Below are 57671 nucleotides of genomic sequence, written 5' to 3'. Positions count from 1 at the left end.
TGGCCGGACATTAACAATATATCATTCTCAAGGTATTTTATATATTCTCTTGATGACATTGTATTCCTTCCCATTATTGGATCATCTCACAGTTTAGTGTTTCAGGGCCAGCAAGGTTGATAACAATGTCATTACCATAAGCAACCATTCTTCTAATAAGATCAGAAACCACTGAAAGCTCCATTGTATCCCATGATTCCAGGGTTATGGTTGATATTACAATTAAAAAAGATCCCTCATGGCTGTTTATAAGTATATTCTCAAGCTGGTATGGTGTTAATATTCTCTGTATTTTTACATCATAATTTAAAACGGTTTTATCAAGAATAATCCCATCGGAAATAAGTATTTTTCCAATTTTATATCTGCTTAGCAGTGAGTTTATACTGCTCCTATCTGTTTTTATTATCCTTAAAAAACCCATACATTTTAATATAAATCCAGCAAAAAAATATTTTTATAACTATTAAAAAATGAGAAAATGAGTTATTTAATATACGCCTTTTTGATGATAACGTCCTGCAGTGGTCTGTCATTTCTGTCTGTTTTAACCCTGCTTATCTTATCAACAACATCCATACCCTTTACAACCCTTCCAAATACTGGATGCATTTTATCCAGATAATTGTTATTTACTGTGTTTATAAAAAACTGGCTTCCCCCTGTGTTTGGCCCTGCGTTTGCCATTGCAATTGTTCCCCTATCATTTCTGTTATTTTTAGTGAATTCATCCTTTATTGTATAGCCTGGACCACCCATTCCTGTTCCTGTGGGATCACCACCCTGAATCATAAAATCTGCTATTACCCTGTGGAAAATGGTGTTATTATAAAATCCCTTCTCAACAAGTTTTTTAAAATTGCCTGCTGTTATGGGCATATCATTATCAAATAGTTCTATTTCTATATCACCCATTGTTGTACTTAATATTACATTTGTCATGCTTCATAATAATGTATGGAATAATATACTTTTTTATTTAAATTACCGGATATCCATAATAGTAATAATCTATTAATAGTGATATCAAATATTAATATAAAAATAAAAAATTTTTATTAAAATTACTATTATAAAGTCAATATATTATATAAAAAATATTAGGTGATATTTAAGTATTTATATAATTACCGGATAATTATTAAATAATATGATGTAATAATAAAATGTATGTATGGCGATGATACTGATGTTTACTCTGTGATAGATAATGCAAGAGTCGGAAAATTTCAGAGGAGACTTGCAGTTACCGCAGCACTTGGCCCATTTACGGACGCGTTTAATGAGTTTGGGTCATCAGTGGCGCTTATAGCTGTTGGTATATTATTTCATCTTCCTCCGTACCTTGTTGCATTTGCAACCGGTGCATACTGGGTTGGCGTTGCAGGTGGGGCCATCCTTGGGGGAATAGTTAGTGATAGAATAGGCAGAAAATCATTATTCTTATACGACACACTTGGAATGGCCCTGTTCGCAATATTAAGTGCAGTTTCAACAGATTACCTGTTCTTTTTTATAACAAGACTTGGTCTGGGAATATTCATCGGCGTTGATTATGCTGCTGCCGTTCCCCTATTATCTGAATATGCTCCTGCAAAAAGGCGTGGTAAACTCTTATCAACAGAAAAATTATTTTTTATGTTTGGTACGCTTGCAACTGTTTTAATAGGTCTTGTATTAACAATAGACGTTGGATCCCTGCTTGCATGGAGATATGATTTTCTAATAGCCGCAGTGCCCGCGTTAATATTATTTGGCCTTAGGTTTGATATGCCCGCATCATTAAGGTGGGCAAAGGAAAATGGAAGAACAGATTTAATACCAAAAATAACAGAAAAATTAAAAAAGGAGGGCATAATGATAGACCCTGATAAAATAAATGTGAAGAGGCCAAAGGGGATTAAGGGAAACATAAAAGAATTCTTTAACAGAAAAAATTTAAGGGCAATAATATACATTTTTTGGATAGGTGCGGCGTATGCATTAACAGTCAATCTGGCATCTGTTTATTCATCGGCCGAGTTAAAGAATCTTGGTGCATCATCAACCATGGCCGTTCTGGGCACCTTTATAATCGATTTAATAGGTACTGTGGGAGTTGCCATAACATCATTAATCGTTGACAGGCTTGGAAGGAGAAAAATGGGTACATACGGATTCATTCTTGGTGCAGTGCCAATGGGTATACTGCTCATTGCAGACACATTCCATGTACTATCCATACCACTGCTTATTGCCATGTTTGGAATATTCTTCTTTATTAACGTGGGATTTGTTGGAACACTTCAGTATCTGCCTGCCGCGGAGATTTCAACAACACGTTCAAGAGGTCTTTCTGTTGGTTGGGAAAAACTTTTTGAATTTGGCCTAGCACTCCCGATGCTTACATTATATGCAATAATGGGACTTTATTATTCATTAGTTTATGACACAGTAATGTCCATAATCGCTGGCATTATCTTTTATGCTGTTTCAATTGAAACAAAAAGAAAAACACTGGAAGAGAATGCAATGACGGCGCTTTCGGGATCATATAATAAAGGTGTAAATGAAAGCAGGTCAGAGAAATCAGAAAATAACTAAATTTTATCATCATACCAATATTTAAATATAATTTTATTATATTTTAAAAATGGATTCTATTTCCGGATTTTTGGATAAAATCAACTCCAATATAATTCTAAGGGATTATGAAATTCCAGACCCTGGCGAAGATGAGGTTACGGTAATGCAGCATTACACCGGTGTCTGTTTCAGGGATATTTTAACACAGCAGGGTTTTTTTCCAAGGGTATCATTGCCCATAATTCCCGGCCATGAAATTGGCGGCACTGTCGTTGCAACAGGAAAAAATGTTACAGAATTCAAAAAAGGTGACAGGGTTGCATCGCTTATTTACGTACCATGTGGAAAATGCAGTTACTGTCTTTCCGGAAATGAAAATCTGTGCCCTAATAAAAAGAGTTTTGGTGAGACATTAAATGGTGGGTATTCAAAATATGTAAATGTCAATAAAAATTCTCTTGTTAAAATAGAAGAAGATGTTCCAGATGAGGCAATACCAATAGCAGCATGTGTGACAGGCATGATCGTTCATGCAATTAAAAAGGTTGGCAAAATAGAGAAGGGCAATTATGTCCTAATAACAGGTGCTGGTGGCGGTGTTGGATCAAACGCAATACAGATCGTGAGGGCCCTTGGTGGAATACCAATAGCAGAGACAAGTTCAAAATGGAAGGATGAGGAACTTTATAAACTGGGTGCAGAATATGTTGTACATGCAGATGATGATTATAATAAGGACATAAAGAAAATTACAGGTGATGGTGTTGATATAGCACTTGAGGATGTAGGGATTGCAACGTTTAATAAAACCCTCAGAAGCCTTAAAACAGGTGGCCGCATGGTTGTTATAGGAAATCTTAAGCCCGATCCTGTTAGCCTTCCTCTTGGACTGATAATTCTTAAGGGTAACAGTATTAAGGGTAGCATATCATCAACAAGAGAGGACCTTAAAACAGCACTTGAATTAAATGCAAGGGGCCTAAAACCAATTATAGGAAAAAAAATACGGATTGACGGGATAAATCAGGCATATGAGGATATGTTAAACAAAAAAATTTTTGGTAGGGTTCTTATTGATTTTAGCTAATTTTAAATAACATAATTGAAAAATAAAAATAATAAATATTAAATGTCTTTATGATGCGAAATTTTCACGGTTAATATTATGTTATTTATGTACACCTAATAATTTACGGGATTTGTATGGATTTAATTAAAAGTGAAACACACCATAACAAAAACCTTTTTTAAAAGTTAGGTATTAAGATACGATAATAAAATGTATATTGTCCCCTCTTCAACAGCCTACAATGTATCCAGAAGGCTTGCAAATATTTTATCATGCAGTGTTTCTGGCGTTATCAGGAAAAGATTCCCGGATAATGAAATGTATTTAAGAATTGAGGAAGATCTAAAGGATGAGGATGTTATTTTAATCGGAAATACAAGAAGCGATTCTGATATAATAGAATACCTTCTGTTACTGAATGCAATACGTGAGGAAGGTCCAAAGAGCCTGACTGCAGTCATACCTTATTTTGGATATGCAAGGCAGCATATGAGGTACAATAATGGTGAACCCATTTCATCTAAGGTATTTGCACAGGCGGTCAGCCAGTATGCAGACATGATAATTTCAGTGGAATTGCACGATAATCAAACAATAAATTATGCCTCAGTGCCATTCATTAATTTAAAAATAATAGACCCAATATATGAATATTTTAAATCAAAAAAGATAGATTATGTTATATCTCCTGATGATGGTGGATACGACCGTGCCAAAATTATAGCATCCAAATTGAAAGTTCCGGCATATTACATAGATAAGAAAAGAATAGATGCAACAACGGTTAAAATGGAACCGCCCGATTTAGATTATTCAGATAAAAATATACTTCTTCTTGATGATATGATATCAACAGGTGGAACCATTATAAAGGCAACACAGATGATGCGTGATAGGAGGGCTGCGAAAATATATGCCTGTGCAATACACGGGGTTTTTGCAATGGAGAGCAATATTAAGATTGAAAAGTATGTAAATGAACTTACGGTTACAGATACAATAGAAACAAAATATAGTAATATTACTGTTTCAGACACAATAGCAAGGGCGCTTCAAGGAAAAATAAAAATATAATATATGAAGAAGGGAATAAGGATCCTTGGCATAGACGATGGCCCATTTAAAAAGAATGTAGATAAGGAAACAATACTAACCGGCGTGCTTATAAAGCCGGATGGCTATATAGAAGGAATCTTATTAAGAACAATTGCGGTTGACGGTACAGATGTAAATGAAAAAATTTTATCAATGGTTAATGGGCGATTTTTAAGGGAGATTAATATAATAATGACAAACGGAATTACATTTGGCGGTTTTAATGTAATGGATATTGAAAAAATAAATAATAATACAGGCATACCTGTTATATCAATAATAAGAAAAAAACCTGACATTGATTCAATAAAATCCGCCCTGGAAAAGCATTTTATTGATCATGATTACCGCTTTAATATAATAAATAAAAATTTACCTGTGCTGGTAACAGTTAACGGAAGAAATCTTTATATAAACCATGCAGGAATTGATTACGATAGCGCAGTGCTGGTAATTAAAAAAACACTTAAAATGGGTAACATACCGGAACCTGTAAGGATGGCACATTTAATAGCAACTGCAATTAAAACAGGAGAGAGCCATGGCCGGCCATAAAACAAATGTTTTTATAATACAATTTATTCAAATCCTATGATAAAAATTGCCGGACTTGGTATTTCAGGTCTCTATATATACACAAGACTTAAAAATTCAGGATTTGATGTTTCAGCATTCGAATTAAAGAAGCCTGACCATTACATACCATGTGGCTTTGCCACAAATATTAACATTATAAAAAAATATGCTGATAATATTAATATTGATTTTGATAAATATGTAATGTCCTATGCAAAGGATATAACATTTTCCGGCAATAATTTTGCTGGCAGGCATCTTGCTTCAAAAGGACTTGTAACCTTTGATAAAAATAAATTTGAAAATGATATTATCAAAAGCATAAATTATGAAAAATCCATAATTAAAACAGAAAATAGAGATAATATAATTATAGACGCAACTGGTATTTCAAGGTACTACATCAAACAAACAACCGGGGATGATAAGTATTATACAATTGAATACCTAACAGAAAATTCAGATTTTAAGGACTTTTATTTTTATTTTCTCCCCCAGGGCCGCGGATATTTTTGGAGCTTTCCACTGGGAAATGGAAGATATCATGTGGGTGTTGGGTCAAAAAACATGCAGGATTTATCCATGATTAATAAATACAAAAGAATCAGGATTACCGGCAGGAATATAAGGATGAAGCCATTATTTTCTGCCATTTCAAATGATAATATTATAGGCATTGGAGAGGCCATTGGAACAGTATCACCGTTAACTGGAGAGGGAATTATACCCTCATTGAAATCAGCAGAGATACTATTTCAGGCTTTTAAAAAATATAATGACCTGGAATCATTAAAAGATGAATATGAAAGGAATATAAAAAAAGAGTTTTATTATTATAATATATTATACAGATTTGTTAAGAATGTTCAGGAAAACAGAATAATTAATTATAATACATTAAAGGCAATAAAATATATTAAAAAAAATATTCTGGAATTTGGAATAGATTTTAATATCCATTCCTTTTTGTCCCATTTCATCTGACTGGCTGATCCTCTGCTATTTTTATGCTTTTCATTTCCTTTATTTCATTTGATGATTCCTCAAGGGACCCCTTTGTTTCAGGTATGAATACAAATGTGACCACTGCAGCAATTATTGCAAGGGCTGAGAGATAATAGAATGCAACCGATTCTCCAAATGCGGCAAATACAGCAGGGAATACAAATGATGCCAAAGATGCACCTGTTCTTCCGGATGCAACTGTATATGACTGTATTTGTGATCTTATTTTTGTGGGCGCCAGCTCAACACCGTACATTCCAGAGGCCGTGATTGATCCGGGCCCTGCCTGATTTGAGAAATGCATGCCGAGACCATATGCAAGCATTCCTGCTATTGGAAATGCTGCAACTATCCCAACTGATTTTAAGCCGTCAAATAACAGAAGGAAGGCGCCCATTCCAATAAATCCAAGTATCTGAAGGAGCTTTCTGCCCTTTCTGTCTATTAATGATAGCATTACAATGCCACCGACCAGTGTAAAGACCTCCATTAGGTATGTCCATGCATCTGGTGATAATCCAAGCTTAGAAGCTATTAATGTGGGTCCGAACAGAATTCCTGCATATGCTATCTGGTCATAGAAGAACCATAGAAGCATGGCGGCAACATATTCCCTTCTGTATTTATGGAAGTAATACCTGAAGCCATGCTCATCCTTTATGTTTCCCTCTATTTTTATTTGCCTGTTCGCAACATATTTTACCTCATCCTCAAAGCTCTTCTTGTCTCCTGCTATTCTGGCTATAAATCTTGGTGTTTCAGGCATTTTTCTTCTAAGGTATACCACAGCAAGTGCAGGCACCGCACCAAGTGCCAGTACAATTCTCCAGAGAATAGCATCAGAAAGCCCAAGGATTGGCCCAGAAATCATATATGCAAAGGCTGCAAGAAGTGCACCAAATCCCCACATCATGCCAAAGCCGAATCCTATTGTCTTTCCCCTATCTTTGGCATTTGCATGCTCTCCCATGATCATTGGAGACATGACATAATCAGCACCAACGCCTATGCCAAGTATTAACCTTATTATTATTAGTGCATATACATTAATGGCAAAGATCTGCAGGAATGCAAATATACCAAGTATAAGTACATCAACTCCATAGAACTTTTTTCTACCACGTCTTGCAAGCTCACCAAAAATTAATGCACCAACCGCTGCTCCAATAAGCGCTGATCCGGCTATGAGGCTGGTATAAAGAACGTATCCAGGTGTGCTTTTTGTAATTCCGTATGATGAAAGCACTATGGCCAGAACTATACCAACCGATGAAAGGTCGTATCCATCGGTAAAAACCCCCATACCTGTTGTTAGAATGGATTTTACATGAAACCATCCAAACTTTTTCTTATCAAAGTCTTCAAATATATCAGACATTTTTTCTCAAAAATATAAAATGCTGGTTAAGATATATATCTTATGCATATAATCTATATATTATATATAATTACTATTAATTATATATTAAAATTTGAAAAAGTTTTATTAAAGATCAGTTAATAAAAACACAATGAACAGAAGGGGTCTTATAGCATCAATAATAGTTGTCATCATATCCATGGTAATAATAATCCCTGTTTTATTTATACTTGATACAATATATCACATCCCTTTCTTCGAGTCGTATAACATTTTTTTATATGCAATAACAATAGTTGCCGGTGGAATTATAATTGTAAATCTCATAGCATCATTAATAATGAACAGGGCCACCAGGGCAATAGGAAAATCAACAGCCGGAACCTTAAGTTTCACAGTAAAAATTGTCGGGTATCTGATTATAATTATAATATTCTTCACATTTGTTAAAATAGATATCGGTGCTGCACTTGCAGCAGGTGGTTTCGCCGGCCTTGTCCTTGGTCTCGCCTCACAGGACGTATTATCAAACATATTTGGTGGCATAGCTGTAGTTGCATCCCATCCATTCAGGGTTGGTGATCGTGTTACAGTGTCTACATGGCAGTATGGTCTTGATGCACCTGCATATCCTCCAAAGTTTTATTCAAACGATTTTTTAATACCCGGATATACAGGCGTGATAACAGACATTTCTTTAATGTACACATCCATACTCACAGATGACAATGTCCCATTAAAAATACCCAACAGCATTATGATACAGGCGGCAGTTTTTATTCAGGGGAAGAATAATTCAAGGCTTGTTAGAACGAAATTTGAAATATCAAAGGATATAGACCCTGACATAATTATCCCAATTCTGCAAGATGGCATTAAGAATTTTAAGTTTATATTAAATGAACCAGAAATAAGAATTTATGAAACAACATTTACAACATATATAATAGTTATAGAGGCCATGTGCAGTGGAAATTTTGAGGAGCCACCAAGAAGTGAAATATTAAAATTTTGCATGAAAACAGTTAGATCAATAAAAACAAAGCAAAATTAAAATTTAAATATATCCGGTTTAATTCCGGGAACATCATTATTAAACATATATATACCACCGCCATTTCTGCCATTAAATGCAGTAGTTATAAAAAGCGTTCGAAAATCATCACCACCAAATGTGCAGCATGAAACATTTTCCGCGTCAAGTTCTATTTCAAGTAAAATTTTTCCGGATTTATTTAATTTTAATACATGGGAACCGCCGAAAAATGCAACATATATATTATCCTCGGAGTCTATTGTCATGCCGTCTGGAACACCTGGTGAGGCACTAACATCTATGGATTGCCCCTCTGATATAATTTCTCCATTGATATTATCATAATTAAAAACCCTTATCTTTCTGGTCGGAGAATCTATATAATACATGGTGCTGCCATCCATGCTCCATGCCATTCCATTGGATATTGTAACATTTTCCAGTATATTTTCTGGTTCTTTTTCAAATTTGTAAAGTTTTCCTATAGGATTCTTCTCATTAATATCCATTGTCCCTGCGAATAATCTTCCCGAATGGTCACATTTTCCATCGTTAAATCTTACATTTTTTTGAAAATCCATCTTAAAAAGCGCATTTTTATATGCTTTTTCAGTGTTGTAAAAATTTATTGAATTTCTTGTGGAGTATATTATCCCATCATTATGTGGGGCTATAAAGGTAATTATCTCGTCCAGCTTAACAGACGAAAAGGTATTTTTATACATTGAATGAAGTGTGCCGCTGTTTATATCTATCCAGTACAGTGTATCATTAAAGAACATGGGAGATTCACCAAGGGAAGAATGTGGTGCACCCTCAATTTTTTTTGCATACATATTTTTAATATAAGATATAAGGTATTAAATATTATCCTGTTTAAAATCCAAAGATGTTAAATAAAAATTATGGATTTACATTTATGTGGCATAATGTCATAAAAGATACTGATCTTAAGGATGGATCCATTAAGGGCATAACCATCGATGGCAAGCCCCTGCTTATTATAAAGAAGGATAATCATGTATATGCCCTTGATTTATACTGCACACATGAAAATACCTCACTGGATGAGGGATTTATAGAGAACTGTTCCATAGTATGTCCAAACCATTTTGCCTCATTTGACATAAAGTCTGGAAGGGTAACCGCTGGACCCGAAGGGAGCGATGAAAAGATAAAAGACCTTGGGTTTTACCAAACAAAAATAGAGGACGGTATTATAATGGTGGACTTTTAATGAGGGCACTGGTATTTATAAAGCAGGTACCTGACGTAAATGAAATTAAATTTGATAGCAGCACAGGCAGGATTGTAAGACAGGGGGTTAAACTCCTGATGAATTCGTTTGATAAAAAGGCGGTGGAGGAAACAGTAAGAATCAAGGAGAAATACGGCTATGAAACAATAGTTGCATCCATGGGCCCTGAAAGTGCAATGGACGTAATAAAGGAAGCAATAAGAATGGGCATAGACCGTGGTATACTTATAAGCGATAGAAAATTTGGCGGATCAGACACATATGTAACATCCAAAATACTCTCAGCAGTTATAAATATAATAAAACCTGATATTGTACTGATGGGGAGATATTCCCTGGATGGTGAGACATCACAGGTTCCACCAGAAACAGCATACATGTCCGGATATAAATTCATATCATCGGTATCGGAAATTAAAATAGATGGGGATACCTGTATTGCGAAACGTGATGAGGATAACGGCATAAGAACTATAGAATTTAAACTTCCAGCCTTAATTTCTGTAAGTGAAAAAATAAACCGTGCGAGGCCCGTTCCAGATATAGATTTAAATTATCATATTGATATTTTTGACTCTAATAAAATAACAGGTATTTCTGGTTCGGACTCATTAACCGTTGTTTCAGGCACCTCCATGCTAAATGACTCCAGAAACTGCAGATTTATATCATTTGAAGAATTTACTGGCATTTTAAATCAAAAATTAAATGAAAATATGATTACAGAAAAAACAGAGAGCGTTGATGATAACGAATCTGATAACATATTCCTTGGACTGGCAGTTGATGATCCGGCAACATCAATGCAGATTGCATCAAAAATTGCTGAATTATCCAATGGATCATACAGGATAGTTTTCATCGGCAATATTGATCCAGAAAAAATAGATGGACTTGCCTGCCATGAATATATATATCTTGGGAAACCATTGAACATAGATTTTGCAAATTTTGTTATTAATTATATAAAAACAAGCAATGTCAGGCATATACTGGCACCATCAAACCTAAATGGAAGGGATATATCATCATTTATAGCTGCATCCCTGGGACTAGGTTTAACTGCAGATTGCGTGGATATAAAACTTGAGGATTCAAAAATGATACAGTTTAAACCAGCATTTGGTGGTGGTATTATAGCCAGAATTGAATCAAAAAAAATTCCAGACTTTGCCACAGTAAGGCCCGGGATGTTTAAGGTAAGGTATGTAAATTATAACGCCAGGGTTATTATTTCAGGTATTGCCCATTCTGATGATATAAAGTATCTGGATTTCGAGCCTGTTGAAAATGGTTTTCCTGCATTTAATAAAAAAATTATTATTGGTGTGGGCCGTGGGGTGGCACGCGATAAAATAGATGATATAAAACAGATCGCCTCTAAAATCAATGCAGCAATAGGTGGAACCAGAAAGGTGGTGGACATGCATATAATCCCCCGGCAGTTCCAGATTGGGTTAACCGGTGTATCAATATCGCCTGCATTATACATTGCCATTGGCATTTCCGGTGCAGATAATCATATAGTTGGAATAAGGTATGCTGGAACCATAATAGCTGTGAATAATAACCGGGACGCATCAATATTTAAGCATTCAGATTACGGTTTAGTTATGGATTCCACCGAATTCATAGACAGCCTGTTAAATAATTTAAATCACAACAAATTTTAATTTGTTAATAAGCGCTATTTAGTTGAATTGCAAACGTTTAAATAAATTTTTATTTATTCAATATTTTAAAATACTATTTAGTAAATATAGGATTATGAAATCTAATAATGGTATAGTTCTCAGGGTTGCTGAGGCTAATGCCACTGATCCGGGCATGGCAAGGGTCAGGCTTGACGAAATTTCCCGGCTTGACCTCAATGTCGAAATCGGTGATGTGGTTTCTATAGAAAAGGTCAGGGCTACTGTGGGCCGTGTTTTTAGGGCCAGGCCTGAGGATGAAAATAAGGGCATAGTAAGAATAGACAGTGTTATGAGGAACAACTGTGGTGCATCCATAGGTGATAAGGTTACAATTAAAAAGGTTGAGGTGGAGGAGGCAAAGAAAGTGGTTCTTGCACCAATCATTAGAAAAGATCAGAGGCTACGTTTTGGTGAGGGAATCGATGACTTTGTGCAAAAGGCCCTTATAAGGAGGCCTGTAATAGAGGGAGATAGCATCAGCGTCCCGGGACTCACGCTGGCAGGCCATACCGGACTTTTATTTAAGGTCATAAAAACAATACCCAGCAAGATACCAGTGGAAATCGGTGACATGACACAGGTTGAAATAAGGGAGGAACCTGCATCCGAGGTTCTCGAGGAGGTAACAAAGGTAAGCTATGAGGATATTGGTGGATTATCCGCACAGCTCGGAAAGATAAGGGAGATAATAGAATTACCCTTAAAGCATCCAGAACTTTTTGAGAGGCTTGGAATAACACCACCAAAGGGCGTGCTGCTTAACGGCCCTCCAGGAACAGGAAAAACGCTTATAGCAAAGGCGGTTGCCAATGAAAGCGGTGCAAATTTTTACTCCATCAACGGCCCAGAGATTATGTCGAAATATTACGGCCAGAGTGAGCAGAAGCTCAGGGAGATTTTCCAGAAGGCAGAGGAATCTGAGCCATCAATAATATTCATAGATGAAATAGATTCAATAGCCCCCAAGAGGGAGGATGTGCAGGGTGAGGTTGAAAGAAGGGTTGTTGCACAGTTACTGACACTTATGGATGGCTTAAAGGAACGTGGACATGTAATAGTTATAGGTGCAACAAACAGGATTGATGCTGTTGATCCTGCGCTAAGAAGGCCGGGAAGATTTGATCGTGAGATCACAATAGGTGTTCCTGATAAAAAGGGAAGGGAGGAAATATTAACAATACACACACGTGGAATGCCACTCGGAATGTCTGATGAGGAACGCAGCAAATTCATGGAGGAAATAGCAGACCTTACATATGGTTTTGTTGGGGCCGATCTGGCTGCGCTTACAAGGGAATCGGCAATGAATGCCCTGAGGCGTTATCTTCCAGAGATAGACCTTGATAAGCCAATACCCACAGAGGTTCTTGAAAAGATGGTTGTAACGAAGGAGGATTTCCTCGAGGCATTAAAGTCCATAGAACCCAGCAGTCTCAGGGAGGTAACCGTTGAGGTGCCAAATATTAAATGGGACGATATTGGTGGGCTGGAAAATGTAAAATCTGAATTAAGGGAGGCTGTTGAGCTTCCACTGTTAAATCCAGATGTATTCAAAAGGCTTGGAATCAGGGCACCCAAAGGATTCCTATTATATGGCCCGCCAGGAACAGGAAAAACATTACTTGCAAAGGCAGTTGCCAATGAAAGCAATGCAAACTTCATATCAGTCAAGGGCCCAGAGGTGCTGAGCAAGTGGGTTGGTGAAAGCGAGAAGGCTGTAAGGGAGATATTCAGAAAGGCCAAGCAGGTTTCACCCTCAATAATATTTATGGATGAAATAGACTCCATAGCACCAAGAAGGGGGGCATCAATGGATTCAGGCGTAACCGAAAGAATAGTGAACCAGCTATTAACATCGATGGATGGCATAGAGGTGCTCAACGGCGTCGTGGTCATAGCCGCCACCAACAGGCCTGATATAATAGACCCTGCACTGCTAAGGGCCGGCAGGTTTGATAAAATTATCTACATACCGCCACCCGATGAGGAGGGAAGGTACAAAATACTGCAGGTACACACCAAAAAGATGCCGCTTGCAAAGGACGTTGATCTTAAGGAGATAGCCAAAAAAACAGCAGGTTACGTTGGTTCAGATATAGAAAACCTTTGCAGGGAGGCTGGAATGATGGCATACCGTAACAATCCCAATGCAACTGAGGTAACGCAGGAGGATTTCATAAAGGCAATGAGTACAATAAGGCCATCTGTGGATGAAAGCGTCATAAAATTCTATGATAATCTTGCCGCCTCAATGGGAAAGGATATAACATCCAGAAAGAAGCCAACGCATGATATAGATTTATATCAATAATTTTTTTAATTATTTATATAAATATAAGAATCCATATCAACCTTATTATCGCTTGCATTTGCAAGCATTATCACATCATTTTTCCTGAAACCAATAACAGTTTTTCCATTCTTTTGCATTATCTCAAGAAATTCTTTAAATGTCATGTTCCTCTGGACGTCATTTATATCATCCTCCACCATTCTGCCTGATTTTAACATTTCATTGAATAACTCCGGCATGCCCGGGATATTTATGGATGAATAAATAAGCATTGAGGAAACATCGCCTTTTATGATTATGTCATCAATATAAGGTTCTGCATGCATTCTGCTGGATGGATTTAATATTTCAGCTATTATCCTTAATGCATTATTCAGCCTTCTGGCTATCATGGCCGAAAGTATGGTTTCAGCATCTATTGCCATGGAATCACGATCCTCGTTTTTTGAAAATATTAATATTATTGATGCTTTTTTAATCCCTGCCTTAATAAGGTCATTCTCATTCAAAAAATTACCCTTAATAAACGTATAATCATTTTTCTGCGGTATATCATCCTGATTAAGTATTACAATATCATAACCCGCTGCTGATATCTCATCAAGGACCTTTTTTGCCGTATCATTATAATTGCAAATAATTATATGCTTTTTTTCAACCGCCATTTTATCACCCAATCTTGCGGCAAGCCTAGAATCTATTAATATCGTTGTAACTGCCGCTGTAAAGTAGCCAAGGGAGCCAATACCAATTAACATTATGGCCATCCCATTTATTCTGCCATACTCCCCATAAACTGGTGTATCACCGTAACCAACTGTTGTTATTGTCTGCATGGTCCACCATAGACTTGTAAATAGATTATGTATTCCACTTGAGGCTATGTTATTTTCCAGATAATATTCAGAGAATACAGAGTATATAATCACGATAACAAGTAACATCCCTGCCTTAAAAATATGGTTTTTGCTGTATTTTTTCAGCCTTTTAAAAAAGAAATAAAATGGATACACATTCATTAATAAATTATAAATATAAATTTTTATTTATTTAAACATTCAACTGTTTTTCCGGGACATACCTTAAGATTCCTGCAACCCCGCCAAATGCTGTTTTTAAAAGCCTCCCCTCATCGCTATCCTCTGATACAAATTCAACGGTGGTTCCCGCAGCATCTGCAAGTTTGTACAAATCCTCTATAAAATCGTCCTCACGCTCGTAATTCATTGGAGTCCCATCATTGTCACACAGTGGCTGCTCCTCAGGCTCCTCAGTAAATGTTTTTTCAGCGCCACAAACAGGACATTTGTAAAAATATTTTATTTTTCTTATTGAATCCGAAATTATTAATAATTCAAGGTTCTTCATTTTCAATGCGTTTACAACGGCATTTTCCCCGTAAACACCGAGGCCGCCATCAGGTTTTTTTATCTCCCTCAAGAACCTGTTTATTATATCCTTTTCTCTTGTAATTCTCATATCTTTTATTGATTCCGATGCCTTTTCCACGAGCTCCCTGAGCCCGGATTCATCCGTGTAACCTATATCAAACATATATTTTATTTTCTCCTTTATCTCATTCCTCAGGTATGATTTCTCCACAAAATATTCCTTTGTTGCACCAGGTCCACCAACAAATATTGTGATTATATCCTTAATAACAGGCATAAACGTTGCATTGGCAATATCCCCTATTTTTTTATAAAATTCATTTGCAGCTATTTCTATAAGCCTTTCAAACCTTCGGCTTGACTGACCACCCTGTCGGTGTTTGCTTGGCACAAGTGAATATTCATAGTCAACAACCTCAATTTTTGTTCCCTTTAAAAAGCCTATGGTTGCCTCCTTTCGGTCTATTACAAGAAGCCCATAAAGTTCCTTCTCCCTTAGCTGATCTGTCAGCTGCTCAAGATGGAAGCTTGAGTCGCACTTGTACAAAAATGTCTGTATTGGTTCAGGTGGCTCTATGATTTTTGTATACATCTCTGTTTGATCTCCCCTTGTGGCAACATGGCCGACGAAAAATACAAGTCCTGTTTCTGGTGGCTGCTTATAATATTTTAACCTGGACATAATTGATTCTATTGCCGCAAGCACATTCTTCCTTGTAGTCTTTGATTTTATATTGGCCGATGTTGAGTATTCCTCTCTTAAATACTGGACAACGTCTGATATCTGCTTATCTGGTGGAATGTAAAGTGAAATTAATTCTGTTCCCCTGCCATGAAGCCTTGACAATTCCTCCATGGCTTTTTTAAATTCATACCTCTTATAATCCTCGCTTTCCATAACAGAAAATTTTATAATAATATTTAACCTTAATGAAAAAATGAGAAGCGTTGTAATTTCACTTGGCGGTTCAATTATTTCAATGGAAAAATTAAATCTGGAGTTAATGAAGTCCGTATCCTCGACACTCCAGAAGATAAATACATATGATAAATATGGCATAGTGGTTGGTGGTGGCAGACTGGCAAGGACCTATATTTCAGATTTAAAGGCATATAATGTTAATGACAATATACTTGATGAAATAGGGATTAACGCAACAAGGATCAATGCACTTGCCCTAACCACATTTTTTGATGATGTAAACTCTAAAATACCAACAACAATAAACGATGCTGCCGAAATGATCCATAATTACCGTTATGTAATTATGGGTGGGACTGAACCGGGACATACCACCGATACAGTATCAACACTATTTGCGGAAAGGATTGGCGCAAAAATTTTAATAAACGCAACATCTGTAGACGGTGTTTATTCTGAGGATCCAAGAAAGTTTAAAAACGCAAAAAAATTTGATAAAATATCATATGATGATGCCATTAAAATTTCGGTAAATAATTCAATTGGTGCGGGAACAAATGTTTTTATGGATATAACATCGCTGACAATAGCAAAAAGGGCTGGAATAAAAATTTTTGTAATAAACGGTATGGATATGGATGAATATATAAACATTTTAAATTATGAAAGGTGTAATGGCACTGTAATCTCATAATAAAATGTGCCAATAAATATTATATTTTAAATTATTTAATTTTTATAATATATTTCTAAATCTGATGTATTTATAAAAATTTAAAAATTTTTTATTCCCTTATCTCTCTTTCTGATAAAATATACGTAAGCAAAAGCATAAATACACTGAGTACAAGAAGCCCAATCATATACATTAGCACAGAATGTGCCTGAGATGCACTTAATGAACCATTTATTATTACAAGCCTTACAGACTGGGCAGACCATGATATTGGGTTATATTTGGCAACATTGCTTAACCAGTTTGCCATCAGATCTGGTGGGAACATGGCATAGCTTGCAAACATTAGTGGCAGGTTTATAAGGTTAACTATACCAAAAACTGATTCCATCTTTGTCATTCTCACAGCTATTATGCTGAATAATGATGAAAATATAAATGATATCATGAGGACTGCTGATACAAGAATAACCGCATCCATGATGTCAAATCCCTTTGCAACCTTTAGGCCATCTGGAATTAGCAATCCGACAACAAATAAGATTACAACCTGAACCAGTATCCTCACAACAGAGGATAATATTCTTGAGAAAACTATTGATGACCTGTTAATAGGGGCTATTAAAAACCTTTGAAGAATTCCAAGCCTTCTGTCCCAGATTATGTTAACACCTGAAAACATGCCTGTGAAAAGTCCAATAATCGTTAATATTCCTCCCATAAGGTATGTTATATAATCCGGTGCGCCCTCAAAGAAAAAGGCAGACCTAACACCGAATTTTGCAATGTCAAAGGCACTTCCAAATAAAACTATCCAGAATATCGGCTGGATTACACCCACTATGGCAGATACAGGATTCCTGTACCATCTTTTTAAATCCCTTATTGTTAATGGAATCAAACCACCCATGATATCACCTCTGTTTAAAACCCATCATTTTTGCATAATCCTTCTGTTCTGAATCTATATGCTTACCGGTATATTCTATAAACACCTCATCAAGCGAGGGCTTCCTTATACTAATGGATTCAGGTGATATATTATTGCTTGCAAGGTATTTCATCAGTTCAGGCAGAACCACATCAGAGTTGTTTACCTTCATCCTTATATCACCCATCTCCATCTTTTTTACCTCAATTGCATCCTTAAAATTTTCCACTATTTTCTCCTCACTGTCATTTTTGACCCTTAATGTTATAATATCACCCTTAAGACTTTTCTTTAATTCATCTGATGTTCCTGAAACTATTATTTTGCCATGATCCATTATTGAAAGTCTGTCAGAAAGCGCGTCAACCTCATCAAGATAATGTGATGTTAATATTATTGTAATTTTAAACTCATCACGAATGGATTTTATGTATTTCCATAAATTTGATCTTGTGGTTACATCAAGGCCCAGTGTTGGTTCATCAAGAAAAAGGACTTCCGGCGTGTTTATCAGGCCGCAAATCAGTTCAAGCCTTTTTCTCATTCCACCTGAGTAGGCACTTACCCTCCTGTTTTTAACGTCATAAAGGTCAACCATATTGAGCAGTGTTTCAATTCTTTCCTCCGCCTCCTTTTTTGGTACTCCATAAAGATCCGCCACAAGCTTTAGATTTTCATAGCCACTTAAATCTGCATCTGTTGTAAAGTCCTGTGGGACTACACCTGTTATCTGCCTTATTTTCAGTGCATCCTTATTGAGATCAAATCCTGCTATTTTAGCAGTTCCTGAAGTTGGTTTTAAAATGCCTGTTAACATTTTTATAAGTGTTGTCTTTCCAGCACCGTTCTGGCCAAGAAGTCCATATACCTGTCCCCTGCCTATTTTTAGGGTAACGTTATCAACCGCCTTAATATTTCCACCATATATCTTTGTTAAATTTTCTATTTCTATACTGTTATCCATCTTTATCACTCTATCTCCATTTTTGAAATTCTGGATGAAATCTCATCTATTGCCCTTATTATTTTATCCTGATTATTTTTAATATAATCCTTATCAGATTCCTTTATTACATCTATTAAATTTAGCACGCTTTTTCTTAAATTCCTAAAAAATATTTTATTTTCAGTAAAATTTTCAACCATTTTCTCATAATTTTCCTTATTTTTATTGAAGTATTCTATGCCGGCCTCAGTAATTTTATACCTGCCCTCATTCTTGGTTATTAGATTATTGCCCATGAGCCTTTTTAATGATGGGTATATCATGCCCGTGCTTGGTTTATAATCAGCATCAAATTTTTTCCTTATACCCTTGATTATGTCATACGGTTTTTTCTCCGTTGAGTATATCTGTTCAAGTATAAACAGGTCTGATATATGTGCCTTCATTACTAGATAATATCTAACTAATATTTAGATATATCTTTTATGAAAAAAGATATTATTTGATGAACAGCAAATCCTTCTCCACCTGAGATAAATGCACTAACATGTTATCAACATCCCTAATAAGTTCATCCCTTATGGATTCCTCCCTGATATTAAGCAATTTTATTGCATTTCCTATTGCTGCATGGTATCCATAAAAAATTTTAATATCATTAAACTCCTCTTTAAGGTATGTTCTAATTAATTTGGACTGCATTACGCCACCCAGAACCCCCATGGTAACATCCCTGTGAAAATTTTTTCTCATTCCATCCAGCATTAATTTTATCTCGCCAAATGCAGATTTTAATATGTGCATTGAAACTTCATCATTCTGGGATGATGATTCATCTACAATAATTGCAAGTGATGCCATAAGTCTTTTATCAAAATGTTTTTCAAGATTTGCAACCACCTCCCTTAAAGGCATTTTAAAGTAACCCTCAAATTTTTTAATCAAAACCGTTTTTTCTATTAATCCATCGTAGCTTTTCTCGCACATTTCAAGGGCCCTTCTTGCTATCCAGAAACCCGATGCAGCATCATCTGTTAGGTAGCTCCAGCCACCGATTCTATGCATGCGGCCATTGTTAATATATGAGCCAACAGAACCGGTACCAACAGCAGCAACTATACCGTCGCTGCCCAGTGTGACAAGATTTACGGCGGCCTCACCATCATTTGTGATAACCGCATCTTTATTAATTGATTTAACAATTGAATTTACCTCATCTGTATGGTATGCTGAATCACCATAACCCGCTATACCATATATTGATTTTTTAATATCATTGCATCTGGCCATTCTTTTTGCACGATTTATTGACCTAATTATATTGCCCTTTGATGTGGATTTTGACACACTTCTTACATTGCTTGGACCTGCAACCCCTATCCCCACGACCCTTAAATTATTCTCATCAATTATGGCCGAAAAGGTTTTTGTACCACCACCATCAACCGCCAGAATCATAAAAACGATAATATTTTATTATAAATGGTTTTTACTAATATGTTAATACGAATTTAGTAATAAAAATACGAAAATTTTATTTAGTTGTATGATATCATGTTATGATAATATATGTCACAGATAGGTATACTTGATACAACACTTCGTGAGGGTGAGCAGACACCGGGGGTTCTTTTTAAGGAGAATCAGCGGGTTGAAATAGCAAAATCACTTTCCAGGGCCGGTGTCGCCATGATAGAGGTGGGGCACCCACTGGTATCTGAGGATATTTATAGCGGCATTAAAAAAATAATGGGTTTAAAAAATACCGGTGAAATAAAATCAGAAATAATAGCACACAGCAGGGCGGCCCATATGGATATTGATTCAGCAGCATCATTAAACGTTGATAGAATAGCAATATTCTATGGTATAAGTGATATTCACCTTAAATACAAAACAAATAAAACAAGATCTGAGGCACTGGACATAATTTATGATGCGGTCAAATATGCATCATCATATGGCATAAAGGTTAGGTTCACTGCTGAGGACGCAAGCAGGGCCGATATTAATTTTCTCCGTGACGTTATTGTAACCGCCAGGGATGCAGGTGCGGATAGAATATCACTTGCCGATACACTTGGTATACTTACGCCTGAAAGTACAGAACGCCTTTTTAAATCAGTTTCTGATATAAAAAATGTTGAATACGATATCCATGCACACAATGATATGGGCATGGCAGTATCAAACAGCTATACTGCAGCACTTAACGGTGCAACAATAATACACAGCACAATTAATGGTCTTGGGGAGCGTGTTGGCATAACTCCCACACAGGTGATTGCCGCCATGCTAAAATATCATATGAACATTGATGTGATTAATTTAAAAATGCTCATGGAAATATCACGGCAGGTGGAGGATTACACAGGTATATCAATGCCACCAAATTATCCTGTAACTGGGGATTTTGCATTTACACATAAATCAGGCGTTCATGTACAGGGAATAATAAAAAACTCATCAACATATGAATTTTTAAGTCCTGAAATTTTTGGCAGAACGCGCAGATTTACAATAGATAAATATTCTGGAAAGCACGCAATAAAGGAAAAACTTGCAAACATGGGCATAAATGTTGGTGACGATGATATAAATTACATATTAAACGAAATTAAAAGCACAAACAGGCCATATAATGATGATGATTTAATGTCTATGGCATTAAATAAAACCTCTTTCAAATAATTTTAATGCAGCAGATCTCCATAAATTCTTATTTAATAATATGTAAATGCCAGATGCAAAAAGTATTGATGATGATATTATGACTGCGTAAAATGACAGTAATGCAAATACATTTATAATAATGAATGGTATTATTAAAACCATGTAAACTGAATTTTTTATGCTATTTCTGATCTGAATAAATTCAGGGTCCTTTATCTGCCTTGGGTTTGTTCTCATAAGGACAAGGACCCCAATAATTATCATTGATGGAATATTGAATAATATTATTATGGTTACATAATAATAAATACCTCCAATAAATATATATTCCAGTAAAAATATAACTGCACTTGGAATCATTATTGTGTAATACCTTAAAATCTTACCAAGCAAAAAATACCTCATATAAACTGCAGGATCGACCGAGTTAAATGAAAGCCATCCTCTCTCATACATAAAAGTATTCTGGATCATCGAAATTGAAAATATGGTTAAATAGAGAATAAAAAATATCATAATAAATTCCGATAAAAAACCCTTATCTGGAATTTTTATGAAAAAATAGAATATTAACATGGCAATAATTACACCGGGGGGAATAAATATGAACATATTGTAATTTTTTACAATCCTTCCCCTCATGTATACCATATAATACGATTTTTTTAATATGGACATGCATCCTTTTTTAGAATAAAATCCGATATTATCGGATTCCAGGCTTTTACCCGATATTGAAAGGTCCGAATAGTTCTCCAGGCCTTTAATGGAAAAGTACATGGCAATTATCATGGAGGCAATTATAATCAATGTCCCTGAATATATATGCCCAAAAATAAATCCTAGTGGGCCGTAACCAAAAATTGCAGTTGAGGCAATGTATAATATAATAATGGACGCAATCAAAATTTTATATTTTTGCATTGAAATTGAAATTAATTCAGATGCCACGGCAAAAAAAGAAAAAATCACGGTATCAGCCATTGCAATGGCCTTGCCATAAATTCCTGAAACAGTATAAACTGAAAAAGGAAGCAAAAAAATAAGCAACATCATACCTGAAACAATATAATATGATATAAAGATGGCCAAAGCGAAATCTGTTTTTTTTATTGGTGAAACATAAAGAAAATCTATATCAGATTTCATAAGAGGTATCCTGCTGGGTCTGCTAAATAATAATATAAATATTGCAGAGATTAGAATATATACATATCTGTATTCAGGGAGATAAAAATTTATGCCTGTAATTGAACTTATAATGGAGACATATATCATAATTATAATTAAAAGCATGAAAAATACTGTGAATCTTGTTGAAAGTATTAATTTTATGACCTTACCCAACATTTAACATCAGCCTTTCCACCATTGTTTCTATACTTTCATTTTCTCCTGCCATACTCTCAAGCTCTGGCATTGTCCCCTCCCATTTTATTCTTCCCTTATTAATTATTATTACCTTTCCTGACAGCTTCCTTGCAATTTCCATGATATGCGTTGAAATTACCATTGTTGCATTTAATCCATTTAAAAGATCACCCACCTTTCTCTGTGTGGGTATATCAAGATAATTTAACGGTTCATCCAGCAAAAGTATTTTTGGATTATGTATTACTGCCAGTGCAATTGATAATTTCTGCCTGTTACCCCTTGATAATGTTAAAACCCTCTTCTTTCTGTATTCATATATCTCCAGATAATCTAATAAATAATTAATTCTTTCCTCCAGATTTTCGACACCGCGTATCGAGCCTATGTATTCAAGATTTGAAATTACACTTAAATTTGGGTACGGGTATGCATCCTCAGGTAAATATCCTATGTATTTTTTTGCCTCTGATGTTAATGGGTCCAGACCGTTTATTTTAACACAGCCAGCATCAGGTTTTAATATTCCAGTTAAAATTTTAAGCAGTGTACTTTTTCCGGCACCATTAGGGCCCAGAATTGAAACCCGTTCGCCCCCGTTTATATTTAAATTTATACTGTCAACGGCTGTAAAATTTTTGAAAGTTTTTGAAATATTTTTTGCGGTAATGTCATACATATTTTAAAATAAACGCAAGGTTTTATTAATTTTTTCTTATTAAATGGTGAGATAAATCGTGTAAACTCACTAAGATAAATCTCTATTTTTTTAATTGATTATTATTTAAATTCCCCTTTTGCATGAAATATGCAATGCTTATCCCTGCTATGTATAATATTCCAAGAAAAATAATGTATTTATCCGCCATGGCATAAATGTAATATACATATAATGTAAATGCACTTACATTGACAGGGCCAATGCTTTCCATGTACAGTTTCTTGCTTATATTAAAATAAACAGTGTAGAGTCCGGGTGGCAGTTTAATATGATAGTATGTTAACCTGTAACTTCCAATGGTTTCATGTTCTCCAGACGAATAATTATAAATTTTGTTATAATTACTCGATACAATATTAATGTACGAAGAATTTATATTACCAGTGTAATTTGTTTTTACTGTAATATTATAATATCCGGATGTCTGTGTAAATGGACTTATTATTGTTTCCATATATGTCTGGTTTTCACTGGTTGTTGTTACACCACTGGAATGATAAAAATCAGTTGAATATATTCCGGCAACCACAAGAAGCATGATTATGAGGACTATTAATCCACCAAAAAATCGTGGTTTAAATCTGTAAATTCCAGAATAATGCATCAAAATGAATATTATCACAGGTATAGCAAACACAAGTATTATGGCCTCAGGTACGTAAAGCGCTATTACAAAAATTAATATGGATATTACTGTTGATATTACTGGAACAAGTATCTTGCCGTGTTTTTTTAAAAATTCCTGTGATCTCATTTTATGATTATTTTTTGGTATTATATATTGTTAAGCAATAATTATTAATAGTAATTTTATATTGCAAAATTATGCTTCCCAGTATTGAGGAATTAAGGAAAATGAGAAAATCCCTTGGCATAAGCCAGAAGGAGCTGGCAAGAATAAGCGGGGTAAGCCAGTCGTACATAGCACGTCTGGAAAAGGGAGAAATAAACCCGGCATATGACAAGGTTAGAAAAATTTTTGAATATCTGAATGCCTCCGGCAATAAGGCAAAGGAGATAGACCTTAAGGCAGAAATCATCATGACAAAAAATGTTGTTACATGTGAAATGAACGATTCAATTATCACCGCATTAAACAAAATGAGGGAGAAAGGATTCTCTCAGCTACCGGTTGTTACCTCTGATAGAAGAATTATAGGTACAATTACTGAGTCGGATATAAACGATATGCTAATAAAGGGAACATCCATTGAATCTTTAAAGCACCTTACAGTTAGAAAGGTCATGGGTGCAGTACTCCCACAGCTTGATAAGGACAGTCCCATATCCATGATTTACCCGCTTTTAAAGTATTCAAATGCTGTTCTTATTGTGGATGGCACCGAACTAAAAGGTATTATAACAAAGGCCGATATACTAAAGGCGGTTGAAACATATGGGTAATATTGCACTGTTTGTATTATACTCAATAATTCTTTTTCTGCCGGCATACATTGCAAATCCCGGGGCCGTAATTACCGGTGGGCATATTAAAATAGACATGGGCAAAACATTTCATGGGAAGCGCATACTTGGTGATGGGAAAACATGGTCTGGTTTCATTGGTGGGTCACTAATAGGTGTTGTCTCTGGTATTATAATATATTATATAACATTACTAATTCATGTTCCATACGGAACCTATGGGGCCAATCTTGTTTCCACAGTTCTGGTTCTCATACCAATGAGTTTTGGTTCCCTGCTTGGTGATTTAACAGGGTCATTCATAAAAAGAAGGATAGGGTTGAAGAGGGGTGCCAGGGGATCAATACTAGATCAATGGCCATTTGTTCTAGTCTCATTTCTTATGATATACATTTTTGCGAGACCATTTTTTCTAAAATTTTATGGTAATTTTATACCAATTATAGTGCTTTTAATTATTACACCGCCAATACACAGAGGAGTTAACATACTCGCCTATAAATTTAAAATGAAGGATGTACCATGGTAAAGATGGTTATAGCTGTTAGAAAGGACCTTGAAATGGGCAAGGGTAAAATAGCTGCACAGGTTGCCCATGCTGCGGTTTCATGTGCATTAATCTCCATGAAAAAAAATAAAAAAATATTTAGCGAATGGCTTTCTGAGGGGCAAAAAAAGGTGGTTATCAAGGTGGATGGCCTGCAGGAAATATACAAACTAAATGAAATCTGCAGGGATTCCGGGATTATAACACAGATTATTACAGACGCAGGCTATACCCAGATAATGCCAGGTACAGTGACATGTATTGGCATAGGCCCGGATGAGGATGAAATTCTGGATAAAATTACCGGGGCCTACCATCTGCTTTAACCATCTTTTTTGATAAAATATTTTTTTAAAAAAGCAAATATTTTTATTCACATAAATTATATAATTATGTGATTTTAAAAAATTTATCAAAAATCTATTATGTAATAGTTTGTGTGAAGAGGCCGTTTAGCGTTCTTCTATTTTTATTAAAATATCGCACTAACCCTTTGTATTACATGGATATAACTTTTAAAAATAATGTTAAAATAGAAAACACAACACCTGGTATGGCATGGTCTTTAATAACATATTATTACTGGGCAGGAAAATTACATTTGTTTTCAGATGAAGATATAATGGACCTGGCCAGCACTGGCAGTGAAATATCCAAAAAACTTGTTGAAAATCTTGGAACAAATACCGGTTATTTCAGAAGTATACAGGGAAAGGATGCTTTATTATACATGCTGATTAGAACGTACAGGCCAGAAATATGCGTGGAAACAGGGATATCGGCAGGTTTCTCAACATATTATATTCTCAAAGCCCTTGAAAAAAATGGCAGTGGAACACTTATAAGTATTGATATCAAGGATGAGGTAACAATGGCTAATAAAAAATTTATGGCAGGCTGGCTGGTCCCTGATAACCTGAAAAACAGATGGCAAAAGGTTATAGAAAGCTCCGATATTGCCCTTACAGCAATATCCTTAAAAATAGATTTTTTTGTTCATGATTCAATGCACTCCGAGGAATATATGTTAAGGGAATATCTGTGGGCAATGGAACACCTGAATATTAATGGAATTCTGGCATCAGACGATATTGACTGGAATGATGCATGGAAAAAATTTATAAGACAGCATAATAATTTTAAGGAAATGATAAAAACCCCAACTTTTGGTGTGGCGATAAAAAAATACAACTAATTTTAAAATTTATTAGGATTAAATAATTTATTAAACTGTGCAAATAAATTATATTTTTTCAAGGGCATTTTTAAAATCATCTATTAAATCCTCAGAATCCTCTATACCAACAGAAAGCCTTACAAGGTTATCCGTTATGCCTGATGCTGCCCTTTCCTCAGGAGACATTGCCTTATGCGTGCCCTCAACAGGTATCGATATAAGGCTTTCAACACCACCAAGACTAACCGCGTATTTTGGTATTTTTAAATTTTTAATTAATTTATGTGAATTTTCTATTCCGCCCTTAACCTTAAATGATATCATACCACCGAATCCCTTTAAATTTTTCTCGGCTATTTTATGGTATTCATTATCCCTTAATCCAGGATAATACACCTTTTCAATTTTTTGAGAGTCATTAAGAACCTGCGCAAGCTCCATGGCATTTTTATTATGCCTTTCCATTCTTATGCCAAGCGTTTTAAGCCCACGATAGGCAAGATAGGCCTGAAATGCGTCGGGTGTGCCACCAAATGTTTTTCTGGAGAAGGCAAATTCATCATAATATCTGTTAAATCCTGCAAGGCCAATAAGAAGGTCAGAATGGCCTGATATGTATTTTGTTCCACTATGCAAAACAAGATCTGCCCCCATTGAAACCGGGTTTTGATTATACGGTGTGGCAAATGTGGCATCCGTGGCAATTCTTATTCCCATTTCATGACATATTTTTGATAAATTTATTAGATCAGGAACCTCAAGTAGAGGATTTGTTATTGATTCAATATATAGTAATTTATAATTTTTATTTTTTAAATTTCCACTATTCAGGTCTTCCACGGTTGTAAAATCAACGTTTATATTATATTTTGGCAACACATTTGAAAAGAACTCAAAGGTCTGGCCATAAAGCTCATTTATTGTAAGTAGTGAATCACCTGATTTTATCATGGCCATTACACTTGATGTTATTGCAGACATTCCAGAGGAAAATGCCAGTGCGTGTTCAGTATTTTCCAAATCTGCGTATTTCCTCTCAAATGATTCAACTGTTGGATTCCCCCATCGTGAATATATGTAATCTCCTGAAACACCATTATCATTGAATTCAAATGTGGAGTTTTCAAAAACTGGAGTAACAACATTACCCACACCATCTATGGTCATATCACCGGAATGCACACATTTTGAATTAAAACCCTTATTCACCATAAATAACCATATCTGTATTTAAATATTAAACTTTGTATATATCAAATTTAAATTTTCACCGGTTCTAATTTTCTTTGGATGTTTAAGAAGGCAAGTATGATTATACCAGCCGCAATTGAAACAATACCAGCATAAGCATATGAGAATTCAGGGCTTATTTCATACAGGAAACCCATAATAAGATTTGCAATAAAATATCCAACTGATCTTGAAGAGGATAGAATTCCCATGCCGGCACCAAGCTTTGATGCATCCACAGATTTTGATATTATTGATGGTTCATATGTCTCAACTATGCCAAACGCCACAGATGCAATTATAATTGAAATATAAAATCCTGGCAGGCCGAGGCCATAAATTAGAGTTATTACAATTCCAAGTGTACCGGCACCTGAAAGTATGTAACCAAATATGGCAAGTGAGGAAATTTGACTTTTAATATTTACCCTGCTGAGTATGTATCCTGTCAGTGAGGAAAAACCCAGAAATATTCCATATGATACAATACCGGAGATAATTTTAAGGCTCTGGCTGTAATCCGCATTCTGTGCAACGGTTATTATTGGAAATCCCATGCTGTAGGATCCAAATCCAAAAAGTGAGGTGGCTATTATTATACCATAAAAAATATATTTGTTATTTTCCAGAACTGTTTTTTTATTGCTTTTTTTTAGAGGCAGGTGTTTATTTGATTTAATCGATGCCAGTATTAATGTGGAAATTATTATTGGAAAAATGGAGAATAAGAATAAATATTTGTATGTAAAATTTAAAAGTATTAATATAACAAGAATCAAAATTGAAATTATACCACCGCCAACATCAAGGCTGTGAAGTATCCCAAATGATGATGTCCTCTCATTTTCTTCTGTATTCTCTGCCAGAAACGCCCTCCTTGCCGGGGACCTTAAATTTCTCATCCACCATCCTGTGGAAAAAAGTCCAACAGATATTAATGGTATATATGTAAACCCTGTGAATGATAAAAATGGTATCAGGCTGTTCCCTGCAACTGCCACATTCTTGCTCCCATATCTGTCGCTTAATTTACCACCTAAATAGGAAAATAATGATCCAAATCCAAAAATTAATGCCTCAGCAATACCGAAATATATAAAATTTAATTTCAGCACAAAGACTAGATATACTGGCAGAAGGGCCATTGCCCCCTGATACCCCATATCAGCAAACATCGCGGAGAGACCAACAAAATATGCAATTCTTGGTGCCTTCATTACTTGGACACTATTTATAAATATATATTAAACTTTTTCAATATGAAAGCATTGAGAAGCATGAAAAATATTTATGAAAGGAATAAAAATTGGAGTATTCAGAACATATAAGGGAATTCTTATACATGCAGATTTAATGCATTATATAATATAATTAAAATTGCAGCCACTGAGACATTTGTCAGAATAGATTTATTGGGGTTTATACAGGAAGGTTAATCATCAAAGAGATGATAAGTTCCAAAGTTGTGTGTTAACATGGTTAACAGAAAATAATTTATGTATCATTTATTAATTATTCATTATAAAAGTGAAATATGAAATATTATGTGAAAAATTTCTCCTGCAATAAATGTTATGCCTGCCGCACCAAGTGCAAGCAATGATGCCCTGACAGCGGTTTTTAATATGGGTGTGTTTAAAGACAAAGCAACAACGGCGTTTGCAAATCCCTGTGTTAATCCCACCGCAATAATGGATACAAGAATTGCAGCATATTTACTAAGAAAAACAAATGGGAGTATTGGAATGGCCGCACCCACTATATATGATATTGCAGTGTTTAGTGCAGAGTTTGATGCCTCCTTGGAATAATTTTCAATTAAATCATCTATTTTCCTGCTCTTTGAAAAAATATGCTTTCTATTAAGCATGGATATTTTATATTCAGATTCAGACTTCTGTGCCAGATAAGAACCCAAGGTCATGCTGAATGTTCCACTAATTCCAACAACAAAACCGCTTAATGCTATGTAAATATTATTTGATATAATTGCTGTAAGACCTGCAATTGTGGCAAGTATCTCAACCAGGCCATCACTCATGCCATATAAAAAATCCCTGCTCTTTTGAATGGTTTTTTCCTCAATTGATATTTTCCCGGCAAATATATCCTCATGCTCCATTTCCTGTGTGATTAGGTCCCTTACCTTTTTTTTGTAATCCTCATTGCCCTTATAGGAATCTATATATTCCTTATATTTCCTAACAGAGGCGTATTCACCATGCTCAAGCAGATTTATTATTAAATTCCTTCCTATTATAAACCTTACAATTTTAAGCCCAAAATATTTTAATTTTCTATATGTTATTTTGTTTATATCTATGCCTAGTTTCTTTTTTAATTCATTCCCCCAGAAATTTGCATGCTCCTTTTCTGTTTCAGCAAGGTGCTCTAAATTTTTTTTCATTTCCGGGTCTGCTATTTTATTATAAAGATATGTATAGAATACCATATCTGTAAGTTCATCTCTTAAAAAGCGTTTTTGGTATTTCCAGTCCTCAGATGCCATCCGATTAATATTATGGAATTTTATATATAATTTTACAAAATTAGGATAACCTTATAAAAAATAAATAAAATTTTCAACAAATAAAAATTGCAGGAAATTAGAGGATTTATAATATTCCATTAAAAAAGTTTTTAAAGATAGGTAAATTATATAAATCATGGAAGAGAATAAAATGTTAAAAAAAATTGTTATTAATACAGAACTGCCAGGTCCAAAGGCTAGGGAGATCATAAATATGGACTCTAAATTTCTGGCAACATCCACGAAATCATTACCAGTTGTGGCCTGCAGGGCCAGTGATTGTTATATTGAGGATGTTGATGGCAACGTATTTTTAGATTTTTCAAGTGGAATAAGCACATCAAACATTGGGTACTCAAACAGCCACCTTATTTCCGCGGTTGAGGATCAGATGCATAAAATGTGGCACTTTGCAGGTACTGATTTTTATTATAAAATTCAGGTTGATGCTGCGGAGGCCCTAATAAATGTTATGCCAGGTTCAAGGGATAAAAAGGTATTTTTTACAAATTCTGGAACCGAGAGCAATGAGGCCTCAATAAAATTTGCTAAAAGTTTTACCAAACGGCCTCAATTTATAGGATTCATTGGTGGTTTCCATGGAAGAACCATGGGGTCCCTGGCATTTACTGCCTCAAAGGCCACACACCATGAATATTTTTATCCTGAAATGCCTGGTGTGCACCACATACCATTTGCAGATCCATATAGAAATCCATTTGGAATAGATGGTTATGAAGACCCTGAAAATCTAACAGGTGCTGTGGTGGATTACCTCAAGGATTATGTTCTTGACAGATATGTACCTGCAGAAAGTGTTGCGGGTATTTTGGCAGAACCAATTCAGGGTGAGGGCGGTTACATAGTGCCACCAAAATATTTCCATAAAAGAATGATGGAACTCGCACATGAGTATGGCATGCTTTATATAATGGATGAGGTACAAACAGGCTTTGGAAGAACAGGTTACTTCTTTGCATCTGAATATTTTGGTATTGACCCTGATATTATGTCGCTTGCAAAATCCATAGCATCCGGAATACCAATGGGGGCATCAATTGTAAAATCAAAATATGATTTTGAAAAGTCAGGATTGCATTCAAATACATTTGGTGGCAATATGCTGGCCTGTGCTGCAAGCATAGCAACAATAGATGAAATAAAATCAAAGAAAATGGTTGAGAATTCAAATAAAATGGGTTTCTATTTAAATAAGAGGTTAAGGGAATTGCAGGAAAAATATCCAAGCATAGGGGATGTCCGCGGCCTTGGATTAATGCAGGCCATTGACTTTGTTATGGATGCAAAAAGCAAAAAATACAATAAAAAATTAAGAGATAATGTTATAGAATCCTCTTTTAAAAAGGGTCTTATACTTCTCGGTGCCGGAGAGAGTGCAATAAGGTTCATACCACCATTGATTATTAGAGAGGAACAGATAAATGATGCCATGGAAATACTTGATAATTCGATAAAAGAAAATTTATGAATTTAAATAATCAATAAGTTTTATTAAGGGCAGACCTTTATGCCATTTTAATATAAAATTACCATTTTTTGTTATTTCCTGCTTTGGAAGCAGTTCATACAGCCCGCGCATTCTGCCCGTGTAATTTTTATCGGATTCTATTGAGAAAAATCTCCATGGGTCTCCCTTTACCCCCTTTAATCTGTATGCATATGTAATGAAAAGTCCAGAATTTATGCACCTGTTATTTAATTTTATGGCCTGTTCCTGTTTCACTCCGGATGATTCACTAAACGTAAGCTGTTCCCTCTCGGAGGATTTTACCTCAATAACCATGGAGTAATCATCCCTTAAGGAGATAAGATCTGCACCAAATGAACCTGCTGTTCTGGAAACATAGAAAGGTTTTGATATTAATGAATACAGAATATCCCTTGAAACAGGATCAAGATTTTTACCAATCTTTTCTATGGTTTTAATATTTCCTGAAAGTATGTTTAAAAGCTCTCTTTCATATATGCTTCCATTCATGATATCACTTGTTCAAATTTTTTCTTGCCTCCTCCAATAGTTCTATTCTCATCTTATTTCTTAATTCACCCTCATGGTACCTCCTTTCCTCATCAGGACCCTGAATTTTGAGCCCCGGAATCTCTATGGAATGCCCGCTGTCATCTATGGCAACATAGGTAAAATAGGCCCTGGTTGTAATTTTATTCTCAGCAGTTTCAACGTTCTCAGATTTCACCGTTATTTCCACCTCCATGGTGGATCTTGTTACATAGGTAATTCTGGAATGTATGTTTACTATATATCCAAGTTTTACAGGTGATAAAAAGAAAAGGCTGTCAATGCTGCCTGTAACAACCTTTGACCTTGCATGCTTAAATGCCGTGATGCTTGCTATGTTATCCATCCATTCCACAAGCCTTCCACCATAAAGATTTCCAAATGAATTAGTATCCTCAGGTAAAACAAGCCTGCTCATCTCAGACTCTGATTCGGAAACAGTTTTTTCATTCATGCCTATAAATGTCAGACAATTTAATAATTTTATTCATTTTAAACATATTCTAATTATCTTATATTTAACCATTAAAACGGAAAATATTGTATTAGGACATAGGATATTATAAATTACCTGTTATTAAAAACGGTAAACTAATCAATAATAAAGCTATACACATAAATGGATTTATCTCCATTACAGGTAAAATATCCCAGGGGTGTTAAAACATCCGGTGGAAAGTTATATGAGGTTAATAAAAATGACATAGGCAATGAGAGTATTTTTTCAATTCTGTATCCTGTTGAACAGACAAAAAATATTGCATTGCATTTAATTGAGGCCGGTTTCTCTGATGCCACTCCAAGCTTTTATAAGGGTGAAAAATTCAGCCTTTCAAGGATAATAAAATTTCCATGGGAACTTCATTTAAGGTTATTTGAGCATAAAAATAAGGGTAAAATATTTGCACATGTTGAGATATCACGAAAATATTTTGAGCATCTTTTTATTATACAGCCTGTGGTTTATGAGGTACTTGATATACTGCAGGATAAATTTACAGGCATACGGGTAAATTATGAACCTGAAAATAAAATTGTTAAGGGTTTTTTAACAAATTATAATGTTAAACTGTTACCGCCTGAAAATTTAATAGAATGGGACCCGCTTTTAAACATAATTTATTCAGAATTTACAAAATATAAGGAAAACATAAGGGAAATCCTGGACAGGATAGAAAAAATATTAAATCTATAATTTTTTTGTAAATCTTTTAAGTTTATGCCCGCATACAGGGCATTCTTTAATGTCCTCATTATAAATTTTATGGCATCCGGTACACCGGTATAACCATCTTATTTCCCTTTTTATTTCATTTATGGATGCACCAGAATATTTTATTTTAAGCCTTGATGCAACGTTCTGTATTGCATAATCATCAGTGATTATTATGGCATTAAACTGCAATGCCAGTGCAATTATATCCATATCAGTGCTGCTTAATACATTATAATCCCCTGTTTTTTTGGATGCCTCCTTAACAATGTTAAGATACCCCTCTTCTGGTCTATAAACCCTTATGTTTTCCATGGAATCAATCAAATATTTAATATTTCCATGCTGAATTTCATTAATCACACTTTCAGGAAATATGAGATTTCCGGCTGCAATGTTAATCTTTCCTGATAAAATTGCTGAGGTATCAATTACATAATAAATATTATTTTCCACAGTACCATATTTTTTAAAATGTATAAATATATTGGTATTTAATCCTATCAGTAAATCAAATAGATTTTTAATGATTTTTTAATGTCAAATAATGGATCTAATTTTTTACATAATTTTAATCATCATTGGTATTGCAGTTGGGGCACTAACAGGTATAACCGGCAGCAGCGGTGTTATAGTTGTAGTTCCGGCCCTATCATTTATGGGCATAAATTTTAAAACCTCAATAGGCGCCAGTCTTCTTGTTGATGTCATAACCACAACGATTGTTATTTATGTATATTTTAAGAAGAAAACCATTAATGTGGCAGCCGGAATAATTTTGGGAATAGGTGCCGTAATCGGTGCGCAGATAGGATCGAATATTGCCCATATACTGCCGGTCATCCCACTGGAAATTATATTTACTGCCATGGCTGCATATATGGCGTATTATTCCATTAGAAAATCATATAATATGAATAAAAAAGGAATAAAAAAATGGAATTTAAATAAGTTCTTTTCCTTCCTTTTTGGATTTATACTGAGCATACCAATAGGTATACTTACAGGTGTAATAGGAACCAGCGGTGGCATAATGTTTATACTTATAATAATACTGCTTTTTTCCATGAGGGCCCAGGATATGGTTGGAACAGCCACACTTGCAATGTTTTTATCCGCTCTGTCGGGTTCTCTTGGGTATGTCAGGATAGGGCATATAAATTATGTGGCATCCATAATCATTGGTGTTATCGCCCTAATTTCAGGCTATTATTTTTCAATTTATGCCCATAAAATAGACCAGAAGTATATCTACAGATTCCTTGGTGTGGTGTTTATAATAGTGGTTGTCAGTGAATTGATTAAAATATTAATATTATGATAAAATTGATTTTCCAAGGTTGGAATAATATGCACCAAGATATTTAAAATCCCTGTAATTGCATGCCCTGCACTCCTTATTTTTTTTAATATTTATTTTTGTGATATCTGTATTAAATGCATCAATAAAATAAAGGTCCCCTGAAATAGAACCTCCAAGCATTATCCTAACTGCCATTGTAACGGCCATGGATGCAATTGCGGATGGTACCGGGCTTAAAACTCCGGAAACAGCACATGATGGCATTTCAACAGGATCATTATTATAGCATGCATAGCATGATGTTCTTCCCGGTATTATGGCCTTTATCTCCCCGTACATCTCAATTGCAGATGTAAATATCCATGGTTTGTTAAATTTAATGCATGCATCATTTATAATAAATCTGGTGGTCATGTTGTCTGTGCCATCAAAGACAAGATCAGATTTCTCAACCAGATATGCCTTTGAAGCATCAAAAGTCTCATTATAATACTCAACATCAAGATACGGATTGATTTTTTTAATTTTTTTAAATGCTGTTTCTGCCTTGTACTTTCCAATATCATCATAATCATAAAGCAACTGCCTATGGATATTGCTTATCTCTATGATATCCCTGTCTATGATAATAAGCTTTTTTATACCCAGCCGGGCAAATAGATTGGCTGCTGCACTACCTGTTCCACCGAGGCCAATTACAAGCACAGTCTTCTGAAGCAGTTGCCCCTGTCCGGTGCTGCCAATGAATTTTAAAGCCTCCTGCCTTGCGTACATCTGATTCATTTTAATTTAAAATATTTAAATAGTTTTTAATCTTTTCCAAATTCTATCCTAAATGTCATATTAATAATACTCTTGAACTGTTGGCTAATGTAACAAGATTAAAACTTGTGATGCCGCATTATAGGAAGGCCAAACAGATGCAATCAATTGGATAACTTAATAATATATGTTGAAATAAAAAACAGGATACTATGGATTCAGAGATTAAAAATAAGTGGCTTCTGGCTGGTAAAATCGGAAGGAAAGCACTTGAATATGCGCAGACCTTAATAGAACCCGGTGCACTCTTTTATGACGTTGCAGAGAAAACCGAGCAGTTTATCAGGGATAATGGTGCTGAACCATCTTTTCCTGTTAATTTGTCAATAAATAATGAGGCCGCACATTACACACCATTCGAGGGCGATAAAAAGAAATTTAAAACAGGCGATCTTGTAAAGGTTGATCTTGGAGCCATGATTGACGGTTATATATCAGACAATGCAGCCAGCATTGAGGTTGGCAACACCGGCAATTATTCAGATTTAATTGATTCAACCAGGGAGGCCTTAAATGCTGCAATTAAAATCTTAAGGCCAATGGTTAATATTTATAAAATAGGTGAGGAAATAGAAAATGTTATAACATCATACGGATTTAAGCCGGTAAAAAACCTTGGTGGTCATGGAATAAACAGATATGATTTGCACTCGGAAATATTTATACCAAACTATAATGATGGCAATGATGAAACAATTAAAACAGAGAAGGTTATTGCCATAGAACCATTTGCAAGCACCGCGCTTGGATTAATACATAACGGTCAGCTTGGAAATATTTATATAATCGATGATACAAAGGTCAGGGACAAAAATGAGATAATATATAAAAATTTTAATACAGTTCCATTTGCTGAGAGATGGCTGGCAAAAATTAAAACAGATTATAAGGAATACATTAAAAAAATGATGTTAAGCAGATACATCTCCGGATTCCCCGTGTTAAAGGAACACAATAAGGCAATGATTGCACAGTCAGAGCATACAATCATGATCTTAAACGATGAGATAATAGTAACAACATTATAAAATCATAATAATTTCTCTATTATTTTAATAGTGTCGTTTAAAACCATATTTTCAGGCCTGTTTGCATCTATATACTCGACCCTTATATCCGTGCCAGTAAATTTTTTAATATTTTTGAGGAAATATAAATAATATGTGGATACAAAGCCCAGAACATTTTTTTTCTCAAGAACTGATAATTTCTCATCCCTGTATTTTAAAACTTTTCTATTATTTATTATTCTTTTCAATGCTGTATCTATTTTTACATCCAAATAAATAATCACATCTGGCATGCATTTTACAGGCCTTGAAACATCCATAAGATACTGAATTGTTTCATCAATGCCTGAAAAAAATCTCTCTATTAGCGGCCCCTCATAGGCTATTGATGACGCTATGTATCTATCTGATATAACTATATTTTTTATATTTTCCTTTATTTCCTTTTGATGCCTTATTCTATCATATGTAAACAGAAAAAAATCAAGTATCGAGTTATATTCATTTTCCAGGGGTACAAGACCGGCATAGTCAAAGCCATCTGTTGGTTCTCTCGTGTAATAAAAATCTGGAAATGTATTTTTTAGATTATTTACAAGCGTTGTTTTTCCAGACCCATCGATGCCCTCTATGTTAATAAACATTGCAGCCTCATTATAATTCTGTATAATAATATTTAGAAAAATAAAAGTCAAAATAATTATTCAACCATTGAGGTGCCAGACCACCATTATTATGCATACCTGATTCATCCACAGTGGTTTAACATAACTCCTCATGGCCTAATTTTCTGTATTTCCTGGACAACTTATAATGGTCGAAGGTTTGTATTTAATTGCCCGCATTATTAATTGTTAAATACATCACATGGAATCTTAATCACGGTGATTCATAAATTAAACGTTCACGCCTCCAGAGGGTTTAACAGTAAAATTATATATAATATTTTTGCTTACTTAACATATTGAGCTTTATAGAAATTAAGGATTTGGTTAAAAAATACGGAAATACGACGGCCATAAATAATATTACACTGGATATTGATGGCGGTCAGATTTATGGCATACTGGGCCCTAATGGATCGGGAAAGACAACTTTATTAAAAATAATCTCTGGGATCCTGCCTCCAACCTCAGGGTCTGTTACAGTCAATGGAATAAATGCTGTAACCGGTGCAGACAGTATTAAAAAGTTTCTTGGATATATACCGGAAACCCCCGCTTTATATGAATCGTTAACACCCATAGAATTTTTTAATTTTATAGGATCAGTTTTTAATATAGACAGCGCCACTCTTAAGGAGCGCATAAATGCGTTTTCATCAGCACTTGAAATTGAAAAGTATATGAATGAATTTATTGGGTCATTATCATTTGGTACAAAACAAAAGGTTGCAATTATCTCTGCATTAATCCATGATCCGCAACTTCTTGTTATGGATGAGGGTATGAATGGTTTAGACCCAAGGTCTTCCAGAATAATAAAGGAGCTTTTAAGAGATTTTGCGAGCAAGGGGAGAACGGTAATATTCTCAACGCATATTATGGAGATTGCAGAAAATGTATGTGATACAATATCAATACTTTATAACGGAAATATAGCAGGTACAGGGTCTCTTGAAAAATTGAAGGAGGAGGCCGGATCAAACAATACGGACCTTGAGGAAATATTTTTAAGATTGACAGGTGATAATGATCTTGATACATTATTAAATTCATTGAAGGATTTATAATGAAGCACACTGAATTATTTCTAAGCAGGCTTCTTATAGTGGAGCAGCGATACTTGGCTGTTAAGGACACAACAAAATTTCAGAATGCGGTAAATTCTGCAAATAAGCAGGGATATTTTTTTAGAAATATTCTATCCACATATATAATGAATGCATTTACATTTATTTTATTCTCACTTTTAATTAACTCATTGTATTTTGGTGAAAGGAGCCCAGATTCAATAGCCTCATTTGGAATCATATTGTTTTCCTATCTTTTTTTGCTTGGTATTTATAATTCTGTGAATTTCATAAATACAATATATGCCTATGACCTCATGGCCCCATTAAAATCGCTTCCTGTTACTGTAAATCAAAACGTTCCATTTATTTCATGGTTTGTTTATAACTCATCGTCATATATGTTTGTTATAGTTCCATCAATAATTTATTTTTACATACTTACAGGGGATATTCAGACGATTGTTCTTGGTGTACTTTATTCGTTTATGTCACTAATACTTGGTTTTATTATATCAACAGTTATATTTATTTACAGGGGTGCCAGGACATCAAGACATTCATCAATAAGGAATTTCATTAGAATCACATTTACATTTTTGCTTCTTGGATTATTCTATGTAATTTTAGAAAATCCAAATTATTTTTCAGAAATGACAACTATTTTTAACAGTTTGCCCACCGTTTTAAAATATTTCTTATTTCCAATAAACATTGAATACATAGTGTATTTAAATTATTCATCCGGATTTATTATCAGGTTTCTTGAAATTATATTATCTTTTATATTTTTATTCGTTCTTATTTTTGTCTATTATAAAATTAGAAGAAGACTTTTCTATATGCTAATGTCATCAGAGGAACAGAAAAATTCTGAGAAAATATCAACAGGCATAAAGAAGGATAAATTATATGTTGCATTTTTAAAGAAGGATATTAAAACAACATTTAGAAAAATTCAAAATCTAACATACATATTTGTGCCAATACTTTTTGTGCTCCCATTCTTCTTTGCAATCATTGAACCGGAAACCGGTGGCATATCACTGGGCATTTTTATTTCCATCATATATCTAACAGTTATAGTCTCCGCATTTTACTCAATATTCCTTCTTGTTATTGAGGGAAAGGGCATAGAAATTTTAAACTCGCTGCCTGTTGGCAGAGGGCAAATATCAGAATATAAGACAATATTTGGCATGATTATATTTCTTGTTTTAATATCCATATATATGCTTGTTATGGATATTTTCTCCCCCGGACATATATTGGAATATATATTTGACTGGTCCAATGCTATTATTATGTTTTTTGTTATATTATCCATAAATATCAGAAGGTTAATTAAAAAATTACCAGAGGGGGTTACCAGCATTAATTATTACTCATTTGGGAGATACCCAATGGCCATGCTTTTTATTATTTCAATAATTATAGCATTAATTTCTGTAGTTTCAAGCATGGCCTTATCATATTTTGTATCCCACGCCCTTAATTATTATGTTTACTGGGATTTACCTGTTAATATTGTTATATTATTAATATTAGTTTTAAATACCAGCACATTTAAAATACGAAAATATTATTAATAGTTTATAAATAAACCTACATCGTGATAAAATGGTTAATGTAAAGGAGGTTCCAGCTGAGGCATTAATTTCGGAAATAGTTAATGAATTTAAATCCAGGAATGTTGAAATTCCAGAATGGACTAAGTTCTTAAAGGATGGAAAGGGCAAGGAAAAATCATGGACACAGCCAGACTGGTATTATACCAGACTGGCCTCAATACTAAGAAAAATTTATATAAAAGGGAACATAGGAATTTCAAGGATGAGCCAGGAATATGGCAGCAGGCAGGACAGGGGTACAAAAAGATACCATCCTGTACAGAGCAGCAGGTTCATTATAAGGTACATGTTTCATGCCCTTGAGACAATGGGCTATGTAAAAAAAGATAAGGCTGGCAGGGTACTCACACCGGCAGGCCAGGCACTGCTTGATAAGGCATCAAGGGACGCCATGAAAAAGGCTGTTGAGAATAACAAGGTTCTAGAAAAATATTTATGATAAAATTTATCAAGGTTATAATAATATTATATTCCGGTGTTGTAAATGTCTGCTGACGATGATGAACTGGAGCGAATAAGGCAAAGAAAACTGGCCGAACTCGAAAGAGAATCCCAGGAAAGGGCAATGGAAAGCGAGAGCCGGAGGCAGGCACAGGAAGAGGAGGCAAGGAAGCAGCAAATATTGAGGCAGATACTCTCTTCTGAGGCAAGGGAGAGGCTCAATACATTGAGGCTTGTTAAGCCAGAGCTTGTTGATAATGTCGAAAATCAGTTAATTCAACTTGCCAGTATGGGCAGGATCAACAGGGTAATAAGCGATGCCGAGTTAAAAAACATCCTGTTAAGATTAACCGGCACACAGCATGAAACAAAAATAGAGAGGAGATGAAAATGAGCAGAAATAAGCCACTAGGCAAAAAGTTAAGATTGATGAATAGAATAAAATCAAATAGAAGGGTACCTGGCTGGGTCATGCTGAGAACAGACAGGCATGTAACACAGAACCCAAAAAGGAAAAACTGGAGAAGGTCCAATTTAAAGCTTTGAGGTGTTTATAATGGTTGAGGAACAGAATTTAACAAATGAGCAGATAATAAATGTATCCCTGAGGGCCGCAAGGTTTTCATCCAGAAGCCGCAGGGCAGACACTGCAATTAAAATTATAAAGGAGCAGGTTGCAAAATACACAAAATCTGATATGGGCATGATATGGGTGGATAATAAGGTTAATGAGGCCTTATGGAGCAGGGGTAGAAAGCACATACCCACAAAAATAAGCCTTAAGGTAATAAAATTAGAGGATGGAACCGCTGAAATCATCCTACCATAAAATATAAAGTTATGATTAAAAAATTATCAATTTTTGGCAGTGATTTTATTGGCGTTTACGTTAAATCATTTAAGGATATGGCATTTATCCCAAAAAACCTGAATGACGATATTGAAAAGGTTATACAGGATACCCTTAAGGTTGAAACAAAGAGGATAATAATAAATAATTTTAGCCTTATTGGGACAATGATTGCGTTTAATTCAAACGGGATAGTTGTGTCAGGCCTTTCAGGGCCTGAAGATTTTCAGGGTATTGACCTCGACGGTAGAAATATACTATTTTTAAAGGACAGGTTAAATGCCGTTGGAAATAACATAATTACAAATGATAAAACCGCGGTAATACACCCATCATTTACAGAATCCTCAGAAAAGGCGATTGAGGATACACTTGGTGTTGAGGTTATAAAATCGACAATTGCAGGGGTTAAAACTGTTGGGGCTGTTGCCGTATTAAATGATAAGGGTATGCTTGTATCCCCAGAATCCAGTGAGGATGAAATACAAAAACTTAAAGATCTTTTTGGGGTTAATGTAAACACCGGAACAGCCAATTTTGGAAGCTATTATATAGGTGCATCCATTATAACTAATTCCAGTGGAATACTTGTTGGAAATGCAACAACATCAATAGAAATAGGAAGAATAGATGATACACTATCTTAGTTGAGATACAGTTATAACAGGTATTAGATTTATACCGTTTTCTTTTAAAAATTCTTTTGCGCCCTCCTCACGGTCAACAACACATATGGCATTTTCCACCACAGCACCGTGGCTTCTTAATATCTCCACAGATTTTAAAATAGAACCGCCTGTTGTTGCAACATCATCTATAACATCTATTTTTTCCCCATTGTTAATTTCTCCTATCCATCTCTTATTTGTGCCATGAGTTCTTTCAGTCTTCCTTATTATTACATAATCTATTTTAGTTTTCAGTGCGGTGGCCACAAGTATTGGAACAGCACCAAGCTCCATGCCTGCAATCTTTTTTGCAGATATTTTTAACGATATTGCATCTGCCATGGCATTAAGTATTTCTGGCCTTGTTGATGCCTCCTTAATGTCAACATAATAATCAGATTTTTTACCTGATGTGAGGACAAAATAGCCAAACTTAACAGCTCCAGATTCCAGAAGCGTTTCCCTGATTCCCATATAGGTTTATTATAGTATGTATTTTTAATCTTTTTATACAATTTAATCTTTTTATACAATTAACCTTAATATGTCTTAATGGACTTACCAACAATGGAAGACAGCAAAATTATTTTTGCACTGGATGTGTATGACCGAGATACTGGAATAGAGCTGGCTAAAAATCTGGCAGATCAGGTTTTCGCCATAAAAGTTAACTGGCCAATCATACTTGAAAACGGCATAAAAATAATATCTGAGCTTTCAAAATATTCAAAGATAATATGTGATTTTAAGCTGGCTGATGTGGAAAACACCGACAAACTGATTACAGAAAAGGTTGCACAGTATGGTGCATGGGGTATTATATCACATGCATTTACAGGCATAAAATCATTAAGGGCGGTTGTAAAATCTGCAGGCCAGATGAAGGTTTTTTCGGTTGTTTCAATGTCCCAGGAATCATATATAGATAATGTATATGATAAGCTCGTGGATGATTCATTAAAGGCTGGAGTTTTTGGGCTTGTGGCTCCGGCAAACCGTCCGGACAGGCTTAAAAAAATAAGGGATATTTCTGGGGATATTAAGATCATAGCACCTGGTGTTGGGGCCCAGGGGGGTAATATCATATCTGCAATTATGGCGGGCGCAGATTATATTATTATAGGCAGATCAATATATGATTCTCCAGATCCCATTGGGGCCATAAAAAAATTTAATGATGAGGCCACAAAATTATGAGAATTAAAAATATATAAAACATTTTAACAATAAATTTAATATGTTATGTTCATTAATTGATTATGTACATTGCAACATTAAATATAAACGGAACAATAAATCAGAATATGGTTTCCAGAATAATGCCGGTACTGGATTATGTGTATAATAAAAACAAGGTTAGGGGTTTGATTCTCATAATTAATTCCGGTGGCGGGGATGCAAATTCAACAGAAATAATTTATAATAAGCTAAGAAAAATAGCAGAAAAAAAACCTGTTTATTCATCAATTCTTGGGACTGGCGCCTCTGGTGCCTACTGGCTTGCGTGCGCATCTGAAAAAATTTTTGCCATGCCCACATCAATAGTTGGATCCATAGGTGTTATAAGCATATCAGCAGATGTATCCGAGTTCCTAAGTGCTGCCGGTATTAGGCCAAGGATAACAAAAATAGGAAAATATAAGGATATGAACTCGCCATTCAGGCCCATGACAGATGAGGAACAAAACATATACTATGAAATAATGCAGGACGTTTTTAAAAGGTTCAGGGATGAGGTTAAATCAAGAAGAAACATCAAAAATATAGATGATGTTGCCACCGGTCTTGTATTTTCATCATCAAGGGCAAAGGAATTATCCTTAATAGATGAGATAGGTGATACGGAGGCATGTATAAACGATATGAAAAACAGAATCAAATCTGGTATTGGCATTAAGGATTTAACCCCACGCGGTGGTATAATATCCAGATTTATCTCAATGTCCACCGATTCATTTTTTAGCGAATTTTTTAAAAACAGGATCTCATAAAAATGAATTATACACCTTTTTGATCTCATCATATATTAAATTTTCATTTTTATTTATAACATATGCAATTCCAAAGGCAGCACCAAAACCGGTACCTTCCTTAACATATCCCTGTTCATAATAATCAAGACCCTGTATTCCGGAAAAATTGGTTTTTGCATATATTATGTTACCGCCTGCAATATCACTTAATAAATCGCCACGGTCATTAATTATATAACCTGTTGTAAATATATATCTTTTCTCATGAGATTTGTTTATTATTTTATCAAGGAGATAAACGCACGCCATCTGTGTGCCTCCGGCATACATTATTGTTGAATTTCTTACAGCCCCTGATATGCCTGTGGCAAGTGCCATCATGTAATCACCATACTGTATCATTGAATCCATTGCATTATTAACAGGTTTATATCGCTGAAAGACCTCATCTGCAACCTTCCTCTTTAACTGATCAGGCCCGGATTTCATTGAACTGCTGGTCATATAATCATAACCAAGCGATCTAAGAACCATGTATGCTGTTGTTGTCCCGCCGGGAACGCTTTCAGCAAGAACAATATACTTATATTTTTTATCCAGCATCCTGCCAATATACCTGCCTGTTTCAACTGCCACATCATATTTGGTAAGTGCCTCCTGTTTTCTTGGGTCATTTGCAGGCCCAAGTTTTGTATGTAAATATGGAATCTTTGGTGATTCATAAAATCCAGCATCAACTATCAAAATATCAACACCCGAAACCAAATTTGCCGCCCTTGTTATTATTGACGGTGTGGGTATACCGTTTTCGGTCATTGGTATAACATCATAGGAAATGCATTTTCCAGAATATATAATCTCTGAATCAAGAACCGGTGTCAAAAACGTGAGCTCAGAGTTTTCACCTGCGGCAGATATTCCCGGAATTTTTGATATCTCTGTGCTACCGGCAAGCAAAACATATATTATATCATCATTTCTATCAATTTTATTTATTATGCTGTTTCCCTGAATAATCATGCATTTTTTATGCATTCCTTACCATAAACTTTTCCTGAAAAAAATTGTAATAAAACTAAAATGAATTTTTAGGACCCAAAAATTTAGATGCAGTTATTATAAAGTTAAATTTTATACATTAATATTATAAGGCATTTCATTTATAATAAAATTAAATAATTTAATAAATATTAACAATGATGCACGGTGGCAGGGTCCATGAAACTGCAAGGGAAAACGGTTTTAACATAAAATCAATCATTGATTTTTCCTCTAGCATGAATGATTTTATTAAATTACCCGAGATTACCATGGGTAGGGAATGCATTGAAAATTATCCTGACACAGATTATGAATATTATAAAAATTACATATCAGGAGGGGAATTTAAAAAAGATAATATATTAATTGTCCCAGGATTGACATATTTTATCCATAGAATTATGCTGCTTTCATCAGGCAATATAATTATTATAACCCCCACATTCAATGAATATTTATATGCAAGATCAAACTCCAAAAAAGTTGAGATTCCTTTATATGTGATTCAAAAAAATCCATACATTTTAAAAAATTATAATTTTAACTCAATATTTATTGTGTATCCATCAAGCCCAACCGGAGAATTAATGGAAGCCAATGTTATGAATGCAATATTAAATATAAGTTTGTTAAAAAACGCCCGTGTTTTTCTTGATGAATCATTTATATATTTTTCAGAAAAAAGGCCGTTAAATGAAATTTCATTGATTAATAAATATGGCAATCTATTTGTGTGCAGGTCATTAACAAAGGCTTTTTCAATTCCCGGTCTTAGAATCGCCTATGTGGCATCAGCCCCTGAAAATATCATCATGATGGAACATGATTTTGATCCATGGCGTATGTCCTCTGCATCACTTAAATATATATCTAAAATTAATTATAATAATCTGGCAGGACTTCCAGAGATGGTTACGCTTGAGAGAAATTATATTATTAAAAGGATGCTGGGGCTTGGTTTCACTCCTGTTGGAAAACCGGTTGCAAATTATATAACATTTAAGGCCCCCGAACATATAAATACACTTGATCTTGATAAATTTTTAAAATCAAACGGCATATTAATAAGGATTCTTGATGATTATAAGGAATTTGGAACAAATTATATTAGAATTTCTGTTAAACGGAGGAATAAAAATGTTAGGCTAATATCAAAGATAAAGGAATACATGGGTGATTTATATAAGTAAAATAATACAGGTTCTTGGCACAACATCGGATTCAGGTAAGACCACTGTGGCCATGGCTCTATGCAGATACTACTCTGACCTGGGCTTTAGAGTCGCACCATTTAAAGCTGTAAACATGTCATTAAATTCAATATCCATAAGAAATGATGGGGAAATATCCCGTGCTCAGTGGTTGCAGGCGCTGGCCGCAAGGACTGAACCAGACGTCCATATGAATCCGTATATACTTAAGCCAGAGGGTTCAGGAAAATCACAGTTAATAGAACTTGGAAAATCGAAAGGTTCCATGCCACTAAATGAATATTTTAATTATCTTAAAATGCATGCCCCGGATGTTATTAAAAAATCCCTTGACTATCTGCTTGAACATTATGATATTATTATAGCCGAGGGTGCCGGATCACCCGCGGAGATTAACATGTTTGGCAGTGATTTTGCCAATACCTTTGTTTCAGGTATCTATAACACGCCTGCAATACTTGTTGCCGACATAGACCGCGGTGGCGTTTTTGCCTCCATTTATGGTACAGTAAAATTAATGGAGAGACCTGATCTATTAAAATATATAATAATAAATAAGATGCGGGGTGATACATCAATACTTGAAACAGGCATAAATAAAATAGAGGAACTTACCGGGAAAAAAATTATTGGCATAGTTAAATATACAAACATAAATCTTCCAGGAGAGGATTCCATGAATTATAATAATTCAAAACTTTACAGCAGAAATGTGGCCATAATAAAATATCCACACATGGAAAATTATAGCGATTTTGATCCATTATATTTATTTGGTATAGGTTATAATTATGTTGACAAAAATAATGTTGATGATATTCTGGATGCAAAAATAATAGTCCTGCCAGGATCGAAACTTGTATACTCTGACCTTGAATATATTAAAAATCATGGCATATATGAAAAAATAATGGAGATGTCAGGAAAATCAATAATAATAGGCATATGTGGTGGATACCAGATGCTTGGAAATAAAATAATGGACCCACATAGAATAGAATCAGAACAAACAGAATATACCGGTCTCAATTTACTGGATGCTGTAACATACTACAATGAAAAGAAAACTGCACGTGGTGTAACATACAGGCTAAATTCCAAACTATTTGGTAATACATCATTTTTTAATGGATATGAAATACATTTTGGATCAGTTTATGATCAAAATGATGCCCCTTTAAATGAATTGTGCGGGGGCTATGAGGGCTCAATCAATAAGAACGTAATTGGAACAAACATACATGGGATCTTTGAAAACACTGAATTCCTGGAGTATCTATTTGGATTAAAATTCCAGAATTATAACTCCATACTAAATAATAACATAGATACAATATCAAGGTCCATAATTTCAGGCATAAATGAAAAATATCTTAAAGAACTGATATTATGACACTAATTATATTGTTTCCAATTATTATTCTGATATTTTCTTATATATATGATATTTTTCTTGGCGAACCACCATTAAAAATACATCCGGTTGTGATTCTGGGAAAAATCATTGATTTTACATCCATTTATTTTAGAAAAATAAGCCAGAAAAGAATTGCAGGGCTTTTATTTCTTTTATTTATCATTATTTTATATGTAATTCCCTCAGCAATCCTATTTCTAATATTTCGCCTCAATAATCCCTATGCAATCTTAATTTATCTTTTAATTTCCATCTATATTTTGAAGTCCACATTTTCGGTAAAATCCATGCATGACCATATATTAAAAATTATTCATGCACTGGAATTAAACAATATTGACATGGCCAGGAGAAGTACATCACTTGTTGTCAGGCGCAGTACCGAGAATATGACACCGGGTCTTATATCATCGGCCGCTATAGAAACAATAGCCGAGGGCTTTGTTGATGGTTACCTCACCCCAATTTTTTTTTACTCATTTACCGGGCTGGCCGGTGCACTGGCATGCAGGGCCATAAATACTATGGATTCAATGGTGGCATATAAGGATAAAAAAAATATTAAATTTGGATATTTTACTGCACTAGCAGACACAATTATTAACTACATACCTGCAAGGCTTTCGTGTATTATCTTTTTCATTAGCTCAATGATTCTTGGCTATAAATCAAAATTCAGAACCGGTATTAATTCAACAGATAGTGTTAATGCCGGATTTAGTATAAATTCAATGGCTGGAATATTAAACGTGAGGCTTGAAAAGGTTGGTGAGTATATTATAAATGAATCTGGCAGGGAACCCAATATCAACGATATTAAAAGGGCACTGAAAATTTATTATTTATCAAGTTTAATATCCTTAGTTTTTGCGTGCATAATAATCTATATTTTGTATCTTGCCGGGATAGTTTTAATAATTTAGAGGTTTTATATTAATTCATATTTTTATTATAAGATTAATATAAATTTAAATATTGGGATAAATAAGGATATTCGTGATAACAGATTTTGCATTTAAATGTGTATTAATGAAGTTAATTATAGGAATACTTATATAGTCTTTTTAAATACAAATCTTGGAACTGTAAGATGTTTAAAATAATCTTGCAGTAAAAAGACTGTCGAAGTGTTATCATGACCGATCTTTTAGAAGATTTTGAAACAAAGAGAGAATCAATCCGGGAAGAGGTTGAATCACACATTAAAAAGCGAGATGAGGCTAATGCACAGGCGCAAAAATATGCCAAGATCCGGGACGAACTTAATCAGAAAACCCATGAAATGAGGGAGCAGGCCAAGGCTAAGATCGCTGAAAAAAACGACCTTATTGAGAAGATCAAAACCTTAAGGGAAGAAAAGGAGGAGCATTATAAAAATCTATCAGAACTTAAAAAGAAGCTCAGGGAAATTAAAAGCGGGGAAGCGTCCGGACTGGATATTAAGGATATTAAGGCCAAGGAAAAGGAACTCCAGTATCTTGAAAAAAGGCAGCAGACAACAGAGCTTACAAAGGAGGAAGAAAATAAAATTATAGTGGAAATAAGAAGACTTAACAATGAAATCAGGAAGGCCAAGGCAAACAGGGAGGAGGAACTATTAAAAAATAAGGACATAAAGGAGCTAACTGATAAAATTAATGAGGAAAGAGCACTTGGAGAGCAGTATAAAAAGCAGATAGAGGAAATGTCAGAAAAGATCTCGAAATTAAGTGATGAGATCAATACCATGCTTCAGGAGCTTGATGAGGTACGCCATACAGCAGATGAGAACCATGAACTATTTGTAAAATACAGTCAGGAATCAGAAAAGGAGCATGCCGCATTTATAAAGGCAAAGAACGATTTAAGGGATCTGGAAAAGGCTATATATGCCATAAAAAATAAAACAAAGGTTAGCAAAAAGAAGGAAAAAGAATCTGAACTTCAGGAAAAGGCCTCAGAGCTTTATGAGAAGTTTAAGGCCGGAGAGCAGCTTACCACAGAGGATCTTTTAATTTTGCAAAAGGCTGGTTTCCTGTAATTATGAAAACCTACAAGGTAGGATTTTTATTAATAATTGCCGGATTTATATTATCATTAATTTTCGCCGTGCTGGGCATAGATAAGGTTGGATTATTTCTCTTTTTTCCATTTATTATAAGTACCAATCCTGTTTCAATAATACCATTTTTATTAATTTTTATAGGTTTTATTATGCTTTTTATATCCCCTATATTTGTCTTAAGGAATGAATATGAAAATAAATACGATGATTACTATAATAATGATATCTATCAGAATTTAAATCAGGATAAAAATGTAATAAATGAGGATAAGAATAAAAAAAATTCATTTGGTGGCCTTATAATGGTTGGGCCCATACCAATTATTTTTGGTAATGATAAAAAAATGATTTATATATCCATGATAATAGTTGTTATAATAATACTTCTTTATATATTCTTTATATATCATCTTCTATAATCTTTGATGCCAGTGATACGTTATATATTCTTGATTTACCCTTTAATTCCAGTTCTGGTGATATTATGCTGTCCACAATTTCTGAATCTTGGCCAATAACACAATCCCTCATTATCACAGAATTCTTTATTTTTGAATTCTCTCTAACTGTTACATTGGGCATTAATATTGAATTCTCTATCTCAACATTTTTTTCTATATTAACAAAATCATATATGGCCGAGCTCTTTATTTTAACATCCCTGTCAATTTTTATTGAGTTCCCTATATAACTGTTATAGATCTGGCATGAATCAAATTTGGATGATGTTTCTATTATGTTTTTTCCCTTTATAAGCTCATCATTGTACTCTCTACCATACTTATTGACCATTATTTGATTTGCCCTTATAAGGTCGTTGGGCCTTCCCGTATCAAGCCATATGCCCTTCCCAACATAACCATATATGTCAATGTTTTTTCTTAATAATCTTGGGAAAAGGTCACGTGCGAAATCATAGGGCACTGTTTTAATGTAAGATAATATTTCGGGTTCAATAACATATATGCCTGTATTGGCTATATGTGAGAATGTTTCCGATTCTGATGGCTTTTCCAAAAATTTAGTTATTTTATTATTCTTAAGCTCCACTATCCCAAACTGGCTTGGGTCAGAAACCTCTGTTAAAACTATGGTAATTTTGGCATTATTCTTTTTATGGAAATTGATAATATCCTTTATATCAAAATCAGATAATATATCCCCGCTGCCAACAACAAAGGTATCATCTATGAAATTGGATATTAATTTTATGCTGCCTGCCGTACCCGCCGGTTCTTTTTCAACAGAAAATAATATGCTCTGATCCGAATTTTTTGTTTCAATTATACTTTTAATAAGGGCCTCAAATTTGTAACCTGTTGTGACTATGACATCATTTATTCCGGCCCTGTAGAAAGAGTCAAGAAGATATGACATGCATGCCTTTCCGGCCACAGGTATTATTGGTTTTGGAATGGAATATGTTATTGGTCTGAGTCTTGTACCCTTTCCGCCAGCCATTACAACTGCTTTAAAAACCATGAATACCAATAATATATTATCTTATTAATTTTTTTAATGTATGTATAATTTTAATGTAAAATTTAAATATTCCAGTGAATATTAATGCGTGTTGATTTAAATGAATCATATAATTTTTATAAAAAAAGCAGTCTCTGAGGCATTTGCCAGTATATAGTTATTGGTTTATATGAAGAAAGTTTTAGCATCAAAAAGATTAGATCTATAGGTGTTTGTTAACATGGTTAACAGAAACCATAACAAGATTACTAGAAATTCATTTATATAAATACGTGGATTTATTTCTAATAGATTTATTTATAAATTATTTATTAATAATAGTATCGATATATATATACAATTATTTATTATAATATTTATGAATAACTATACGACTAAAAATAGAAGCTATAGATGGATTGGCATTGCGGTGTTGTTTTCATCTTTTACTGCTTTGTTGGCAATTACATTAAGTGGTATAAATTTGTACGGAAATAGCGCCATTTTAGCTCTTTATTTTACCAATCACATATCACTTTCTTCAGCTGAGTTATCTCTCAGTGCTCTGGGTTTTCCTGCAGGATTTGCAATAAAATATCTGCTGGGCACAGCAGGATATGAAGCCTTTATTGACGGAACAACAATAATTTTTATCAGGTATACCGTTCTCGATGTTTTGGAATTTTGGGGATGGATGATACCGGCTTCAATATCAGGTGCATCAGCATGACTAAGAAAATAAAAAGCTTAAATTATGACATTTATTCCTATTTTTTATATTATTTTTTAGTTTTATATTTTGCCATAATTTTTGTGGCCTTTTTTCATACATCTATATTCATACTTTCTTCCACAATTAAAAGAGAAATATTTATTGCATTGGTACTGTATCTAAGCTTTTTGTCAATGAATTATTATAAAACAGGTATTTAAAGCCTTTATATGCATTACTGGAGTTATTTCCACTCCTTCCAATAATTTTATATTTTAAGGGTAAGTTCTTTTCTAAAAACCAAAAGGAGTTAGGTACATATTTTATATACTCTCTCCTATTATTTATTTTTATTTTTTCCTTTACCATTGTGATTTCTGCATTAGCATTGATATATAAACCTTTATTTTTCAGCATGGTTGGAAGTAAGCCCTATGCAGATAAATTTTTGAAGCCTGTAGCTGTCTATAAAAATACTTCGTCTTTCATAATTTTACATAATCTAGCATTTCTTTCATTAATAATATTGGGTGGCCCATTTCTATATATTCCAACCTTCGCCGGTTCGTATTTCATGGCTATAATTACAATGCCAGTACTGGCAGACGCTATTATAAGCGGATATTTTAATTATATTTTACCAAACGCTATTCTGGAAATTTCTGGAACAATAATAGCCGCTGCCTCCTCTTTTATTTTATTCATGTTTGTATTGGAATCAATTAAAGAAAATAAGCAATTTATATTCCCTAAAAAATATTTAAAATACATCATTTCTGGACTTATTATGTCCCTTATGAGTTTTCTGTTTGCATGGCCTATTGAAGTTTTATTGATTACTAGGAACATCACGTTTGTATGGCTTAAGGCCTTCTATTTTATTGATTTATATATTCTGGTGGTTGATTTCATCATTATTTTTAAGTTATTCAGGGGAACTTTCATGTCCCCTCTAGAATATTTTAGCCTTTATTTTTTCATCTCTTTATTTTTATTTGGTTTAGTTGGTGCAAAAACAATACACTCATCAATTTGGTATTTAATATTATTTGGTACCTTCTCCAATTATTTTATGTTATATTCACTATTTTCAATATTTAATTCTAATAATGAAATAGGTAAAATAGATGGTGACCTCATTTATGTAATAGCGAGGGGAAAAAGTATGACCCCTGTCATAGAGGGGGGAGATATTCTTATTATTAAGAGAGTTAACAGCATAGAAGAATTAAGTATGGGTGATATAATAACATATAGAACATCCGCCATATATTCACCACTGAATAATTCTGGAATTGTAACCCATAGAATAATTAAAATTATGGGGGATAAAATTTTTGCCAAGGGTGATAATAACGCGTCTATTGATGCTCAAACAATATATCTTGATGATATTATAGGTGTTGTATTAGCAAAATTAACATATATAACAGGAAAGGTACAAACATTGGAGATTTTAAAACAGGATGATAAAATTAAAAGCGAATTTCCTTACATTAATAATTTAAATCCAAGAATTAAACATAATAATCAGTTTCATGAATTTTATCTAGTACTAATATCCTTTTTATTAATCATCTTGGTATTGGTTTAAATTGTAATTTTTCTCTAAAGTCTAGAATAAAAATTGATCTTTTTAATCTTAAAAAAGTCAATTAATTTTAAATATGATTGAATGGATGTGATTTATATTTGGATCAAATTTATGGCAAATTAATTATGCAACCAATTCCAATTATTAAGAAAAGTTAAATATTTTAATTAAAATAAGCCTAAAATGAATTATAACATACCAGAACCAAAAGTTTTTCCGCAGAGGGTCAGATCATCCAAGAGGAAATGGTATGCTATAATTGTAATTATTATCCTTTTAATATCATCATTTTCAATACTCTCGGCATTACATCCGCATCAAATTGCACCTGAAACTTCCATTGCATCAGCAGGCAATTATGTAAGCACTGGCACGCCATATAATATTACAATTAAACTTAATCAGCCACCAAAATACGTGAAAATTTTCTGGGGGGATAATACAAACTCAAATATAAGCACATCCGGTACAGTCATCACCATAAGCCATATTTATACAAATCCAGGAATATATTATATACATTATTTTGCAGTCTTTACCTCAGGTATTTTATTTCCAGATTATTATATACCAGTTTATGTATCTTCTAACTATTTTTCAAATTATACGGCACAGGGCATATTGTCAGTGTATAATTATTCAAGGTCACCCATAAATCCTGACTCAAATATTTTTTATCCTAATACTAATATGAATATATCGGGATCATTTACACCTCCTGATGATCCTAATTACAGCCTTATTTCAGGAACATTTTATCTTTTTAAAAATGGAAATATTATAAAAACTTTTAACATTAATACATATTTTGATCACAGTTCAAAATCATATGTATATAAAAATTTAATTTTTAATTTTAATCATACTGCACCAGGAAATTATACAATGGAGCTTGTTACATATTCTGGAAACGTTTCATCATCGGGAAGTGTTAGTGATATCATATCATCAAAATATTTTCTGGATGTTATTATAACATCCAAAATCCCACATATTTATATAGATAAGAACATGCCATACATTGCATTCGCCTCATCATCACCATATAACAATCTTAATCCAGAAACTGCATATACGTCTGGGGATATGCAGATTTTAATGAACACCGAGGAATTCCTATTTTATTATAATCAGACCTCAGGCAAGTATTATCCAAATATAGCAGATTACCCAGAAATAAAAAATGATAACAAAACCTTTATATTTAAAATATCAAATTCATTTAAGTTTCAGAATGGTGAAACTGTAAATGCCTATGATGTTTATTATTCACTTGTAACTGACATAATCCTTGACAATGTAACACCCCAATCACCAGGATGGCTGCTTGCTCAGTACGTAATCCCTGGGAACTATTATACAAATGTAACATATAATAATATAAAGAACGCAATATCGTATAGCAATACATCAAACACTATTACAATAAATTTTACCCATCCAATGAGCAATGAAACAGTTTACAGAATACTCACATCTCCTGGTGCATTTATTACATCGGCCTCTTATATGATCCAGCATGGTGCTGTTCTAAATATTACAAACGCTGGAATAGAAAAATTCAGGTCAAACTATGAAGATGGAAACTACAGTTACTTTGTAAACCACATCATCTCTGATGGCCCCTATGAAATTCTATCTTTAAATAAAAACGCTGTCACGCTTATAAGAAACCCGTTTTTCATGGGAACAAAATATAATCCAATCCCGCATTTTGATATAATAAAAATATATTACGGCCTTTCTCTGGCAGGCAGGCTGCAGGGATTAAGATTAAATGCACTGCAGATAACCTCTGTGCCATATGAATATTCAAATGCGTTCAGTGCAATAAATAATATTTCAATATCGGGCAATGTAACATATTCCGAAATATACAGTTTTAATTCAAATGTAAATCTAACAATGCTTGGAAACTACGGTTATTTTAATATGCCATATAATTTATTCTCAAATATAACTGTCAGGGAGGCTTTTTATAATGCATATCCAGGAAATAACCTGACACTTTCCAAGCATCTGTGGGATCAGTTTGTGTTAAATGCCGGTGATAAATATAATATAAAAAATTCAAGTGGTGTATTTCTCTATAATAACGCCACATTAAAAATACCATTATTTGTCAATTCTATAATAAATGACCCGGAGGTTGTTACATATATTAACAATTTGCAGGATGTCATAAAAGGATTAAAGGTAATAATAATTCCAGTTACAGGAGATAAAATGAAATCATACGAATTTTATGGTAATAATCCAATGCCTATTTACCTATCACTTTTACCTTTAAATATGAATTTAACCGAGAAAATTAGCTATCTTGGAAATCCAGAAAATGGAACATACATGTATCAGAACGGTTTCAGCATAGGACTGTACAATAAAAGCCACAAAAATCAGACCAAACTTATGTTAAATTTAAGTGCCTCAATAAATAAACTAACATTTAATTATTCAAGTAAGAACATAACCGATGCCCAGGAAAATCTCAGCATGCTCTACCTTTATATATTCACAAATGAAAATGTAACAATAACACATATTCATAGATCCAGTATTTATGGTTTTAGGTACTCTTTAAATAAAAATTATAACATAATAACATTTAATACATTATATTAGTTTCTTTTAAACTCGAGTATAGGAAGCATGCCACCCTGCCGTTGTAATAATCTGTGAATGCCGGTTTATTGTCCTTGCATATATCCATTGCATATTTGCAGTTCCAGAAATATGGACATCCAACCCTGTTCTCCTCCCTGCTTATTTCTCTTCCCGACATCATATCCATGGAAAATGGGTGCAGCTGCTCATTATTAAATTTTACTGTTGAATTTTTCTCCACAGGCATGCCTGCATATATGACGCAGACATCATTGAATGCCCATGGAAATTGAATCACCGCCCTTGGTCCTGATGCCACTGCCAGGGTGGCAAATTTAAATGTCTTTGATAATATATTTACATTTTTTAGTAAATTTCCATCCACATCTCCAGGTTCCTCAATAATAAGTAATTTTACATTGGAGAATGCATAAATAGCAAGCAGTATATGCTTAAGCAGTTCTGGATCCACCTCATGGGGGTATTTATTAAGTTCTGAAGTATCAGATTTTATATTCATATATTTTAAATATTCGAGTATGTAGGCGTTTATTTCACTGTTAAGATCATGTTCTATTCCATGCCTGTTTATCCTGAGCAAAAGATTAAAAAATCTAAAATTTTTTTTCTCCATATCTATTCTAATCTTGTCCCTTGCATAGCTGTAATTATATTTAGAATTTTTTTTATAATAAATATTGACATAATCATCCTTAAATCTATAGAAATCCCTTAATTCAACTATATTTGCAAGATCTATGCCCTTTTTCTGGAACAGCATAATCTCCATGAGTTCATTTTCTGGCTCCTCTGATCTTTCAAGTACATTCTTTATTTCATTTAATTTATTAATAACGCCGTATTCTGTTGCCCAGTATCTAAGATAATTTTCAGTATCAGGATACTTTTTATAACCATCCATTAAAAGTTTAATATCCTCCCTAGAAAATGTTTCCCTTCTTAAAACAGCATTTAATATCCTTACCCTTGCAGAATATGGTATAAAATCTATTATTTGATCCTTAATTTTTAAGGTTTTATCAAACAGTTCGCATGCGTGTTCAGGTATTATAAACACATTTTTAAGCGAGTATGCTGCGGCCATTAAATTTTTATCTTTCATGCTGTATCGTTTAATTCTATTAATTAAACCTGAGACATCCTCACCGAGAATTTCCATTGTTCCTGATACTTTAATATTTTCATCGGCATTAAGATAAAAAATGGACATAAACAGATCCTTTCTCTCATCATTAAAGATTAGGAGTACGCTTTCATTATCCATTATTTCATGGTTTAATCCGTATAGTCTAAGGTTTTTATTATTAATAGCCGAGAAGTTATTGAATTTAATAACCGGATTATTCCTTTCCATAGATTCCGGACCTCCTGATGCCATAGCCTAACCCGTGGGC

The 57671-nt window shown here is 34.2% G+C and carries 64 protein-coding genes (2 of these 64 cut by a window edge); 36 read left to right on the top strand and 28 right to left on the bottom strand.

Annotation, left to right across the window (positions count from 1 at the left end; genetic code table 11):
* From QXW15_RS01340 to QXW15_RS01330, 3 genes are all read right to left on the bottom strand, one after another.
* Window positions 1–74, bottom strand: the start of a protein-coding gene (locus QXW15_RS01340; RefSeq protein WP_048102084.1) for a hypothetical protein. The gene continues 163 nt to the left of window position 1, outside the view; the window shows 74 of its 237 coding nt (coding positions 1–74); it begins with the start codon at window positions 72–74; its stop codon lies off the left edge, out of view.
* Window positions 74–424 (bottom strand): hypothetical protein, encoded by a 351-nt coding sequence (locus QXW15_RS01335; RefSeq protein ID WP_054964362.1) that lies wholly within the window; start codon window positions 422–424, stop codon window positions 74–76. The genes QXW15_RS01340 and QXW15_RS01335 overlap by 1 nt, the downstream gene beginning before the upstream one ends.
* Window positions 425–486: 62 nt before the next feature.
* Window positions 487–942, bottom strand: a complete 456-nt coding sequence (locus tag QXW15_RS01330) for a peptidylprolyl isomerase (RefSeq protein ID WP_048102086.1) — start codon at window positions 940–942, stop codon at window positions 487–489.
* A gap of 228 nt (window positions 943–1170) precedes the next feature.
* Here QXW15_RS01330 and QXW15_RS01325 point away from each other — a divergent pair, with 228 nt between their 5' ends.
* The 5 genes from QXW15_RS01325 to QXW15_RS01305 all read left to right on the top strand — a co-directional run bounded on the left by QXW15_RS01325 (window position 1171) and on the right by QXW15_RS01305 (window position 6289).
* Complete coding sequence (locus QXW15_RS01325) at window positions 1171–2583, top strand: MFS transporter (protein WP_054964361.1); 1413 nt, start codon at window positions 1171–1173, stop codon at window positions 2581–2583.
* A 49-nt stretch (window positions 2584–2632) separates the two neighbouring features.
* Window positions 2633–3652, top strand: coding sequence for an alcohol dehydrogenase catalytic domain-containing protein (locus tag QXW15_RS01320; protein ID WP_048102088.1), 1020 nt, complete (start codon window positions 2633–2635; stop codon window positions 3650–3652).
* A 192-nt stretch (window positions 3653–3844) separates the two neighbouring features.
* Complete coding sequence (locus QXW15_RS01315) at window positions 3845–4708, top strand: ribose-phosphate diphosphokinase (protein ID WP_048102089.1); 864 nt, start codon at window positions 3845–3847, stop codon at window positions 4706–4708.
* Between the two features lie 3 nt (window positions 4709–4711).
* Window positions 4712–5284: a DUF99 family protein gene (locus tag QXW15_RS01310; protein WP_054964481.1), complete on the top strand. Its 573-nt coding sequence runs from the start codon at window positions 4712–4714 to the stop codon at window positions 5282–5284.
* A gap of 36 nt (window positions 5285–5320) precedes the next feature.
* Entirely contained in the window at window positions 5321–6289 is a 969-nt protein-coding gene (locus QXW15_RS01305; RefSeq protein ID WP_048102091.1) for an NAD(P)/FAD-dependent oxidoreductase, read from the top strand.
* Here QXW15_RS01305 and QXW15_RS01300 read toward each other — a convergent pair.
* The gene (locus QXW15_RS01300; RefSeq protein WP_054964480.1) at window positions 6282–7688 is read right to left on the bottom strand and encodes an MFS transporter; all 1407 of its coding nucleotides are present in this window, start codon (window positions 7686–7688) and stop codon (window positions 6282–6284) included. The two genes, QXW15_RS01305 and QXW15_RS01300, sit on opposite strands and share 8 nt — an antisense overlap.
* 133 nt (window positions 7689–7821) lie before the next feature.
* On the opposite strand from QXW15_RS01300, the gene QXW15_RS01295 reads away from it, so the two are divergent.
* Window positions 7822–8724: a mechanosensitive ion channel family protein gene (locus tag QXW15_RS01295; protein WP_054964472.1), complete on the top strand. Its 903-nt coding sequence runs from the start codon at window positions 7822–7824 to the stop codon at window positions 8722–8724.
* Here QXW15_RS01295 and QXW15_RS01290 read toward each other — a convergent pair.
* On the bottom strand, window positions 8721–9542 hold the full coding sequence (locus tag QXW15_RS01290) for an SMP-30/gluconolactonase/LRE family protein (RefSeq protein ID WP_048102094.1): 822 nt from the start codon (window positions 9540–9542) through the stop codon (window positions 8721–8723). The genes QXW15_RS01295 and QXW15_RS01290 overlap by 4 nt on opposite strands.
* A gap of 53 nt (window positions 9543–9595) precedes the next feature.
* Between QXW15_RS01290 and QXW15_RS01285 the strand changes: the two genes are divergently transcribed.
* The 3 genes from QXW15_RS01285 to vat all read left to right on the top strand — a co-directional run bounded on the left by QXW15_RS01285 (window position 9596) and on the right by vat (window position 13969).
* Entirely contained in the window at window positions 9596–9943 is a 348-nt protein-coding gene (locus QXW15_RS01285; protein ID WP_052656831.1) for a Rieske 2Fe-2S domain-containing protein, read from the top strand.
* Window positions 9943–11637 carry an FAD-binding protein gene (locus QXW15_RS01280; RefSeq protein ID WP_048102095.1) on the top strand — a complete coding sequence of 565 codons (1695 nt, stop codon included), beginning with the start codon at window positions 9943–9945 and terminating at the stop codon, window positions 11635–11637. Before QXW15_RS01285 ends, QXW15_RS01280 begins: the two co-directional genes overlap by 1 nt.
* A gap of 94 nt (window positions 11638–11731) precedes the next feature.
* Complete coding sequence (gene vat / locus QXW15_RS01275) at window positions 11732–13969, top strand: VCP-like ATPase (protein ID WP_048102096.1); 2238 nt, start codon at window positions 11732–11734, stop codon at window positions 13967–13969.
* Between the two features lie 5 nt (window positions 13970–13974).
* Here the strand turns inward: vat and QXW15_RS01270 are convergent, their stop codons facing one another.
* Window positions 13975–14895 carry a TrkA-related ion transporter gene (locus QXW15_RS01270; RefSeq protein WP_342789815.1) on the bottom strand — a complete coding sequence of 307 codons (921 nt, stop codon included), beginning with the start codon at window positions 14893–14895 and terminating at the stop codon, window positions 13975–13977.
* A 106-nt stretch (window positions 14896–15001) separates the two neighbouring features.
* The gene (gene prf1, locus QXW15_RS01265; RefSeq protein WP_048102098.1) at window positions 15002–16240 is read right to left on the bottom strand and encodes a peptide chain release factor aRF-1; all 1239 of its coding nucleotides are present in this window, start codon (window positions 16238–16240) and stop codon (window positions 15002–15004) included.
* Window positions 16241–16280: 40 nt separating this feature from the next.
* Here prf1 and pyrH point away from each other — a divergent pair, with 40 nt between their 5' ends.
* On the top strand, window positions 16281–16958 hold the full coding sequence (gene pyrH / locus QXW15_RS01260) for a UMP kinase (RefSeq protein ID WP_048102099.1): 678 nt from the start codon (window positions 16281–16283) through the stop codon (window positions 16956–16958).
* Window positions 16959–17049: 91 nt separating this feature from the next.
* Here the strand turns inward: pyrH and QXW15_RS01255 are convergent, their stop codons facing one another.
* The 4 genes from QXW15_RS01255 to QXW15_RS01240 are packed head-to-tail and all read right to left on the bottom strand — an operon-like array spanning window position 17050 to window position 20275.
* Window positions 17050–17850, bottom strand: coding sequence for an ABC transporter permease (locus tag QXW15_RS01255; protein ID WP_342789804.1), 801 nt, complete (start codon window positions 17848–17850; stop codon window positions 17050–17052).
* Between the two features lie 4 nt (window positions 17851–17854).
* Complete coding sequence (locus QXW15_RS01250) at window positions 17855–18835, bottom strand: ATP-binding cassette domain-containing protein (protein WP_048102192.1); 981 nt, start codon at window positions 18833–18835, stop codon at window positions 17855–17857.
* Window positions 18836–18840: 5 nt separating this feature from the next.
* Window positions 18841–19263, bottom strand: a complete 423-nt coding sequence (locus QXW15_RS01245; protein ID WP_052656833.1) for a PadR family transcriptional regulator — start codon at window positions 19261–19263, stop codon at window positions 18841–18843.
* Window positions 19264–19315: 52 nt separating this feature from the next.
* A complete protein-coding gene (locus tag QXW15_RS01240) occupies window positions 19316–20275 on the bottom strand; it encodes a BadF/BadG/BcrA/BcrD ATPase family protein (protein WP_342789801.1) in 960 nt (319 codons plus the stop codon).
* A gap of 111 nt (window positions 20276–20386) precedes the next feature.
* Here QXW15_RS01240 and lysS point away from each other — a divergent pair, with 111 nt between their 5' ends.
* Window positions 20387–21508 carry a homocitrate synthase gene (gene lysS, locus QXW15_RS01235; RefSeq protein WP_048102102.1) on the top strand — a complete coding sequence of 374 codons (1122 nt, stop codon included), beginning with the start codon at window positions 20387–20389 and terminating at the stop codon, window positions 21506–21508.
* Here lysS and QXW15_RS01230 read toward each other — a convergent pair.
* The 3 genes from QXW15_RS01230 to QXW15_RS01220 all read right to left on the bottom strand — a co-directional run bounded on the left by QXW15_RS01230 (window position 21485) and on the right by QXW15_RS01220 (window position 24336).
* Complete coding sequence (locus tag QXW15_RS01230) at window positions 21485–22840, bottom strand: hypothetical protein (RefSeq protein ID WP_342789798.1); 1356 nt, start codon at window positions 22838–22840, stop codon at window positions 21485–21487. The two genes, lysS and QXW15_RS01230, sit on opposite strands and share 24 nt — an antisense overlap.
* Window positions 22830–23540 carry an ABC transporter ATP-binding protein gene (locus QXW15_RS01225; protein ID WP_342789796.1) on the bottom strand — a complete coding sequence of 237 codons (711 nt, stop codon included), beginning with the start codon at window positions 23538–23540 and terminating at the stop codon, window positions 22830–22832. The genes QXW15_RS01230 and QXW15_RS01225 overlap by 11 nt, the downstream gene beginning before the upstream one ends.
* 82 nt (window positions 23541–23622) lie before the next feature.
* Window positions 23623–24336: a hypothetical protein gene (locus tag QXW15_RS01220; RefSeq protein ID WP_342789794.1), complete on the bottom strand. Its 714-nt coding sequence runs from the start codon at window positions 24334–24336 to the stop codon at window positions 23623–23625.
* A 71-nt stretch (window positions 24337–24407) separates the two neighbouring features.
* Here QXW15_RS01220 and QXW15_RS01215 point away from each other — a divergent pair, with 71 nt between their 5' ends.
* The 4 genes from QXW15_RS01215 (at window position 24408) to QXW15_RS01200 (ending at window position 26749) form a co-directional block, all read left to right on the top strand.
* Window positions 24408–24986, top strand: coding sequence for a CBS domain-containing protein (locus tag QXW15_RS01215; RefSeq protein ID WP_287950864.1), 579 nt, complete (start codon window positions 24408–24410; stop codon window positions 24984–24986).
* Window positions 24979–25536, top strand: coding sequence for a CDP-2,3-bis-(O-geranylgeranyl)-sn-glycerol synthase (locus tag QXW15_RS01210; protein WP_342789790.1), 558 nt, complete (start codon window positions 24979–24981; stop codon window positions 25534–25536). The genes QXW15_RS01215 and QXW15_RS01210 overlap by 8 nt, the downstream gene beginning before the upstream one ends.
* Window positions 25530–25880: a peptidyl-tRNA hydrolase Pth2 gene (gene pth2, locus QXW15_RS01205; protein WP_342789788.1), complete on the top strand. Its 351-nt coding sequence runs from the start codon at window positions 25530–25532 to the stop codon at window positions 25878–25880. The genes QXW15_RS01210 and pth2 overlap by 7 nt, the downstream gene beginning before the upstream one ends.
* A 176-nt stretch (window positions 25881–26056) precedes the next feature.
* Window positions 26057–26749: a class I SAM-dependent methyltransferase gene (locus QXW15_RS01200; protein ID WP_048102109.1), complete on the top strand. Its 693-nt coding sequence runs from the start codon at window positions 26057–26059 to the stop codon at window positions 26747–26749.
* A 48-nt stretch (window positions 26750–26797) separates the two neighbouring features.
* Here the strand turns inward: QXW15_RS01200 and QXW15_RS01195 are convergent, their stop codons facing one another.
* The 3 genes from QXW15_RS01195 to QXW15_RS01185 all read right to left on the bottom strand — a co-directional run bounded on the left by QXW15_RS01195 (window position 26798) and on the right by QXW15_RS01185 (window position 30470).
* A complete protein-coding gene (locus QXW15_RS01195; protein ID WP_048102110.1) occupies window positions 26798–27943 on the bottom strand; it encodes a PLP-dependent transferase in 1146 nt (381 codons plus the stop codon).
* A 47-nt stretch (window positions 27944–27990) separates the two neighbouring features.
* Window positions 27991–29178, bottom strand: coding sequence for an MFS transporter (locus QXW15_RS01190; protein ID WP_048102111.1), 1188 nt, complete (start codon window positions 29176–29178; stop codon window positions 27991–27993).
* A 302-nt stretch (window positions 29179–29480) separates the two neighbouring features.
* Complete coding sequence (locus QXW15_RS01185) at window positions 29481–30470, bottom strand: VIT1/CCC1 family protein (protein WP_342789785.1); 990 nt, start codon at window positions 30468–30470, stop codon at window positions 29481–29483.
* Between the two features lie 157 nt (window positions 30471–30627).
* Here QXW15_RS01185 and QXW15_RS01180 point away from each other — a divergent pair, with 157 nt between their 5' ends.
* Window positions 30628–31980, top strand: coding sequence for an acetyl ornithine aminotransferase family protein (locus QXW15_RS01180; protein ID WP_054964524.1), 1353 nt, complete (start codon window positions 30628–30630; stop codon window positions 31978–31980).
* On the opposite strand, the gene QXW15_RS01175 is transcribed toward QXW15_RS01180, so the two are convergent.
* Together QXW15_RS01175 and QXW15_RS01170 are read right to left on the bottom strand one after the other, a co-directional pair.
* Window positions 31975–32490, bottom strand: coding sequence for a hypothetical protein (locus tag QXW15_RS01175; RefSeq protein WP_048102114.1), 516 nt, complete (start codon window positions 32488–32490; stop codon window positions 31975–31977). The genes QXW15_RS01180 and QXW15_RS01175 overlap by 6 nt on opposite strands.
* A gap of 4 nt (window positions 32491–32494) precedes the next feature.
* Window positions 32495–32983: an acyl-CoA thioesterase gene (locus tag QXW15_RS01170; protein ID WP_048102115.1), complete on the bottom strand. Its 489-nt coding sequence runs from the start codon at window positions 32981–32983 to the stop codon at window positions 32495–32497.
* A 165-nt stretch (window positions 32984–33148) separates the two neighbouring features.
* Here QXW15_RS01170 and QXW15_RS01165 point away from each other — a divergent pair, with 165 nt between their 5' ends.
* On the top strand, window positions 33149–33724 hold the full coding sequence (locus QXW15_RS01165; RefSeq protein WP_055032635.1) for a hypothetical protein: 576 nt from the start codon (window positions 33149–33151) through the stop codon (window positions 33722–33724).
* Here QXW15_RS01165 and QXW15_RS01160 read toward each other — a convergent pair.
* Complete coding sequence (locus QXW15_RS01160) at window positions 33719–34198, bottom strand: NOB1 family endonuclease (protein WP_231563440.1); 480 nt, start codon at window positions 34196–34198, stop codon at window positions 33719–33721. The two genes, QXW15_RS01165 and QXW15_RS01160, sit on opposite strands and share 6 nt — an antisense overlap.
* Window positions 34199–34289: 91 nt before the next feature.
* Between QXW15_RS01160 and QXW15_RS01155 the strand changes: the two genes are divergently transcribed.
* The gene (locus tag QXW15_RS01155) at window positions 34290–35063 is read left to right on the top strand and encodes a sulfite exporter TauE/SafE family protein (protein WP_054964526.1); all 774 of its coding nucleotides are present in this window, start codon (window positions 34290–34292) and stop codon (window positions 35061–35063) included.
* On the opposite strand, the gene QXW15_RS01150 is transcribed toward QXW15_RS01155, so the two are convergent.
* The gene (locus tag QXW15_RS01150) at window positions 35058–35828 is read right to left on the bottom strand and encodes a HesA/MoeB/ThiF family protein (RefSeq protein ID WP_054964527.1); all 771 of its coding nucleotides are present in this window, start codon (window positions 35826–35828) and stop codon (window positions 35058–35060) included. The genes QXW15_RS01155 and QXW15_RS01150 overlap by 6 nt on opposite strands.
* 191 nt (window positions 35829–36019) lie before the next feature.
* On the opposite strand from QXW15_RS01150, the gene map reads away from it, so the two are divergent.
* Window positions 36020–36895 carry a type II methionyl aminopeptidase gene (gene map / locus QXW15_RS01145; RefSeq protein WP_054964528.1) on the top strand — a complete coding sequence of 292 codons (876 nt, stop codon included), beginning with the start codon at window positions 36020–36022 and terminating at the stop codon, window positions 36893–36895.
* A gap of 2 nt (window positions 36896–36897) precedes the next feature.
* Here the strand turns inward: map and tmk are convergent, their stop codons facing one another.
* Complete coding sequence (gene tmk / locus QXW15_RS01140; protein WP_052656835.1) at window positions 36898–37521, bottom strand: dTMP kinase; 624 nt, start codon at window positions 37519–37521, stop codon at window positions 36898–36900.
* A gap of 320 nt (window positions 37522–37841) precedes the next feature.
* On the opposite strand from tmk, the gene QXW15_RS01135 reads away from it, so the two are divergent.
* From QXW15_RS01135 to QXW15_RS01105, 7 genes are read left to right on the top strand one after another with little or no spacing between them, the layout of a single operon-like run.
* Window positions 37842–38609 (top strand): ABC transporter ATP-binding protein, encoded by a 768-nt coding sequence (locus QXW15_RS01135; protein ID WP_048102121.1) that lies wholly within the window; start codon window positions 37842–37844, stop codon window positions 38607–38609.
* Window positions 38609–40198 (top strand): hypothetical protein, encoded by a 1590-nt coding sequence (locus QXW15_RS01130; protein ID WP_342789784.1) that lies wholly within the window; start codon window positions 38609–38611, stop codon window positions 40196–40198. The genes QXW15_RS01135 and QXW15_RS01130 overlap by 1 nt, the downstream gene beginning before the upstream one ends.
* A gap of 31 nt (window positions 40199–40229) precedes the next feature.
* The gene (locus QXW15_RS01125) at window positions 40230–40679 is read left to right on the top strand and encodes a 30S ribosomal protein S19e (RefSeq protein WP_287954562.1); all 450 of its coding nucleotides are present in this window, start codon (window positions 40230–40232) and stop codon (window positions 40677–40679) included.
* Between the two features lie 45 nt (window positions 40680–40724).
* The gene (locus QXW15_RS01120; RefSeq protein ID WP_048102124.1) at window positions 40725–41069 is read left to right on the top strand and encodes a DNA-binding protein; all 345 of its coding nucleotides are present in this window, start codon (window positions 40725–40727) and stop codon (window positions 41067–41069) included.
* Between the two features lie 2 nt (window positions 41070–41071).
* Window positions 41072–41227, top strand: coding sequence for a 50S ribosomal protein L39e (locus tag QXW15_RS01115; protein ID WP_048102195.1), 156 nt, complete (start codon window positions 41072–41074; stop codon window positions 41225–41227).
* A gap of 10 nt (window positions 41228–41237) precedes the next feature.
* Window positions 41238–41510 (top strand): 50S ribosomal protein L31e, encoded by a 273-nt coding sequence (locus QXW15_RS01110; protein ID WP_048102125.1) that lies wholly within the window; start codon window positions 41238–41240, stop codon window positions 41508–41510.
* Between the two features lie 11 nt (window positions 41511–41521).
* A complete protein-coding gene (locus QXW15_RS01105) occupies window positions 41522–42178 on the top strand; it encodes a translation initiation factor IF-6 (RefSeq protein ID WP_048102126.1) in 657 nt (218 codons plus the stop codon).
* Here the strand turns inward: QXW15_RS01105 and pyrE are convergent.
* Window positions 42170–42673, bottom strand: coding sequence for an orotate phosphoribosyltransferase (gene pyrE / locus QXW15_RS01100; protein WP_052656837.1), 504 nt, complete (start codon window positions 42671–42673; stop codon window positions 42170–42172). The two genes, QXW15_RS01105 and pyrE, sit on opposite strands and share 9 nt — an antisense overlap.
* A 78-nt stretch (window positions 42674–42751) precedes the next feature.
* Here pyrE and pyrF point away from each other — a divergent pair, with 78 nt between their 5' ends.
* Together pyrF and sppA are read left to right on the top strand one after the other, a co-directional pair.
* Entirely contained in the window at window positions 42752–43396 is a 645-nt protein-coding gene (gene pyrF / locus QXW15_RS01095) for an orotidine-5'-phosphate decarboxylase (RefSeq protein WP_052656838.1), read from the top strand.
* A gap of 62 nt (window positions 43397–43458) precedes the next feature.
* A complete protein-coding gene (gene sppA / locus QXW15_RS01090; RefSeq protein ID WP_048102127.1) occupies window positions 43459–44190 on the top strand; it encodes a signal peptide peptidase SppA in 732 nt (243 codons plus the stop codon).
* On the opposite strand, the gene QXW15_RS01085 is transcribed toward sppA, so the two are convergent.
* A complete protein-coding gene (locus QXW15_RS01085; protein WP_342789782.1) occupies window positions 44185–45192 on the bottom strand; it encodes a nicotinate-nucleotide--dimethylbenzimidazole phosphoribosyltransferase in 1008 nt (335 codons plus the stop codon). The two genes, sppA and QXW15_RS01085, sit on opposite strands and share 6 nt — an antisense overlap.
* A 179-nt stretch (window positions 45193–45371) precedes the next feature.
* On the opposite strand from QXW15_RS01085, the gene QXW15_RS01080 reads away from it, so the two are divergent.
* The 5 genes from QXW15_RS01080 (at window position 45372) to QXW15_RS01060 (ending at window position 50304) form a co-directional block, all read left to right on the top strand.
* Complete coding sequence (locus tag QXW15_RS01080) at window positions 45372–46403, top strand: aminotransferase class I/II-fold pyridoxal phosphate-dependent enzyme (protein ID WP_162200889.1); 1032 nt, start codon at window positions 45372–45374, stop codon at window positions 46401–46403.
* Window positions 46387–47817 carry a cobyric acid synthase gene (locus QXW15_RS01075; protein WP_236689105.1) on the top strand — a complete coding sequence of 477 codons (1431 nt, stop codon included), beginning with the start codon at window positions 46387–46389 and terminating at the stop codon, window positions 47815–47817. Before QXW15_RS01080 ends, QXW15_RS01075 begins: the two co-directional genes overlap by 17 nt.
* Complete coding sequence (locus QXW15_RS01070) at window positions 47814–48764, top strand: cobalamin biosynthesis protein (protein WP_048102130.1); 951 nt, start codon at window positions 47814–47816, stop codon at window positions 48762–48764. Before QXW15_RS01075 ends, QXW15_RS01070 begins: the two co-directional genes overlap by 4 nt.
* 212 nt (window positions 48765–48976) lie before the next feature.
* Entirely contained in the window at window positions 48977–49861 is an 885-nt protein-coding gene (locus QXW15_RS01065) for a coiled-coil protein (RefSeq protein ID WP_048102131.1), read from the top strand.
* A 2-nt stretch (window positions 49862–49863) separates the two neighbouring features.
* The gene (locus QXW15_RS01060; RefSeq protein ID WP_342789779.1) at window positions 49864–50304 is read left to right on the top strand and encodes a TIGR00304 family membrane protein; all 441 of its coding nucleotides are present in this window, start codon (window positions 49864–49866) and stop codon (window positions 50302–50304) included.
* On the opposite strand, the gene QXW15_RS01055 is transcribed toward QXW15_RS01060, so the two are convergent.
* The gene (locus QXW15_RS01055) at window positions 50285–51367 is read right to left on the bottom strand and encodes an NDP-sugar synthase (protein WP_342789777.1); all 1083 of its coding nucleotides are present in this window, start codon (window positions 51365–51367) and stop codon (window positions 50285–50287) included. The genes QXW15_RS01060 and QXW15_RS01055 overlap by 20 nt on opposite strands.
* Window positions 51368–51830: 463 nt before the next feature.
* Between QXW15_RS01055 and QXW15_RS01050 the strand changes: the two genes are divergently transcribed.
* Window positions 51831–52076: a hypothetical protein gene (locus tag QXW15_RS01050; RefSeq protein WP_342789775.1), complete on the top strand. Its 246-nt coding sequence runs from the start codon at window positions 51831–51833 to the stop codon at window positions 52074–52076.
* 141 nt (window positions 52077–52217) lie between these two features.
* Here QXW15_RS01050 and QXW15_RS01045 read toward each other — a convergent pair whose 3' ends face one another.
* Window positions 52218–52475, bottom strand: coding sequence for a hypothetical protein (locus tag QXW15_RS01045; RefSeq protein WP_342789774.1), 258 nt, complete (start codon window positions 52473–52475; stop codon window positions 52218–52220).
* Here QXW15_RS01045 and QXW15_RS01040 point away from each other — a divergent pair.
* Window positions 52474–53652, top strand: coding sequence for a signal peptidase I (locus tag QXW15_RS01040; RefSeq protein WP_342789773.1), 1179 nt, complete (start codon window positions 52474–52476; stop codon window positions 53650–53652). The two genes, QXW15_RS01045 and QXW15_RS01040, sit on opposite strands and share 2 nt — an antisense overlap.
* Before the next feature lie 183 nt (window positions 53653–53835).
* Window positions 53836–56274 carry an ABC transporter substrate-binding protein gene (locus QXW15_RS01035; protein ID WP_342789771.1) on the top strand — a complete coding sequence of 813 codons (2439 nt, stop codon included), beginning with the start codon at window positions 53836–53838 and terminating at the stop codon, window positions 56272–56274.
* Here the strand turns inward: QXW15_RS01035 and QXW15_RS01030 are convergent.
* Window positions 56258–57655 carry a hypothetical protein gene (locus QXW15_RS01030; RefSeq protein ID WP_342789770.1) on the bottom strand — a complete coding sequence of 466 codons (1398 nt, stop codon included), beginning with the start codon at window positions 57653–57655 and terminating at the stop codon, window positions 56258–56260. The genes QXW15_RS01035 and QXW15_RS01030 overlap by 17 nt on opposite strands.
* Window positions 57618–57671, bottom strand: partial view of a hypothetical protein gene (locus QXW15_RS01025; protein ID WP_342789769.1) — the final stretch only. The gene runs 771 nt beyond the window's last position; 54 of the gene's 825 nt are visible here — the last part of the coding sequence; the start codon falls outside the window, past its right edge; its stop codon occupies window positions 57618–57620. The genes QXW15_RS01030 and QXW15_RS01025 overlap by 38 nt, the downstream gene beginning before the upstream one ends.

Source organism: Acidiplasma sp. (assembly GCF_038728925.1).
Classification (GTDB): Archaea; Thermoplasmatota; Thermoplasmata; order Thermoplasmatales; family Thermoplasmataceae; genus Acidiplasma; species Acidiplasma aeolicum.
This window is presented reverse-complemented; position numbering and strand designations above follow the sequence as displayed.

What these genes read in the sequence shown, in the direction of transcription:
- QXW15_RS01335 (WP_054964362.1), bottom strand. Translation starts at nt 424, where the DNA reads ATGGGTTTTTTAAGGATAATAAAAACAGATAGGAGCAGTATAAACTCA.
- QXW15_RS01330 (WP_048102086.1), bottom strand. Translation starts at nt 942, where the DNA reads ATGACAAATGTAATATTAAGTACAACAATGGGTGATATAGAAATAGAA.
- QXW15_RS01325 (WP_054964361.1), top strand. Translation starts at nt 1,171, where the DNA reads ATGTATGGCGATGATACTGATGTTTACTCTGTGATAGATAATGCAAGA.
- QXW15_RS01320 (WP_048102088.1), top strand. Translation starts at nt 2,633, where the DNA reads ATGGATTCTATTTCCGGATTTTTGGATAAAATCAACTCCAATATAATT.
- QXW15_RS01315 (WP_048102089.1), top strand. Translation starts at nt 3,845, where the DNA reads ATGTATATTGTCCCCTCTTCAACAGCCTACAATGTATCCAGAAGGCTT.
- QXW15_RS01310 (WP_054964481.1), top strand. Translation starts at nt 4,712, where the DNA reads ATGAAGAAGGGAATAAGGATCCTTGGCATAGACGATGGCCCATTTAAA.
- QXW15_RS01305 (WP_048102091.1), top strand. Translation starts at nt 5,321, where the DNA reads ATGATAAAAATTGCCGGACTTGGTATTTCAGGTCTCTATATATACACA.
- QXW15_RS01300 (WP_054964480.1), bottom strand. Translation starts at nt 7,688, where the DNA reads ATGTCTGATATATTTGAAGACTTTGATAAGAAAAAGTTTGGATGGTTT.
- QXW15_RS01295 (WP_054964472.1), top strand. Translation starts at nt 7,822, where the DNA reads ATGAACAGAAGGGGTCTTATAGCATCAATAATAGTTGTCATCATATCC.
- QXW15_RS01290 (WP_048102094.1), bottom strand. Translation starts at nt 9,542, where the DNA reads ATGTATGCAAAAAAAATTGAGGGTGCACCACATTCTTCCCTTGGTGAA.
- QXW15_RS01285 (WP_052656831.1), top strand. Translation starts at nt 9,596, where the DNA reads ATGTTAAATAAAAATTATGGATTTACATTTATGTGGCATAATGTCATA.
- QXW15_RS01280 (WP_048102095.1), top strand. Translation starts at nt 9,943, where the DNA reads ATGAGGGCACTGGTATTTATAAAGCAGGTACCTGACGTAAATGAAATT.
- vat (WP_048102096.1), top strand. Translation starts at nt 11,732, where the DNA reads ATGAAATCTAATAATGGTATAGTTCTCAGGGTTGCTGAGGCTAATGCC.
- QXW15_RS01270 (WP_342789815.1), bottom strand. Translation starts at nt 14,895, where the DNA reads ATGTTACTTGTTATCGTGATTATATACTCTGTATTCTCTGAATATTAT.
- prf1 (WP_048102098.1), bottom strand. Translation starts at nt 16,240, where the DNA reads ATGGAAAGCGAGGATTATAAGAGGTATGAATTTAAAAAAGCCATGGAG.
- pyrH (WP_048102099.1), top strand. Translation starts at nt 16,281, where the DNA reads ATGAGAAGCGTTGTAATTTCACTTGGCGGTTCAATTATTTCAATGGAA.
- QXW15_RS01255 (WP_342789804.1), bottom strand. Translation starts at nt 17,850, where the DNA reads ATGGGTGGTTTGATTCCATTAACAATAAGGGATTTAAAAAGATGGTAC.
- QXW15_RS01250 (WP_048102192.1), bottom strand. Translation starts at nt 18,835, where the DNA reads ATGGATAACAGTATAGAAATAGAAAATTTAACAAAGATATATGGTGGA.
- QXW15_RS01245 (WP_052656833.1), bottom strand. Translation starts at nt 19,263, where the DNA reads ATGAAGGCACATATATCAGACCTGTTTATACTTGAACAGATATACTCA.
- QXW15_RS01240 (WP_342789801.1), bottom strand. Translation starts at nt 20,275, where the DNA reads ATGATTCTGGCGGTTGATGGTGGTGGTACAAAAACCTTTTCGGCCATA.
- lysS (WP_048102102.1), top strand. Translation starts at nt 20,387, where the DNA reads ATGTCACAGATAGGTATACTTGATACAACACTTCGTGAGGGTGAGCAG.
- QXW15_RS01230 (WP_342789798.1), bottom strand. Translation starts at nt 22,840, where the DNA reads ATGTTGGGTAAGGTCATAAAATTAATACTTTCAACAAGATTCACAGTA.
- QXW15_RS01225 (WP_342789796.1), bottom strand. Translation starts at nt 23,540, where the DNA reads ATGTATGACATTACCGCAAAAAATATTTCAAAAACTTTCAAAAATTTT.
- QXW15_RS01220 (WP_342789794.1), bottom strand. Translation starts at nt 24,336, where the DNA reads ATGAGATCACAGGAATTTTTAAAAAAACACGGCAAGATACTTGTTCCA.
- QXW15_RS01215 (WP_287950864.1), top strand. Translation starts at nt 24,408, where the DNA reads ATGCTTCCCAGTATTGAGGAATTAAGGAAAATGAGAAAATCCCTTGGC.
- QXW15_RS01210 (WP_342789790.1), top strand. Translation starts at nt 24,979, where the DNA reads ATGGGTAATATTGCACTGTTTGTATTATACTCAATAATTCTTTTTCTG.
- pth2 (WP_342789788.1), top strand. Translation starts at nt 25,530, where the DNA reads ATGGTAAAGATGGTTATAGCTGTTAGAAAGGACCTTGAAATGGGCAAG.
- QXW15_RS01200 (WP_048102109.1), top strand. Translation starts at nt 26,057, where the DNA reads ATGGATATAACTTTTAAAAATAATGTTAAAATAGAAAACACAACACCT.
- QXW15_RS01195 (WP_048102110.1), bottom strand. Translation starts at nt 27,943, where the DNA reads ATGGTGAATAAGGGTTTTAATTCAAAATGTGTGCATTCCGGTGATATG.
- QXW15_RS01190 (WP_048102111.1), bottom strand. Translation starts at nt 29,178, where the DNA reads ATGAAGGCACCAAGAATTGCATATTTTGTTGGTCTCTCCGCGATGTTT.
- QXW15_RS01185 (WP_342789785.1), bottom strand. Translation starts at nt 30,470, where the DNA reads ATGGCATCTGAGGACTGGAAATACCAAAAACGCTTTTTAAGAGATGAA.
- QXW15_RS01180 (WP_054964524.1), top strand. Translation starts at nt 30,628, where the DNA reads ATGGAAGAGAATAAAATGTTAAAAAAAATTGTTATTAATACAGAACTG.
- QXW15_RS01175 (WP_048102114.1), bottom strand. Translation starts at nt 32,490, where the DNA reads ATGAATGGAAGCATATATGAAAGAGAGCTTTTAAACATACTTTCAGGA.
- QXW15_RS01170 (WP_048102115.1), bottom strand. Translation starts at nt 32,983, where the DNA reads ATGAATGAAAAAACTGTTTCCGAATCAGAGTCTGAGATGAGCAGGCTT.
- QXW15_RS01165 (WP_055032635.1), top strand. Translation starts at nt 33,149, where the DNA reads ATGGATTTATCTCCATTACAGGTAAAATATCCCAGGGGTGTTAAAACA.
- QXW15_RS01155 (WP_054964526.1), top strand. Translation starts at nt 34,290, where the DNA reads ATGGATCTAATTTTTTACATAATTTTAATCATCATTGGTATTGCAGTT.
- QXW15_RS01150 (WP_054964527.1), bottom strand. Translation starts at nt 35,828, where the DNA reads ATGAATCAGATGTACGCAAGGCAGGAGGCTTTAAAATTCATTGGCAGC.
- map (WP_054964528.1), top strand. Translation starts at nt 36,020, where the DNA reads ATGGATTCAGAGATTAAAAATAAGTGGCTTCTGGCTGGTAAAATCGGA.
- tmk (WP_052656835.1), bottom strand. Translation starts at nt 37,521, where the DNA reads ATGTTTATTAACATAGAGGGCATCGATGGGTCTGGAAAAACAACGCTT.
- QXW15_RS01130 (WP_342789784.1), top strand. Translation starts at nt 38,609, where the DNA reads ATGAAGCACACTGAATTATTTCTAAGCAGGCTTCTTATAGTGGAGCAG.
- QXW15_RS01125 (WP_287954562.1), top strand. Translation starts at nt 40,230, where the DNA reads ATGGTTAATGTAAAGGAGGTTCCAGCTGAGGCATTAATTTCGGAAATA.
- QXW15_RS01120 (WP_048102124.1), top strand. Translation starts at nt 40,725, where the DNA reads ATGTCTGCTGACGATGATGAACTGGAGCGAATAAGGCAAAGAAAACTG.
- QXW15_RS01115 (WP_048102195.1), top strand. Translation starts at nt 41,072, where the DNA reads ATGAGCAGAAATAAGCCACTAGGCAAAAAGTTAAGATTGATGAATAGA.
- QXW15_RS01110 (WP_048102125.1), top strand. Translation starts at nt 41,238, where the DNA reads ATGGTTGAGGAACAGAATTTAACAAATGAGCAGATAATAAATGTATCC.
- QXW15_RS01105 (WP_048102126.1), top strand. Translation starts at nt 41,522, where the DNA reads ATGATTAAAAAATTATCAATTTTTGGCAGTGATTTTATTGGCGTTTAC.
- pyrE (WP_052656837.1), bottom strand. Translation starts at nt 42,673, where the DNA reads ATGGGAATCAGGGAAACGCTTCTGGAATCTGGAGCTGTTAAGTTTGGC.
- pyrF (WP_052656838.1), top strand. Translation starts at nt 42,752, where the DNA reads ATGGACTTACCAACAATGGAAGACAGCAAAATTATTTTTGCACTGGAT.
- sppA (WP_048102127.1), top strand. Translation starts at nt 43,459, where the DNA reads ATGTACATTGCAACATTAAATATAAACGGAACAATAAATCAGAATATG.
- QXW15_RS01085 (WP_342789782.1), bottom strand. Translation starts at nt 45,192, where the DNA reads ATGATTATTCAGGGAAACAGCATAATAAATAAAATTGATAGAAATGAT.
- QXW15_RS01080 (WP_162200889.1), top strand. Translation starts at nt 45,372, where the DNA reads ATGCACGGTGGCAGGGTCCATGAAACTGCAAGGGAAAACGGTTTTAAC.
- QXW15_RS01070 (WP_048102130.1), top strand. Translation starts at nt 47,814, where the DNA reads ATGACACTAATTATATTGTTTCCAATTATTATTCTGATATTTTCTTAT.
- QXW15_RS01065 (WP_048102131.1), top strand. Translation starts at nt 48,977, where the DNA reads ATGACCGATCTTTTAGAAGATTTTGAAACAAAGAGAGAATCAATCCGG.
- QXW15_RS01060 (WP_342789779.1), top strand. Translation starts at nt 49,864, where the DNA reads ATGAAAACCTACAAGGTAGGATTTTTATTAATAATTGCCGGATTTATA.
- QXW15_RS01055 (WP_342789777.1), bottom strand. Translation starts at nt 51,367, where the DNA reads ATGGTTTTTAAAGCAGTTGTAATGGCTGGCGGAAAGGGTACAAGACTC.
- QXW15_RS01040 (WP_342789773.1), top strand. Translation starts at nt 52,474, where the DNA reads ATGGTTGGAAGTAAGCCCTATGCAGATAAATTTTTGAAGCCTGTAGCT.
- QXW15_RS01045 (WP_342789774.1), bottom strand. Translation starts at nt 52,475, where the DNA reads ATGCTGAAAAATAAAGGTTTATATATCAATGCTAATGCAGAAATCACA.
- QXW15_RS01035 (WP_342789771.1), top strand. Translation starts at nt 53,836, where the DNA reads ATGAATTATAACATACCAGAACCAAAAGTTTTTCCGCAGAGGGTCAGA.
- QXW15_RS01030 (WP_342789770.1), bottom strand. Translation starts at nt 57,655, where the DNA reads ATGGCATCAGGAGGTCCGGAATCTATGGAAAGGAATAATCCGGTTATT.